The organism is Streptosporangium pseudovulgare (assembly GCF_014648055.1).
In the GTDB taxonomy this organism is placed as follows: Bacteria; Actinomycetota; Actinomycetes; order Streptosporangiales; family Streptosporangiaceae; genus Streptosporangium; species Streptosporangium pseudovulgare.
This window is the reverse complement of record NZ_BMQJ01000009.1, coordinates 235,725-291,403: the sequence shown is the minus strand read 5'-3', so window position 1 is coordinate 291,403 and position 55,679 is coordinate 235,725. Positions and strand designations below refer to the sequence as shown.

At 73.1% G+C, this 55,679-nt stretch carries 48 protein-coding genes, 2 tRNA genes and 2 pseudogenes (2 of these 52 cut by a window edge); 26 read left to right on the top strand and 26 right to left on the bottom strand.

The window, feature by feature from the left end; all coding sequences use genetic code 11:
- Together IEZ10_RS19795 and IEZ10_RS19790 are read right to left on the bottom strand one after the other, a co-directional pair.
- On the bottom strand, positions 1 to 652 hold the 5' portion of the coding sequence (locus IEZ10_RS19795; protein WP_189247973.1) for an ABC transporter permease. 179 nt of this gene lie to the left of the window's left edge; only the first 652 of its 831 coding nucleotides appear in the window; its start codon is at positions 650 to 652; the stop codon falls past the left edge of the window.
- A complete protein-coding gene (locus tag IEZ10_RS19790; RefSeq protein ID WP_189247972.1) occupies positions 649 to 1,641 on the bottom strand; it encodes an ATP-binding cassette domain-containing protein in 993 nt (330 codons plus the stop codon). Before IEZ10_RS19790 ends, IEZ10_RS19795 begins: the two co-directional genes overlap by 4 nt.
- 77 nt (positions 1,642 to 1,718) lie before the next feature.
- On the opposite strand from IEZ10_RS19790, the gene IEZ10_RS19785 reads away from it, so the two are divergent.
- Positions 1,719 to 2,306, top strand: a complete 588-nt coding sequence (locus tag IEZ10_RS19785) for a TetR/AcrR family transcriptional regulator (protein ID WP_229811433.1) — start codon at positions 1,719 to 1,721, stop codon at positions 2,304 to 2,306.
- Between the two features lie 74 nt (positions 2,307 to 2,380).
- Here the strand turns inward: IEZ10_RS19785 and IEZ10_RS19780 are convergent, their stop codons facing one another.
- Positions 2,381 to 2,692 (bottom strand): hypothetical protein, encoded by a 312-nt coding sequence (locus IEZ10_RS19780; RefSeq protein WP_189247970.1) that lies wholly within the window; start codon positions 2,690 to 2,692, stop codon positions 2,381 to 2,383.
- Between the two features lie 109 nt (positions 2,693 to 2,801).
- Between IEZ10_RS19780 and IEZ10_RS19775 the strand changes: the two genes are divergently transcribed.
- Positions 2,802 to 6,173, top strand: a complete 3,372-nt coding sequence (locus IEZ10_RS19775) for an ATP-binding protein (protein ID WP_189247969.1) — start codon at positions 2,802 to 2,804, stop codon at positions 6,171 to 6,173.
- Between the two features lie 87 nt (positions 6,174 to 6,260).
- Here the strand turns inward: IEZ10_RS19775 and IEZ10_RS19770 are convergent, their stop codons facing one another.
- Positions 6,261 to 6,899 (bottom strand): hemerythrin domain-containing protein, encoded by a 639-nt coding sequence (locus IEZ10_RS19770; protein WP_189247968.1) that lies wholly within the window; start codon positions 6,897 to 6,899, stop codon positions 6,261 to 6,263.
- A gap of 198 nt (positions 6,900 to 7,097) precedes the next feature.
- Here IEZ10_RS19770 and IEZ10_RS19765 point away from each other — a divergent pair.
- Positions 7,098 to 7,173, top strand: a tRNA-Thr gene (locus tag IEZ10_RS19765).
- Positions 7,174 to 7,441: 268 nt separating this feature from the next.
- On the opposite strand, the gene IEZ10_RS19760 is transcribed toward IEZ10_RS19765, so the two are convergent.
- A complete protein-coding gene (locus tag IEZ10_RS19760; protein WP_229811432.1) occupies positions 7,442 to 7,921 on the bottom strand; it encodes a nucleoside deaminase in 480 nt (159 codons plus the stop codon).
- A gap of 490 nt (positions 7,922 to 8,411) precedes the next feature.
- Here IEZ10_RS19760 and IEZ10_RS19755 point away from each other — a divergent pair.
- The 6 genes from IEZ10_RS19755 to IEZ10_RS19730 all read left to right on the top strand — a co-directional run bounded on the left by IEZ10_RS19755 (position 8,412) and on the right by IEZ10_RS19730 (position 12,609).
- Positions 8,412 to 8,485: transfer RNA gene (locus IEZ10_RS19755), tRNA-Met, on the top strand.
- A 73-nt stretch (positions 8,486 to 8,558) separates the two neighbouring features.
- Complete coding sequence (gene rpmG, locus IEZ10_RS19750; RefSeq protein WP_030921771.1) at positions 8,559 to 8,723, top strand: 50S ribosomal protein L33; 165 nt, start codon at positions 8,559 to 8,561, stop codon at positions 8,721 to 8,723.
- A 325-nt stretch (positions 8,724 to 9,048) separates the two neighbouring features.
- Entirely contained in the window at positions 9,049 to 9,495 is a 447-nt protein-coding gene (locus IEZ10_RS19745) for a MaoC family dehydratase N-terminal domain-containing protein (RefSeq protein ID WP_189247967.1), read from the top strand.
- 1 nt (position 9,496) lies between these two features.
- Positions 9,497 to 9,925, top strand: coding sequence for a MaoC family dehydratase (locus IEZ10_RS19740; RefSeq protein ID WP_179820134.1), 429 nt, complete (start codon positions 9,497 to 9,499; stop codon positions 9,923 to 9,925).
- Positions 9,926 to 10,143: 218 nt separating this feature from the next.
- Positions 10,144 to 11,526, top strand: a complete 1,383-nt coding sequence (locus IEZ10_RS39970) for a glycosyltransferase family 2 protein (protein ID WP_189247966.1) — start codon at positions 10,144 to 10,146, stop codon at positions 11,524 to 11,526.
- 42 nt (positions 11,527 to 11,568) lie between these two features.
- The gene (locus IEZ10_RS19730) at positions 11,569 to 12,609 is read left to right on the top strand and encodes a UDP-N-acetylmuramate dehydrogenase (protein WP_189247965.1); all 1,041 of its coding nucleotides are present in this window, start codon (positions 11,569 to 11,571) and stop codon (positions 12,607 to 12,609) included.
- Between the two features lie 183 nt (positions 12,610 to 12,792).
- On the opposite strand, the gene IEZ10_RS19725 is transcribed toward IEZ10_RS19730, so the two are convergent.
- Complete coding sequence (locus IEZ10_RS19725; protein WP_189247964.1) at positions 12,793 to 12,993, bottom strand: type II toxin-antitoxin system HicA family toxin; 201 nt, start codon at positions 12,991 to 12,993, stop codon at positions 12,793 to 12,795.
- Positions 12,994 to 13,171: 178 nt separating this feature from the next.
- Here IEZ10_RS19725 and IEZ10_RS19720 point away from each other — a divergent pair, with 178 nt between their 5' ends.
- From IEZ10_RS19720 to IEZ10_RS19710, 3 genes are all read left to right on the top strand, one after another.
- The gene (locus IEZ10_RS19720) at positions 13,172 to 14,266 is read left to right on the top strand and encodes a hypothetical protein (protein WP_189247963.1); all 1,095 of its coding nucleotides are present in this window, start codon (positions 13,172 to 13,174) and stop codon (positions 14,264 to 14,266) included.
- Between the two features lie 280 nt (positions 14,267 to 14,546).
- Positions 14,547 to 15,116, top strand: a complete 570-nt coding sequence (locus tag IEZ10_RS19715; protein ID WP_229811431.1) for a TMEM165/GDT1 family protein — start codon at positions 14,547 to 14,549, stop codon at positions 15,114 to 15,116.
- A gap of 672 nt (positions 15,117 to 15,788) precedes the next feature.
- A complete protein-coding gene (locus IEZ10_RS19710) occupies positions 15,789 to 16,217 on the top strand; it encodes a protein-tyrosine phosphatase family protein (protein WP_179820124.1) in 429 nt (142 codons plus the stop codon).
- Positions 16,218 to 16,826: 609 nt separating this feature from the next.
- Here IEZ10_RS19710 and IEZ10_RS19705 read toward each other — a convergent pair.
- Positions 16,827 to 20,402 (bottom strand): WD40 repeat domain-containing serine/threonine-protein kinase, encoded by a 3,576-nt coding sequence (locus tag IEZ10_RS19705; RefSeq protein WP_189247961.1) that lies wholly within the window; start codon positions 20,400 to 20,402, stop codon positions 16,827 to 16,829.
- A 307-nt stretch (positions 20,403 to 20,709) separates the two neighbouring features.
- Here IEZ10_RS19705 and IEZ10_RS19700 point away from each other — a divergent pair, with 307 nt between their 5' ends.
- Positions 20,710 to 21,936 carry a cytochrome P450 gene (locus IEZ10_RS19700; protein WP_189247960.1) on the top strand — a complete coding sequence of 409 codons (1,227 nt, stop codon included), beginning with the start codon at positions 20,710 to 20,712 and terminating at the stop codon, positions 21,934 to 21,936.
- A gap of 30 nt (positions 21,937 to 21,966) precedes the next feature.
- Here the strand turns inward: IEZ10_RS19700 and IEZ10_RS40295 are convergent, their stop codons facing one another.
- From IEZ10_RS40295 to IEZ10_RS19685, 3 genes are all read right to left on the bottom strand, one after another.
- Entirely contained in the window at positions 21,967 to 24,834 is a 2,868-nt protein-coding gene (locus IEZ10_RS40295; protein WP_308426283.1) for a helix-turn-helix transcriptional regulator, read from the bottom strand.
- A gap of 144 nt (positions 24,835 to 24,978) precedes the next feature.
- Entirely contained in the window at positions 24,979 to 25,140 is a 162-nt protein-coding gene (locus IEZ10_RS19690) for a hypothetical protein (protein ID WP_189247958.1), read from the bottom strand.
- A gap of 358 nt (positions 25,141 to 25,498) precedes the next feature.
- Positions 25,499 to 26,125 (bottom strand): TetR/AcrR family transcriptional regulator, encoded by a 627-nt coding sequence (locus IEZ10_RS19685; RefSeq protein WP_189247957.1) that lies wholly within the window; start codon positions 26,123 to 26,125, stop codon positions 25,499 to 25,501.
- Between the two features lie 161 nt (positions 26,126 to 26,286).
- Here IEZ10_RS19685 and IEZ10_RS19680 point away from each other — a divergent pair, with 161 nt between their 5' ends.
- The 5 genes and pseudogenes from IEZ10_RS19680 (at position 26,287) to IEZ10_RS19665 (ending at position 30,711) form a co-directional block, all read left to right on the top strand.
- Positions 26,287 to 26,991 carry an NAD(P)-dependent oxidoreductase gene (locus tag IEZ10_RS19680; RefSeq protein ID WP_189247956.1) on the top strand — a complete coding sequence of 235 codons (705 nt, stop codon included), beginning with the start codon at positions 26,287 to 26,289 and terminating at the stop codon, positions 26,989 to 26,991.
- Positions 26,991 to 27,119: pseudogene (locus IEZ10_RS40425) on the top strand (IS630 family transposase); the annotation flags it as partial. The gene IEZ10_RS19680 and the pseudogene IEZ10_RS40425, both read left to right, overlap by 1 nt.
- A 133-nt stretch (positions 27,120 to 27,252) precedes the next feature.
- A complete protein-coding gene (gene deoC, locus IEZ10_RS19675; protein WP_189248032.1) occupies positions 27,253 to 28,221 on the top strand; it encodes a deoxyribose-phosphate aldolase in 969 nt (322 codons plus the stop codon).
- Between the two features lies 1 nt (position 28,222).
- Positions 28,223 to 29,650, top strand: coding sequence for an aldehyde dehydrogenase family protein (locus IEZ10_RS19670; RefSeq protein WP_229811430.1), 1,428 nt, complete (start codon positions 28,223 to 28,225; stop codon positions 29,648 to 29,650).
- A gap of 182 nt (positions 29,651 to 29,832) precedes the next feature.
- A complete protein-coding gene (locus IEZ10_RS19665; RefSeq protein WP_189247954.1) occupies positions 29,833 to 30,711 on the top strand; it encodes an aldehyde dehydrogenase family protein in 879 nt (292 codons plus the stop codon).
- Positions 30,712 to 30,795: 84 nt separating this feature from the next.
- Here the strand turns inward: IEZ10_RS19665 and IEZ10_RS19660 are convergent, their stop codons facing one another.
- The 4 genes from IEZ10_RS19660 to IEZ10_RS19645 all read right to left on the bottom strand — a co-directional run bounded on the left by IEZ10_RS19660 (position 30,796) and on the right by IEZ10_RS19645 (position 34,378).
- On the bottom strand, positions 30,796 to 31,602 hold the full coding sequence (locus IEZ10_RS19660; RefSeq protein WP_189247953.1) for an LLM class flavin-dependent oxidoreductase: 807 nt from the start codon (positions 31,600 to 31,602) through the stop codon (positions 30,796 to 30,798).
- A 217-nt stretch (positions 31,603 to 31,819) separates the two neighbouring features.
- Complete coding sequence (locus tag IEZ10_RS19655) at positions 31,820 to 33,226, bottom strand: amidase (RefSeq protein ID WP_189247952.1); 1,407 nt, start codon at positions 33,224 to 33,226, stop codon at positions 31,820 to 31,822.
- Between the two features lie 89 nt (positions 33,227 to 33,315).
- Positions 33,316 to 33,534, bottom strand: a complete 219-nt coding sequence (locus IEZ10_RS19650; RefSeq protein WP_189247951.1) for a type II toxin-antitoxin system antitoxin — start codon at positions 33,532 to 33,534, stop codon at positions 33,316 to 33,318.
- Complete coding sequence (locus IEZ10_RS19645; RefSeq protein ID WP_189247950.1) at positions 33,527 to 34,378, bottom strand: SPFH domain-containing protein; 852 nt, start codon at positions 34,376 to 34,378, stop codon at positions 33,527 to 33,529. The genes IEZ10_RS19650 and IEZ10_RS19645 overlap by 8 nt, the downstream gene beginning before the upstream one ends.
- Before the next feature lie 217 nt (positions 34,379 to 34,595).
- On the opposite strand from IEZ10_RS19645, the gene IEZ10_RS19640 reads away from it, so the two are divergent.
- Entirely contained in the window at positions 34,596 to 35,519 is a 924-nt protein-coding gene (locus IEZ10_RS19640) for an RNA polymerase sigma-70 factor (protein ID WP_189247949.1), read from the top strand.
- 94 nt (positions 35,520 to 35,613) lie between these two features.
- Here the strand turns inward: IEZ10_RS19640 and IEZ10_RS19635 are convergent, their stop codons facing one another.
- Complete coding sequence (locus IEZ10_RS19635; protein WP_189247948.1) at positions 35,614 to 36,540, bottom strand: NmrA/HSCARG family protein; 927 nt, start codon at positions 36,538 to 36,540, stop codon at positions 35,614 to 35,616.
- A 118-nt stretch (positions 36,541 to 36,658) separates the two neighbouring features.
- Here IEZ10_RS19635 and IEZ10_RS19630 point away from each other — a divergent pair, with 118 nt between their 5' ends.
- Positions 36,659 to 37,237, top strand: coding sequence for a TetR/AcrR family transcriptional regulator (locus tag IEZ10_RS19630; protein WP_229811429.1), 579 nt, complete (start codon positions 36,659 to 36,661; stop codon positions 37,235 to 37,237).
- Between the two features lie 227 nt (positions 37,238 to 37,464).
- Here the strand turns inward: IEZ10_RS19630 and IEZ10_RS19625 are convergent, their stop codons facing one another.
- From IEZ10_RS19625 to IEZ10_RS19610, 3 genes and pseudogenes are all read right to left on the bottom strand, one after another.
- Positions 37,465 to 40,383 carry an ATP-dependent RNA helicase gene (locus IEZ10_RS19625; protein WP_229811428.1) on the bottom strand — a complete coding sequence of 973 codons (2,919 nt, stop codon included), beginning with the start codon at positions 40,381 to 40,383 and terminating at the stop codon, positions 37,465 to 37,467.
- 228 nt (positions 40,384 to 40,611) lie between these two features.
- A pseudogene (locus IEZ10_RS19615) lies at positions 40,612 to 40,722 on the bottom strand (CGNR zinc finger domain-containing protein); the annotation flags it as partial.
- A 15-nt stretch (positions 40,723 to 40,737) separates the two neighbouring features.
- Entirely contained in the window at positions 40,738 to 41,568 is an 831-nt protein-coding gene (locus IEZ10_RS19610) for an undecaprenyl-diphosphate phosphatase (protein ID WP_229811426.1), read from the bottom strand.
- 225 nt (positions 41,569 to 41,793) lie between these two features.
- Between IEZ10_RS19610 and IEZ10_RS19605 the strand changes: the two genes are divergently transcribed.
- Together IEZ10_RS19605 and IEZ10_RS19600 are read left to right on the top strand one after the other, a co-directional pair.
- Positions 41,794 to 42,285: a SigE family RNA polymerase sigma factor gene (locus IEZ10_RS19605; RefSeq protein ID WP_189247947.1), complete on the top strand. Its 492-nt coding sequence runs from the start codon at positions 41,794 to 41,796 to the stop codon at positions 42,283 to 42,285.
- Positions 42,282 to 43,202 (top strand): hypothetical protein, encoded by a 921-nt coding sequence (locus IEZ10_RS19600; protein WP_189247946.1) that lies wholly within the window; start codon positions 42,282 to 42,284, stop codon positions 43,200 to 43,202. Before IEZ10_RS19605 ends, IEZ10_RS19600 begins: the two co-directional genes overlap by 4 nt.
- A gap of 198 nt (positions 43,203 to 43,400) precedes the next feature.
- Here IEZ10_RS19600 and IEZ10_RS19595 read toward each other — a convergent pair whose 3' ends face one another.
- The 3 genes from IEZ10_RS19595 to IEZ10_RS19585 form a co-directional block, all read right to left on the bottom strand.
- Complete coding sequence (locus tag IEZ10_RS19595; RefSeq protein WP_229811425.1) at positions 43,401 to 44,903, bottom strand: M28 family metallopeptidase; 1,503 nt, start codon at positions 44,901 to 44,903, stop codon at positions 43,401 to 43,403.
- Positions 44,904 to 45,122: 219 nt separating this feature from the next.
- Complete coding sequence (locus tag IEZ10_RS19590) at positions 45,123 to 46,691, bottom strand: M28 family metallopeptidase (protein WP_189247945.1); 1,569 nt, start codon at positions 46,689 to 46,691, stop codon at positions 45,123 to 45,125.
- A 108-nt stretch (positions 46,692 to 46,799) separates the two neighbouring features.
- Positions 46,800 to 48,665: a M28 family metallopeptidase gene (locus IEZ10_RS19585; protein WP_229811424.1), complete on the bottom strand. Its 1,866-nt coding sequence runs from the start codon at positions 48,663 to 48,665 to the stop codon at positions 46,800 to 46,802.
- Positions 48,666 to 48,933: 268 nt separating this feature from the next.
- On the opposite strand from IEZ10_RS19585, the gene IEZ10_RS19580 reads away from it, so the two are divergent.
- Positions 48,934 to 49,119 (top strand): PspC domain-containing protein, encoded by a 186-nt coding sequence (locus IEZ10_RS19580; protein ID WP_179820086.1) that lies wholly within the window; start codon positions 48,934 to 48,936, stop codon positions 49,117 to 49,119.
- A gap of 45 nt (positions 49,120 to 49,164) precedes the next feature.
- A complete protein-coding gene (lipB, locus tag IEZ10_RS19575; RefSeq protein ID WP_189247944.1) occupies positions 49,165 to 49,815 on the top strand; it encodes a lipoyl(octanoyl) transferase LipB in 651 nt (216 codons plus the stop codon).
- A gap of 122 nt (positions 49,816 to 49,937) precedes the next feature.
- On the opposite strand, the gene IEZ10_RS19570 is transcribed toward lipB, so the two are convergent.
- Genes IEZ10_RS19570 through IEZ10_RS19560 form a run of 3 tightly spaced genes read right to left on the bottom strand, consistent with a single transcriptional unit; the run spans position 49,938 to position 51,927 of the window.
- Positions 49,938 to 50,567, bottom strand: coding sequence for an HAD-IA family hydrolase (locus IEZ10_RS19570; protein WP_189247943.1), 630 nt, complete (start codon positions 50,565 to 50,567; stop codon positions 49,938 to 49,940).
- On the bottom strand, positions 50,503 to 51,222 hold the full coding sequence (locus IEZ10_RS19565; protein ID WP_189247942.1) for a thymidylate synthase family protein: 720 nt from the start codon (positions 51,220 to 51,222) through the stop codon (positions 50,503 to 50,505). Before IEZ10_RS19565 ends, IEZ10_RS19570 begins: the two co-directional genes overlap by 65 nt.
- Entirely contained in the window at positions 51,223 to 51,927 is a 705-nt protein-coding gene (locus IEZ10_RS19560) for a hypothetical protein (RefSeq protein ID WP_229811423.1), read from the bottom strand.
- A gap of 500 nt (positions 51,928 to 52,427) precedes the next feature.
- Between IEZ10_RS19560 and IEZ10_RS19555 the strand changes: the two genes are divergently transcribed.
- A complete protein-coding gene (locus IEZ10_RS19555) occupies positions 52,428 to 53,393 on the top strand; it encodes an anti-sigma factor RsbA family regulatory protein (protein ID WP_189247940.1) in 966 nt (321 codons plus the stop codon).
- Here the strand turns inward: IEZ10_RS19555 and IEZ10_RS19550 are convergent.
- Both IEZ10_RS19550 and IEZ10_RS19540 read right to left on the bottom strand, forming a co-directional pair.
- Positions 53,277 to 53,810, bottom strand: a complete 534-nt coding sequence (locus IEZ10_RS19550) for an STAS domain-containing protein (RefSeq protein WP_189247939.1) — start codon at positions 53,808 to 53,810, stop codon at positions 53,277 to 53,279. The two genes, IEZ10_RS19555 and IEZ10_RS19550, sit on opposite strands and share 117 nt — an antisense overlap.
- A 377-nt stretch (positions 53,811 to 54,187) precedes the next feature.
- Positions 54,188 to 55,033 (bottom strand): MBL fold metallo-hydrolase, encoded by an 846-nt coding sequence (locus IEZ10_RS19540; protein WP_189247938.1) that lies wholly within the window; start codon positions 55,031 to 55,033, stop codon positions 54,188 to 54,190.
- 254 nt (positions 55,034 to 55,287) lie between these two features.
- On the opposite strand from IEZ10_RS19540, the gene IEZ10_RS19535 reads away from it, so the two are divergent.
- Positions 55,288 to 55,679: the 5' portion of an SAM-dependent methyltransferase gene (locus IEZ10_RS19535; RefSeq protein WP_189247937.1), read on the top strand. It continues 412 nt past the right edge of the window; 392 of the gene's 804 nt are visible here — the first part of the coding sequence; it begins with the start codon at positions 55,288 to 55,290; the stop codon falls past the right edge of the window.

The window sequence follows — 55,679 nt, the reverse complement described above, 5'->3', positions numbered from 1 at the left end:
CGGCGATCACCCTCATCCAGCCGGGCATCAGGGCGGGGGAGACGAAGGTGTCGGCGAGCATGGTGATCGGCAGCAGCGGCATCCAGGCCGCGCTCGCCGACTCGGGGGTGAGCGCCAGCCCGACGTAGATGCCGACCCAGATGAGCGCGAAGCGCAACAGGAGCAGCAGGCCGACGGCGGCCAGGGCGGCGCCCGCGCCCCGGTGCCAGCCCCAGCCGACCACCAGGCCGCAGGCGAGCAGGACGGCCAGCTCCAGCACGGAGTTGACCATGTCGGCGAAGGAGCGGCCCAGCACCACCGCGGCCTGGGAGATCGGCATCGAGCGGAACCGGTCGGTGACGCCGCGGGCGGAGCCGGTGGCGATGATGATCATGGTGGTCATCACGCCCATGGTCATCGACTGGGCGTACATCCCGGGCATCAGGAACTCCCGGTAGTCGCCGCCCCCGGCGACGTTCATCGCGCTGCCGAAGACGTAGCCGAACAGCAGCACCATCACGATCGGGTACAGCAGCGCGTTGAGGACGGCGGCGGGGTTGCGCGTCCAGTGGACGAGGTTGCTCCGGGCGATCGTCCACCCGTCGGCCAGCGTCCAGCGCAGCCGCTCGCGGCGCGTGCGGGGGAGGGCGGGGGTGAGGGGGAGGGCGGTCATGCCGCGGTCCCCTCTCCGGTGACGGCGGTGACGCCGTTGGTGCCATTGGTGCTGTTGGCACCGGTGATGCTGAGGAACACCTCGTCCAGCGTCGGGCGGCGCAGGGTGACGTCCTCCACCTCGACGCCGCGCTCCTGCAGCTCCCGCATGATCCGTGTCAGGGCGCCGATCCGGTCGCGGACGGGGACGGTCAGGCGCCGGGTGTCGTGGTCGGCCACCGGTTCGGCGCCGGCGGCCCCGGCCAGGACGCGCGCGGCCTCGGCCAGGTCGGCGGCGTGGCGCAGGACCAGGTCGACGTGGTCGCCGCCGACCGCGGACTTGAGCCGCTCGGGGGTGTCCTCGGCGATCACCCGGCCCGCGTCGACCACCGCGATCCGATGGGCGAGCCGGTCGGCCTCGAACAGGTACTGCGTGGTCATCAGCACCGTGCTGCCCGCCTCGGCCAGGCCGCGTACGGTCTGCCACACCTCGTTGCGGTTGCGCGGGTCCAGGCCGGTGGTGGGCTCGTCGAGGAACAGCACGCGCGGGGCCAGGACGAAGGCGGCGGCCAGGTCGAGGCGGCGGCGCATGCCGCCGGAGTAGTGCCTGACCCGCTTCCCGGCCGCCTCGGCCAGTCCGAACCGCTCCAGCAGTTCCCCGGCCCGGCGGCGGGCGGCGGCCGCGCCGAGGTGGCGGAGCCGCCCCCACATCTCCAGGTTCTCCCGGCCGGTGAGGATCTCGTCCACGGTCGGCTGCTGCCCGGCGAGGCCGATGGCGTGCCGTACCCGGTCGGGCTGCGTGACCACGTCGAACCCGGCGACGACGGCGCGGCCCTCGTCGGGGCGCAGCAGCGTGGTCAGGATCCGGACGGCCGTGGTCTTCCCGGCGCCGTTCGGCCCGAGCAGGCCGTACACCGTGCCCTCCGGCACGGTCAGGTCGAATCCGTCGAGGGCGTCGGCGTCGCCGTAGCGCTTGCGCAACCCCTCGGCGACGACTGCGAAGGATGTCATCGCTCCATAATGAGACTTCGGTGTCTCAAAAACAAGCACCGATATCTCGTTATGGGGCGTGGTGCTACTCTTCGCGGGTGAGCGACACCCCGGAGTCCGGAACCCGCAGCCGCACGCGCCGCGCCATCCTCGGCGCCGCGGCCTCGGTCCTCGCCCGCGACCGCGGCGCCACCCTGGCCGACATCGCCGAGGCCGCCCAGGTCGGCCGCAGCACGCTGCACCGCTACTTCCCCGACCGCAAGGTGCTCGTCGACGCGGCCGTCGCCGACTCCTTCCGGGTGGTCGAGCGTTCGACGGCGGAGGCGGCGATCGACCAGGGGCCGCCGCTGGAGGCCATGCGCAGGCTGATCGCGGCCATGGTGGACGTCGGCGACCGGCTGGCGTTCCTGTTCGGCGACCCGCGCGTGCTGGAGGAGGCGGGCTGCTCCGAACCCGACCCGTTCGAGCCCGACCCGTCGGTGCCGACCACGATCGGCCTCATCGAACGCGGTCAGGCCGAGGGGGTCTTCGACCCCGAACTCGGCGCGGAGTGGATCCAGCAGGTGCTCTGGGCGCTCGTCTACACCGGCTGGGAGGCCGCCGAGAAGGGGCAGCTGCCCCGCCACGGCGTCACCTCGACCGTGATCCGGACCTTCGAGAACGGAGTCGTCACCCGGAAGAGGTGAGGTCCCCCGCCTCCGCTCGCCTCGTCCGTTCTCCTCGTCCGTGCCCCCGCCTCCCGCCGTCGCCGTCCGGCGTGTCAGCGGTCGAGCGCGGCCCACAGCGTGGCGAACTCCTCGGCGGTCACCTGGTTCAGGCCGAAGTCGTCGGGATAGATCGGGCCCTCGGCCAGGAAGCCGTGCTCGTCCTCGATGTGCCGCCACGAGTACCTTCGGGCCACCCCGTCGGACCCCAGCTCGGCATGCCTGACCGGCCAGTACTCCCCGCCGTCGTCGATGACGGCCTCGAACAGCCACACGTGGCCGTCGCCGTCCACGCCGTGCCAGTACCAGTGCCGCCGGTCGCTCTCGTCGAGCGCCCGGATCGTCTCCACGCGCCGGTCGTGCGGCATCTCGCTCCTCGCTGTCGAATCCCCGGGCCGAATCCCGGTGCCGTACGGAATCATGCTGCCGGACGACGTCAATCCATCGGCAATCCGGACCGCTTACGCTGCCCCTGCTATGTTGCGTGTTCTCGGTCCGCTCCAGGCGGAGATCAACGGTCGTCGGGCGGACCTCGGGCCCTTCCGGCAGCGAGCCGTGGTGGCCCGGCTCGTCGCCGCGGGCGGGCACGTGGTCTCCACCGATCGTTTCATCGACGACCTCTGGCGCGGGCAGCCCCCTCCCAGAGCCCTGGCCGCCCTCCAGGTGTACGTGTCCAACCTGCGCAGGGCCCTCGAACCCGACCGCCCGCCCCGGGCGCCCGCCGCCGTCCTGGTGAGCGCCGCGCCGGGCTACCGTCTCCGCCTAGAACCGGAGCGGGTGGACGCCTGGCTGCTGCCGGGACTGATCGAGTCGGCCGCGGCCGCCCTCGCCGAGGACGACGGGGACCGGGCGCTCGACCTCGCGGACCGGGCACTGGCCCTGTGGCAGGGGCCGGCCTACGCCGAGTTCGCCGACGAGCGGTGGGCCGAACCGGAGGCGGCGCGGCTGGAGGAACTGCGCCTGGTCGCGGTGGAGCACCGGGCCGAGGCGTTGCTGGCGCTCGGCCGCGAGGCCGGGATCGAGCTCGAACGGCACGTCCGCGCCCATCCGCTGCGGGAGAACGCCGTCCGGCTGCTCGCGCTGGCGCACTACCGGGCCGGACGGCAGGCCGACGCGCTGGCCGCGCTGCGCCGGGCCCGCGCGACCCTCGCCGACGAACTGGGGGTCGATCCCGGGCCCGCGCTACGCGCGCTGGAGGCCGACATCCTGCGCCACGCCGACTCGCTGCGCCCCCGGGAACGGGCCGCGCTCCCGCGCCGCCGCGACTCCGACGTCCCCCCGCGCGGCCGGGGGGTGGCCGTCTTCCCCCGCCGGGACGCGCCCGCCCCGTCCCCCGCCGCGCGGCGCGCCCCGGAGCCGGGGGAGCCGGGCGCCCTGGTCGGCCGTACGGCGGAGCTCGCCCGCCTGGAAGCCGTCGCCGGAACCCCCGGGCCGAGCACGATCTGGCTGGGCGGCGAGGCGGGGGCGGGCAAGAGCGCCCTGGCCGGCGCGTTCGCGCGGAGGCTGGCGGACCGCGGATGGCTGACCGCCACCGGGCAGTGCCCGGAGACCGACGGCGGGGCGCCGCCCGCGTGGGCGTGGAGCGAGGTCCTGCGCCGCCTGACCGCGGAGCTGCCCCCCGGCGACGACGTGGCGGCGCGGCTCGCGCCGCTGCTGACCGACGACGCCCCGGCCACGGGCCGGTTCCACCTCGCCAGGGCGGTGGAGGACTACCTGGCGCGGACCGTACGGGAAGACGTCCGCGTGCTGGTCGTCCTGGAGGACGTGCACCGCGCCGACGAGGAGACGCTCGGCCTGCTGCGCCACCTGGCGGTACGGCCCGCCGCCGCGCGGATCACGTTCCTGGCCACCTACCGCCCGGCAGAGGCCACCGACCACCTCGGCGCGACCTGGGCGGCGCTGGCCGGGCACGACACCCACCGGCTCGACCTGGGCGGGCTGGACGGCGACGAGGTGGCCCGGCTGCTGCGGGAGCGCTCCGGCCTGGACGTGGACCCGGTCATCGCCCGTACGGTGGCCGAGCGGACCGGAGGCAACCCCCTCTTCGTGTCCGAGACCGCCCGGCTGATCAGCACGGACGGGATGGCGGCGGCCAGGGCGCTGCCGCCCGGGGTGCGCGACCTGATCCGGCGCAGGATCGCCCGGCTGCCCGCCACGGCCCAGACCGCGCTGCGGGACGCGGCGATCATCGGCCGGGACGTGGACGTGGACGTGCTGCTGGCGATGGCGGGCGCCGACGAGGACGCGCTGCTGGAGGGGATGGAGGCCGGCGTGCTCACCGGGCTGCTGGACGAGCCCGCCCCGGGCCGGGTCCGGTTCGCCCACGTGCTGGTGCGCGAGACGCTCTACGAGGACACCCCCCGCATCCGCCGTACCCGGCTGCACGGCAGGGTCTTCGACGCGCTGGAGCGGATCCGGCCGGGGGACGTCTCGGCGCTGGGACACCACGCGCTCGCCGCGGCCACGCCGGGCACGGCCGGGCGGTCCGTGCCGTACGTGGTGGCGGCGGCCAGGAAGGCGGCGGCCATGCACGCCTACCGGGAGGCGGGGTTCCTCTACCGGGGCGCGCTCGACCTCGTCGGAGGCGACGACGACCACCGGCGGCTCGACCTGCTCTGCGGTCTGGTCGGCGTCCAGGCCCACGAGGGCGACGTGATGGCCGCCCGGGGCAACCGGGAGCGGGCGATGGAGGCGGCGCGGCGGCTCGGCACCGGCATGACCCGGGCGCTGACCTGCTACGAGGCCCCGGTGACCTGGTCGATCCAGCCGTACCGGCAGGTCGACGAGGCGTTCGTCGCGGCGGTCCGGGAGGCGCTGGCGGACCCCGCCGGGACCGACGACGAGACCCGCTGCCGGCTGCTCGCCACCCTCACCTTCGAACTGGAGGGGCACGACGACGACACCTGCGAGCGGGCCGGCGCCGAGGCGCTGCGGCTGGCCCGGCGGCTGGGCCGCGCCGAGCTGGTCTGCCTGGCGCTCAACGCCCGCTACTTCGTCCTGCTGACGCCGCACCGGCGCGACGAGCTGGAGGCGGTGGGCCGGGAGCTGGTGGAGCTGGGCGGCGAGGCCGGGCTGCCCGGCTACGAGATGCAGGGCCACCACGCGCTGTACATGGTGAGCCTGGGCGGCGGCGACCTCGCCGCCGCCCGCCACCACGCCGACCGGGCGCTCGAACACTCCACCGGCGGACAGCTCGGGCTGGCGCTGAGCGTGCTGTCGATGCTCGACACCCTGCTCCTGCTGATCGGGGGCGACTTCGCGGGGGCGGAGCGGTCCTACGCGGCGGCGGCCGAGCGGATGGCGGCGGCCGGCGGCGCCAACGCGGCCGGCGCGGGCGTCATGGGCCGCTTCGTCGCCCGCCTGGCGGGCGGCCTGCCGCAGGACGTCCCGGAGATCATGGCGATGCACCGCCTCGTCCCGTCCGACACCTCGGAGATCCTGACCCGGGCCCTGGTGGCCGAAGGGCGGCTCGACGAGGCCCGGACGTTCTGGGAGCCGGACCGGCGGATCAGGAAGGACTACTACTGGCTGATCCAGACGGCGCTGCGGGCCGAGAACGCCGTCGCGCTGGGCGACCGGCCGACGGCCGAGCGGTGCTACGAGGAGCTGCTGCCCTGGGACGGCGAGGCTGCCGGGCTGCACTGCGGGTCGGTCACCCTCGGGCCGGTCGCCCACATCCTGGGCGACCTCGCCGAGGCGCTGGGCCGGGACGGGACCGCCCACTACGCCACGGCGGAGCGGGTCGCCGAGCGGCTCGGCTCCCCGCACTGGGCCGGCCGGGCGGCCGAGGCGGCCCGCCGGGGCGGGGGCCGCCTCGGCCGTTCGCCCGGGATCCGTCCGGGCGGGTGACGGGCCGGGCAGGTACGGTCACCCGGTTCCCGGTCCTCGGCTCCGGGCTCCCGGCCCTTCGCCCCCGGCTCACCCGGCTCCCCCGGTTCACCCGGCGAGGGGGCCGAAGACCAGCCGTTGCCGGCGGCGGTGGCCGCCGCGGAACAGCGCGAGCAGCACCGACAGCACAGGCCCGGCCAGCCTGCGCAGCCGGGCCAGTTCCTCGGGCCGGGCGTACTGCTCGATCTTGGGCAGCTCGACGCTGGCCTTGGTGCCCTTGCGGACCGCGTCCTCGACCTTCTTCCAGTCGGCCGCGGAGACGTACTTCATGATGACGGGGAAGAGCAGCCGCTCCTCCTCCTCGATGTGCTCGTCGAGCATGTCGGCGAGCCGGGTCAGCGACGAGGCCAGGGCGGAGGCGTCACGGGTCGTGGCGAACGCGACGGCCTGGCCGTCGATCTCGTTCAGCAGCGGGTCCAGCGCGGAGTGGTCGTCGCTCAGGTCGCGCAGGTCCACCTCGGCCCCGGCGGACCGCTCGATGACGGGCCACAGGGCGCGGTCCTCCATCGTGTGATGGTGGTGGATGCCCGTGCACAGGGCCCTGACGTATTCGGAGACGGCCCGGGCGCGGGCCGGGTCGGCGGTCTGGCGGCCTTCGGCCAGCTCCGCCGCCAGCGTGGCCAGGCGGCGGGTGTCGCCCCGCATGGTGCGGTGGGTGAGCTGGAAGCCCAGGAGTTCGGGGGCCATGGTGGGGGTTCTCCTCGGTCGGTCCGGATGGGGTCGCCGGTCCAGATTGCGGAGATCCGCTTATGGGTTACTTGTCGTTCACTTAAGGACGGACACCCCGGGGCCTCCGTGATTCGGTGGCTCCCGTTTGATTTCGCATCCTGGTCCGGAGCCGTGTATGGTTACACCTGTCGGCAAGCGCGAAAGCGAAGCAGACAGGCCCCTTTAGCTCAGTCGGCAGAGCGTCTCCATGGTAAGGAGAAGGTCTACGGTTCGATTCCGTAAAGGGGCTCCATTCAGCAGGAAAGATCGCCCGGACCGCGAGATCGCGGGGCCGGGCGTTTCTCGTTTCGGGCGGGATCCTGTGAGACCCGTGCGCCGGTCCCGCCGCGGAGGCGCATCGTGCCGCCGATGAAGAGGTCCGCGACCCGCATGCCGTCCCCCGGCGGACCTGCTCCGGCGGCCGCGTCGCCGAGGAGACCGATCCATCGCGACCCCGGACGGCCGCGCCGTACGGATGGACGATATCGGGCTGTGGGCGAGCGGCCGGCGGGAGGAGCGGGTCAGCGGGAGGAGTGGAAGCGGCGGTGGAGGTCGTGTACCTGTTCCGCCAGGGCGGGGACCGGACCCTCCACGACGACGCCCGGGGCGATCTCGTGGATCGGCAGGGTCCGCACCGGCGGCGCGGGGACCCCGAGCTCGGCGAGCCAGGCCGACAGCTGCTCGGAGGAGCTCACGTAGACGATGCGGCCCAGGCCGACCCAGGCGTGCGCGGCGGCGCACATCGGGCAGTGCTCGCCCGAGGTGTAGACGGTCGCGGCCGCCCGCTCCTCGGGGGTCATGTTCGCCGCGGCCCAGCGCGCCAGCTCGAACTCGGGGTGGCGGGTGTGGTCGCCGGAGGCCACCCGGTTGTGGTCCTCGCCGAGGACGGTGCCGTCGGCGGCGACGAGCACGGAACCGAACGGCTCGTCCCCCTCCTCCAGGGCCTCGGCGGCCAGCTCCACGCAGCGGCGCAGGTGCCGCAGCTCGGTCTCGTCGATCACGATGACCTCCCGGTGGGATCTTCGGCTTCACGCCGGATTCCTTGATCGTGTACGGCCGGATCCTACCGACCGGCGGCTCGCGGGGCGGATGCCGCCGTACGCCGGTCCCGGGGCCCGGGGCCCGGGGCCCGGGGGCGCGGGGCCGGCAGGGGCGCGGTGCCGGATCGGTGTCCGGGACGTGGGGCCGGCCGGGGCGCGCGGTGCCGGACCGGTGCCCGGTGGGCGCCCGCCGTACGGCGATCCGGAGGGGCCGGGCGGTTCGCGCCGGCCTCCGGCCGCTGGTAGCCTGGCCTGTGATCAGGGAGGACCCGCCGATGGGCGGGAGCCCGGTCCGGGCGCGGCTCGCGGGGCCGGAAAACTCCCGTGACTCCCGGCGTGCGGGCGGTCATACTGGGGAAACCCAGAAAAGAGTGCCCCGACCTGCACGAGTGCGCAGTCACTCCGCGGGTCGGGTATCCTATCGGGGTCGGCCGATGTCAGTCGGCCTCAAGGCGGAGTAGCTCAGTCAGGCAGAGCAAACGGCTCATAATCGTTGTGTCGCCGGTTCAAGTCCGGCCTCCGCTACTACCCTCCCGGTCTCCCAGCAGGGGCACCGGTGTGGGTTGTCCCAGTCCCGAACGTAGAAAGGCACTCCCAAGTGGCTGCCACCGACGTTAGGCCGAAGATCACGCTGGCCTGCCAGGAGTGCAAGCACCGCAACTACATCACGCGGAAGAACCGGCGCAACGACCCGGATCGGCTTGAGCTGAAGAAGTACTGCCCCAACTGCAAGACGCACCAGGCGCACCGCGAGACCCGCTAGGTCTCCCGGCGAGGCCCACCGGTCCCCACCGGGTGAGGCCCGCTTCAGCGGCATTCCATACCGACGACGAACCGGCGTCCCGACATCGGGCGCCGGTTCGTCGCGTCTGGACGGTTGCCGCGTCCGGGCGGTCATCACGCCCGGAGATCGTCGTGCCCGGAGGTTGTCGTGTCCGGACAGCTTTCCCGGCCGGGCGTTGACCGCGCCCGACAGCCGGTGCCGCCCGCGGACCGGGTTACGGTTTCTGGATGACCGGTCACGGGGCGGGAGCGCAGGGCTCTTGTCACCGTCGGTCTCACCAGCTCGGTAACCGTAAAGGAGCATGATGGCTCTGAACCGCGACTTCGTCGGTCGGGCGTCCGCGCCCTCCCCGCCCTACGAGGTCAGCCGCGTGAAGATCAAGGAGTTCGCGGCGGCGATCGGCGACAACAACCCGGTCTACCGCGACCGGGAGGCCGCTCAGGCCGCCGGCCACCCCGACGTGATCGCGCCGCCCACCTTCCCCATCGTGTTCAGCCTCTCCGGCGGGTCGATCCTGGCCGACCCCGAGCTGGGCCTGAACTTCGCCATGGTGGTCCACGGCGAGCAGCGCTTCGAGTACCACCGGCCGATCCACGCCGGTGACGAGCTGGTCAGCGTCTCCACCGTGACCGACATCCGCAGCGTGGGCCGCAACGAGCTCATCACGGTCAAAAGCGACGTCACCACGGTCGACGGCGAGCCCGTCTGCACGACCTACAACACCATCGTCGAGCGCGGAGGGGCGAGCTGAGATGGCCGCGACTGTCAGGTACGACGAGGTTGAGCAGGGCCAGGAGATCCCGGCCGCCGACTACCAGGTCCGCCGCGCCAACCTGGTGATGTACGCCGGGGCCTCCGGCGACTTCAACCCCATCCACTGGAACGAGCGGTTCGCCAAGGCGGTCGGCCTGCCCGACGTCATCGCGCACGGTATGTACACCATGGCGCAGGCGGGCCGGTTCCTCACCGACTGGGCCGGTGACCCCGGCGCGGTCGTCGACTACGGCGTGCGCTTCTCCTCCATGGTCGTCGTCCCGGACGACGACGAGGGGGCGACCATCACGGTGAGCGGCGTCGTCGAGGAGAAGCTCGACGACAAGCGCGTGCTGGTCGGGCTGACCGCCCGGTCCGGCGACTCCCGCGTGCTCTCCCGGGCCCGCGCGGTGGTCCAGCTCTCCTGACCTCTCCCGGCCCGCGCCGGGTCGCTCCGGGCGCGGGCCGTACGGCGGGCGTCCCGGGGGCTTCTCCCGGGCCGGCGGATCCGCACGGCGGACGTCCCGGGCCTTTCCCGGGGTCGGCGGATCCGTACGGCGGGCACGTCCCGGTCCCGCCGCGCGGAAAGATCCGCCGGTGGGCGGGCCGGACGATACTTCGCCCGGTCCGTGGGTAGCGTCCCGGCATGAGCGATGTACCACCTCACGTGACGGAGCTCGCCGAGCGGCGGGCCAGGGCGCGCGCCGACCGCGACTACGCGGGGGCGGACGCGCTCCGCGACGACATCGAAGCCGAGGGCTGGGCCGTCCGCGACACCGACGACGGGTTCGAGCTCGCCCCCAGGCCGTCCTTCAAGGTCTGGCCCACGGTGAGCTCCGTACCGGTGACGGGTGCGGGCGGCAGGCCGCCCGAGCGGTCCGCCGAGGCGGGACTCCGCCCGGAGGGGCACGGCATCCCCGCGTCCACGAACCGCGACACCGACGCCGGCACCGGCCGTGACGCCGCCGTGGGCACCGTGGAGGCCGGGGGCGAGACCCGGGCCGGTGAACCGGCCGGAACCGGTGGCGCCGCGGCGGGAGCCGGGCGCGGCGCCTCCGCGGACGTCGGCCGGGGCGACGCGCCCGACGCCGAACGGGTCGCCGCGGCCGCCGAGCCGGGCGCCCGCCCCGAGGGGGTGGGGCAGCTCGACGCCGAACGGATCGGTGAGGCCGAGGCGGCTCCCCGGCCGCGGCCCGAGGGCGCCGAGCTCCTCGGCCGGTCCGACGACGTCGAACGCGCCCCCGAGCGCATGGTCTCCTCGCAGCTGCTGTGGGACGCGAGCCTGGCCGTCTCCCGGGTGGACGAGGAGGTCACCCCGGTCGAGGGCCGTAAGCCGATGACCTCGCCGACCGTCACGGTCGGGCTCGTCGTGGACGGCTGGCCCGACGACCTGCGCGAGTGCGTCCGCGCCCTGCTCACCCACACCGACGCGAAGATCGTCGCGCTGGACCTGGGTGACGTGGACGGCTCCGGCGCCGTCCTGCAGGAACTCGCCGACGCCGACCCCGAACGGATCCAGGCGTGGCACGTGGCCGAGACCCCGCACTGGCGGGGTGGGACGGCCGGCTGGGGCGAGAGCCGCAACAAGCTGCTGGAGCTCGACGACTCCGACGTGCACGTGGTGATGGAGACCTCGACCGTCCTCGACGGCGACGCGATCACCCCGCTGGTCGAGGCGCTGAGCGACAAGGTGAGCGCCGCGGGCTGGAAGGGCGTCGACCCGGGTGAGGACCGCCGGGAGTGGAAGGACGCCGGACCCGGCGACGTCCGGGCGGTGCTCGGCCACCTGTTCGCGGTCCGGCGGGACGCCGCGCTGTCGGTGGGCGGATTCCCCTCCGGGGCGCGCTACTACCGCAACGCCGACCTGGAGTTCTCCCTCACCATCCCCGGCAACGTCGTCGCCCTCGGCGACGAGCTCCCGGTCCACGAGGGACGCCACCGCGGCTACCACGACGTCGATCCCGAATACCGCGAGCGCGAGTCGCACCGGACCTACGAGCGCGTGCTGAGGCTGCTGGGTTCCCCGTAGGCTGGTCGCGGGTCCGAAGACCGGCGTTTTTGGGGAAAGTGCATGGCTGAGCGGGTGGCAGGGGTACGGCTGGCGCCGTACACGACGTTGGGGCTGGGCGGACCGGCCGGGGCGTTCGCGGAGGCGGGGTCGGCGGAGGAGATCGTCGAGCTGGTCGCCGCCGCGGACCGGGCCGGTGAGCCGGTCCTGGTGCTCGGCGGCGGCAGCAACCTCGTCGTGTCCGACGACGGCTTCGACGGGCTGGTCATCCGGGTCGCCTCCCGCGGGATCGAGGCCGACGGCGACCGGCTCACCGTCCAGGCCGGGGAGGACTGGGACGCGCTGGTCGCCCGCGCGGTGGCCGAGGGGCGTTCCGGCATCGAGTGCCTGGCCGGCATACCCGGCCAGGTCGGCTCCACCCCGATCCAGAACGTCGGCGCCTACGGGCAGGACGTGTCGCAGACCGTCGTCGGCGTCCGGGTCTACGACCGCAAGAACGGTGACGTGACCGAGCTGTCCGCGCACGAGTGCCGGTTCGCCTACCGGCACAGCGTGTTCAAGGAGGAGCCCGGACGATACGTCGTCCTCGCCGTCACCTACGAGCTGCCGGCGGCGGGTGGGCTGTCCGGTCCGGTCGCCTACCGTGAGCTGGCCGTACGGCTGGGCGTCGCCCTCGGCGAGCGGGTGCCGGTGGCGCGGGCCCGCGAGGTCGTGCTGGAGCTGCGCCGGGGCAAGGGGATGGTCCTCGACGCCGCCGACCCCGACAGCCGCAGCGCGGGCTCGTTCTTCACCAACGCGCTGCTGTCCGCGGCCGAGGCGGCCGAACTGGAACGGCGGGCGCCCGGGTTCCCCCGCTTCGACATGCCGGACGGGTCGGTCAAGGTGCCGGCGGCGTGGCTGATCGAGAATGCCGGTTTCCCCAAGGGGTACCGGCGGGGCGCGGCACGTATCTCCACCAAGCACACCCTCGCACTGACCAACCCCGAGCTGTCGGCCACGACCGCCGACCTGCTCGCCCTGGCCCGGGAGGTCCGCGACGGGGTGCGGGAGAGGTTCGGCGTCACGCTGGTCAACGAGCCCGTCATGGTGGGCGTCCGGCTGTGACCGGCTCTGAGCGCCGGGTCGTGGTGCCCCGGCGCTCCTCGGTGAACCTGTCGCGGTGGCCTGGTGCTCCGCGGTGAGCCCGTCGCGGTCGGCGCCTCCGGCACGGTCACGAGCGCCGCGCTGCGCCGCCCGATGCGATCCGGACCGACCGCGCCGGTGTTTCCATCCGTCGGCCGGAATGGGTCACCGGCCGATCAGGTGCCGGATTCGGTAATAGGTGTCTTCTGACAGTTGACGGTGGCGGGGCATGGTGATGGGTTGCCCCCGGTCGTTGCGAAGCTTGATGCGACGGCGGCTGCGGACGCGGTGAAATCCGTTGCGTTCGAGATGACGGATCATTTCGGCTGTGGAGCACGGCCAGGGAGGGAACTGTCCGTCGGTCATGGGGCATCCCTTCGAGATGGCCGGGACCGCATGCGACCGGCCGGGGGAAAGGGGGGATGCCTCAAGTGCGCCGTACATGCGCCGGATCTCAGAGCGATCCGGACACATCAGGCCAACCTCCGGACAGACTCGGACTACGGCGTTATCCTCCGGACGATCCCGGACACCGGAGGGCGCCATGGCGGACGACGAGCGCGGTGTGGTCGAGGACTTCGCGCTGTGGCTGCGGCAGGTGCGGCTTTCAGGCGGAGACGTGTCTCTGCGTGAACTGGAGCGCCGCACGCGACAGGCCGGCACGCGAGTGGCACGCAGCACGCTGCAGGACGCTCTGGACGCCACGCGGCTGCCCTCGATCGATCACGCGGTGGCGATGGTCCGCGCGATGACCGGTGACGAGGCCATGGTGCAGGAGTGTCGCCGCCGGTGGACGCGGGCCCGCTCGGCGATGACGGGTGTGGCGATGCCGGAGATTCCGCTCCGGCCGACCGCCCGGCAGACGCCGGTGACCGGCTCGCGGGACGTCGCGTCGCCTGGGAGCGCTCCCGTGCACCCCGAGGAGAAGCCGGGCCCGCCTCCGCCCGAGCCGCCCTCACCGGCCGCCGGGGCGGAGAGGCCGGTCTGGTGGCGCAGGAAGATCATGGCGGTTTCCGCGGCACTCGTACTCGCGGCGGCCGGCGGCGTCTACGCGATGCAGGTGATCGGCTCCTCGCAGTCTCCCCGGGCGAACGAGGCCCCCGGCGCGACGCCCACGGGCGGGGCCTCCTCCGACGGAGGCGGCCGTACGCCCTCCTCCGCGTACACGCCCGTCTACGTCAACAGGCCGCTGTCGGTGCGCAACGCCGATGAGTACTTCGACCTCATCGCCGGCACCGTCGTCCCCCGGGCGGGCGCCTGGACCCTGAGCACCTACGCGGGCGGGGACAGCCACGGTGCCTTCGATCTCCAGTCACTCACCGACGCCTACCTGGCCGGTCGCGCCGTACCGACCGTCGACGACTGCGTCACCGGACTGGCTCAGCACCCCACCCGTAAGGTGCGCTTCCCCCAGGCGCAGCCCGGTATCAGCTTCTGCCTGCGCAACCGCAGCACCGGCGACATCGCCGTAGTCCAGGTCAACGACCTCGACGACGGCAACTGGGCCGCCGCCGTTTTCCTCACCTACTACCGCGCATCGGCGCCACCCGGCACCCGCCGGCCGATGAGCCCGGAGGATGAAACGACAGGTCCGCCGTCCCGGTCGCCCGCAGCCAGCCCCCGGCCGGACGGTGACTGATCGTCGCGGGCCGGGCGGAGGCGCTTCGGGGAGGGGAATAGGCGGTCCTCTCCGCCTGTTAGAGTCGGGAGAAAACACCCGAAGGGGAGTAGTCCCAATCGCGTGATCGACACACTGGCGCCCCCCGGCGCCCGGTCGCGCGGGCCCGGCATCCGAGAGGATGCGGGCGGACGAGACCTTCGGCCTGGCAGTCGTACATACCCGCTGCCGGGCCGAAGCCGTGCCCGACTCCCCGGGTGCTCCCTTCCGGCCCGGCCGCACATGCGGAAGGGCACTCTCGTTGGAAGCGTTCTGGATCAGTCTCGCCGTGATCTTCGTCGCCGAGCTCGGCGACAAGAGCCAGCTCATGGCCTTGACCTTCGCGACCCGGTTCAAGCCGTGGCCGGTCCTCGCGGGCATCACCATCGCCACCGCCGTCGTCCACCTGTTCAGCGTGGGGCTGGGCAGGATCGCCGGTGACCTGATCCCCACCACGGCGATCACCATCGTCGCGGGCATCGCGTTCCTGGGCTTCGCCGCGTGGACACTGCGGGGCGACGAGCTGACCGATGATGAGGCGCAGAAGGCACAGCGGGCCGTCAAGTCGGCGCTCATCGCGGTGACCGTGGCCTTCTTCCTCGCCGAACTGGGCGACAAGACCATGCTCGCCACCATCACCCTGGCCACCCAGCACGGCTGGCTCGGCACCTGGATCGGCTCCACGGTCGGCATGGTCGCCGCTGACGCGCTGGCCATCCTCGTCGGCCGGATGCTCGGCAAGCACCTCCCGGAGAAGGTCATCAAGTACGGCGCCGCCGCCGCGTTCGCCATCTTCGGCGTCCTGCTGCTGCTCGAACCGGTGCTCGCCTGACCGGTTGTTCACGCTGCGGTGGGTGTTCCGCGCGGTTCCCTGGGGTTGGGCGGGTCGGTGGTCGCCGGGTCGGTCGTTGGTGCGCGCTGCGGTGGGTGGGTGTTCCGGCCGGCGTGGTGGCTGGGCTCTGGTTCCGACCGGCCTTCGGCCTTGGTGTCGGGCGCGACGGTTGCCGGCGTTTTGAAGCCGGCCGGAACACCCACCCACCTCCGCGCCATGACTTGCCCGGCCGTACGGCGGACCCGCCGTAGCCGCTCCCTTTCCGCCCGGCCCACGGCCCTCACCGACGCTGAAGCAATCGTTGCTTCCGGTTCAGAGTCGATCGCCGTAGCCTTGCGGCCACACTGGCAGGGGAGAGCGCAGGGCCGGGCGCCGTAGCTCCTCACCTCCGGACCGCTCACGGTCCCCGCCGTGACCACTTCTTCTCCGGTTCCGGGCCGTCTACGGTCTCTGCTGCAACCGCGTTCTTTCCGGTATGCGTACGGTCTCCGAAGCGAGGAAGTGTGGAGAACTCGATCCCTATTTTCTCTCCGCAAGAAGCGAGGAAACCGCGAACAACAGGGAGGAAGACCACGAGGCGCGAGGAGACCGCCGAGAACGGGGACGAGAGGGGCGAGGAGACCGCGGAGAATGGGGATGAGAGGGCGGGGCGTGGAAAGCTACGCTCTTTTCATGGTCGACTCTTGGGAGTCCACGACGGCGGGTGTGCTGCGGCTGCCCTCAGGCCGGCTCGTTCGCGGCCGGGGGCTCAGGCGCCCGCTTCCGGAAGGGCCGGAACCCACTTTCGCGCTGTACCTGCTGGGCCAGGAGCCGCCCCCGGTTCCTTGGGAGACCCGCTGGCTGCGCTGGCCGGACTTCTGGCTGCCGTCCGACCGCGCCGCCGCACGGGACGCGCTGCACGAGGCGTGGGAGCGTGCCGGAACCGAACGCGTCGAAGTCGCCTGTGCGGGAGGACAGGGCCGGACCGGTACGGCGCTCGCCTGCCTCGCCGTACTGGACGGGGTGCCGGGCGCTGAGGCGGTCGCCTACGTCAGGCGGCACTACGCGGCTCGCGCCGTGGAGACCCCCTGGCAGCGCCGGTTCGTCACCCGCTTCCGGTAGGGGCCCATCTGCCCCGGAGGACCTGACCCCGGTACTCGACTGGTCCGCCCAGGCCCTGTGCTCCCGGACCCCGTCCTCCCCTGCTCCCGGCGACAGGTGACCCCACGCCCCCGCCCCTCCACTCGCCCCCTGCTCCCACCGCCCACGGCCTCCCACAATGGCGGGAACCATGGGCCGGCGGAAAGGAAGGAGCTACGGTGCCCGGCCCTGCGCTCTCCCCCGCCAGTGTGGCCGCAAGGCTACGGCGACCCGCCCCGGACGGGGAGGCAGGAACGCTTCAGCGTCGGCGGGGACCGTGGGCCGGGCGAAAGAGAGCGACTACGGTGGGCGGGCCGTACGGCCGGGAAAGTCATGGCGCGGAGGTGGGTGGGTGGTCCGGCCGGCTTCAAAACGCCGGAAACCATCGCGCCCGAGACCAGGCCGGAGGCCGGGAAACACCAGAGCCCAGCCACAACGCCGGCCGGACCACCCACCCACCGCAGCGCGAACCACCGACCGGCCCGGCAACCACCCACCCACCGCAGCGCGCACGAACGACCGACCCGGCGACCACCGACCCGCCCAAAACGGGGAAACGCCCCCAAACGGGAAAAGCCCCAGCCCGGCCGCTCAGGAGGCGCACACGTCGCGGTACGGCGTCTCCGGGAGGTTCGCCCGCCACTCCGCCCGGGTGAGCGTCCGGCCGGCCCGGGCGCAGGCCGCCTTCGCGAGGCTGTCGGCCGACACCGTCCACCGGTGGACGGCCCCGTCGCGGTCCAGCACGAGGAGGGTGGATCCGTCGGCGGTGAAGGCCGTGGACAGCACCTCCTGGGTGGCCTCCAGCGTGCCGAGGCTCGCCCCGGCGGCCAGGTCGAAGAGCTGCACCCGGCCGCCGTCCGTGATGGCCGCGGCGACGTCCTCGCGCGGTGAGTAGGCGGCGGCCTGCGAGGAGGTGAGCTTCCCGCGGGCGGCGGGCGCGATGGGGCGGTGGGTGGCGACGTCCCACAGGGTCAGGTGACTCCGGGAGTCCACGGTGGCCAGCGCCTTGCCCCGGCGGGCGAAGAACATCTGCAGGATCCTGAAGCCTCGGCCGGCGCCGTCGAAGGCGTCGCCCAGGGGTTTGCCGGTGGCCGCGTCCAGGATGCGCCCCTCATCGGAGGCGACGGCGAGCCGGGCGCCGTCGGGAGAGAATGTCAGGGCGCCCACCTCGCCGAGATCCGCGTTCCACAGGAGCCGCCCGGCCTTCCAGTCCCAGACCTGGACGCCGTACTCTTCGGGCCTGCCGGCGAGTACACCCGACAGGCCGACCGCGAGCCGGGTGCCGTCGGGGCTGAAGGCCATGATCTCCGGATCGTAACCGTCCTTCCAGGCGTGCACCGCACCGAGCGGCTTCCAGGTGGCGGTGTCCATCACCGTGATCCCGCCGCGGTAGCGGCCGATCGCGGCGAGCCTGCCGTCGGGGGAGAAGGCCATGCCGGAGAGCGAGCCCTCGCCGTCGCGAGCGGCCAGCGGGGAGCCCACCGGCCGGCCGTCCCGGGTGTTCCGCAGCACGACGTCGTCCTCCGACTGCGAGGTCAGCGCCAGCCGTCCGTCCGGGCTCAGCCTCCCCTGTGAGAGCTGCTCCTTCGGCGCGGTCGTCGGCAGGCCGGTGAGGTCGAGGGAGAACACGCGGTCACCGACGAGGTAGCGGAGGAAACGGCCGTCGGGGTCGAAGGTGATGAGGGGAAAGTCGTCCTTGTCGACTTCCTTGTACCCTCTGACCGGCAGGGTGGTGATGAGCCTGGCGTCCCCGACGCGCCAGATCTGGATGGTCTTCTCGTTCGCCGAGGCCACGAGCCGGCCGTTCGCGCTGAAGGCCACGATTCCCTGGTTCCACAGGCCGTGTTCGCCGCCCAGGGGGGAGGGGACCCGCTCGGTGAGGTCGAAGAGATCGAGCCGCCTGCCGTACGGCAGGGCGACACGGCGGCCGTCCGGGCTGACCGCGGCGGGGAAGTGGCAGTCGTTGCAGGGTTCGGGAAGCGGGATGCCGCCGCCCTGGACCCGCAGCGTGGGCAGGCCGTATCGCAGCAGGGATCGCCCGTCGGAGCTCAACGCGTACATCGAGGTGCCGGTGGGGGACATGGCCCGGTTCCAGGGGTTGCGCATCACGGCGCGCGCGCCGGTCCGCAGGTCCCACACGTACAGCCGTTCGTCGACGGTGACGAGCGCGTACCGTTCGACGGTGCCGAAGTCGGCGGCGATGGAGTATCCGGCCTCGGGGTCCAGTTCCTTGGGGAAGCGCCAGGTCCGGCCCGCCTCGCCGGTCCGCAGGTCCCAGACGCGCGCGCTCCGGGCGGTGAGGACGAGCAGGGTGCGGCCGGTCGGGCCGAGCGCGATGTCCAGGACCGGTTCGCCGGCCAGGCCCAGCCGGGTGATGCCGCCGGCCCGCCTGCCGGCGCGCACGTCCCACAGCCGCGCGGCGTCCCCGCTGACGCTGACGAGGGTGCGCCCGTCGCGGCTGAGCCTGCGATGGACGTCGGCGGCGGACACGGGGTCCCGGAACATCCCGGTCTCCCGCTGGACGAGCGAGGCCGTCAGCGCGGCCCGTGATCGCGGGGACGGGTCGAGCCGCCAGGCCGCCACGCTGAGCAGCGTCGCGAGCCGGGGGTCGGTGTCGCGGGCCTGACCGGTGAGGGTGGCGGCCTGCACCGCCTGCGCCTGGTCGCGCTGCTGGGTGATCCGCTCGTTGCGCGCGTCGGCGAGCGTGCCCTGCCGTACGGCGAAGACCCCGGCGCCCAGCGAGACCGCCAGCAGCACGCCGAGGCAGGTGGAGATGAGCCCGGCCCGCCGGGCCCTGCGCCGGTTGAGTGCGGCGCCCGTCTCCAGGAAGCCGCGTTCGGCGGGGGTGAGGGTGATGTGCCCGCGCGGGCCGGCCGCCCAGCGCAGCGCGTCCTCCAGTGCGGCGCCCTGGAGGAGGTCGCCGTCCCGGCGGCCCGCCGCGTCCCAGCGCCGCGCCGCGTCGAGGATCCGCCGGTGTACGGCCAGGCCGTCGCGGTCGGCCTCGATCCACTCCCGGAGCCGGGGCCAGGCGTGCGGCAGCGCCGGGCTGGCCGGCCGGACCTGCCGTCCCTCCCGGGTGAGCAGGTGGCCGAAGACCTCCAGCACCCGGTTGACGGCGGCGGTCTCGTGCAGCGCCCGGCCCTCGGTGAACTCCGCCAGGTCGGCCCGGCGGGTCACGACGTCGCCGTGCTCGTCCACGGTGACGAGCCGCAGGAACACCTCCGGGACGGTCTCCCGTTCGGCGGGGGAGAGCAGGGCGTACGCCTGTTCGGCCAGCGTGCCGAGCGCCGGGTCGTCGGCGGGCGCGGTGATCCGGGCGGCCTCCCGGCTGCCCTCGGCGAGTAGTCGCGCGGTGTCCAGCCGTCCGTCGCCGCTGACCAGGGCGAGCAGGAGGGTCCGCGCGGTGGGCCGCTGCAGCGGGTCCTTGCTGAGCGCGGCGGACAGCAGCGGGCGCAGCGGCGGCGGCAGCACGCTCAGGTCCGGGTCGACCGACAGTACGCGGTGCATGACGCCGCCCAGGCTCTCGGCGTGGAAGGGGTCCTCGCCGGTCGCGGCGAACAGCACGACGCCGCCCCAGGCGAAGACGTCGGCCGGGGCGCCGGCGCGCCGGCCGGTGAAGACCTCGGGGGCCATGTAGGTGGGCGTGCCGGTCACCAGGCCCGTCGCGGTCAGTGACATGTCGAGGGTCCTGGCGATGCCGAAGTCGATGACGCGGGGACCGTCCGCGCCGATCAGCACGTTGTCCGGCTTGAGGTCGCGGTGGATCACCCCGGCGTCGTGGATCGCGGTCAGCGCCGTGGCGATCGCGGTGGCGAGCCGGTGCAGCTCGCCGCCGGTGAACCGGTGGCCGCCGGTGACGGCCTGGCGCAGGCTGAGGCCCTCGATGTACTCGCTGACGATGTACGGCCGCGGCCCGTCGAGGTCGGCGGCGAGGACGGCCGCGGTGCAGAACGACGCCACCCGCCGCGCGGCGGTGGCCTCCCGGCCGAACCGGTCGCGCAGGTCGGGATCGTCGGCGGGGTCGCCGTGCAGCACCTTGATCGCCACCCGGCGGCCGTCCTCGGCGTACGCCTCGTAGACGACCCCCTGACCGCCCGCGCCCAGCCGCCCGGCCAGCCAGTACTCCCCGATACGCCGGGGGTCCCCGTCGATGAGTGCCGTCGCCATCCGCCGCTCCTTCGTGATTTCCACGATCTTTGATGCACGACGGCGCGGGGAAGTTCTCGCGGATGGTCTGCGGATGTGCCCGCGGTCGCGGGGGCGTCATGGCCGGCGGGCCGGGTCCGGGCGGGGTACGGCCGGCGAGCCGCAGCCTTTCGCGTATTGCCATATATCGCTATTTATCGCCTTTTAGGCTTATAACTCGCGATAGGCCGATTCTGGGAATGCGGGGGACGGGGCCCGTGTCCATGGTTGCCTTGACGATCATTTTTTGATCCGCTGCACACACCCATATGTGTACGAAGGGATCTCGATGACCGCCACCGCCTCAGAGAACGCCGCCTGCCCGAGGCACCCGCTCGACCAGGACGCCGCCGGCGTCAACCGGCCCGGCCTGTATCCGAACGAGATGTACCACCGGATCCGCGAGACGGGGACGGGCGTCGCCGAGGTCATCCGTCCCACCGGCACGGGCAAGCTCGTCACCCGCTACGACGACGTCAAGGAGGTGCTGCGGAACCAGGCGGTGTTCTCCCGCGAGGCCGCCCTCGACGCCGACGACGTCGGCCTGGAGGACACCATCCTGGGACTGGACGGGGAGCGTCACGCGGCCGTGCGCAACGTCGTCAAGGCGCTGTTCACCCCGCGGGCCGTGGAGCGGCACCGGAGCGACATCGAGATGCGCGCGGCGACGCGGCTGAAGGAGATGACGGGGAAGGGGGAGCCGGCGGACCTGATCGAGGACTTCGCCCTGCCGCTGGCGCTGGACACCATCTGCGACCTGCTGGGGCTGCCGCCGCAGGACCGGGCGCGGTTCCGTCAGTGGGGCGAGGCGTTCCTGGCCCACACCGTCGTGGCCGGCGAGGAGGCCCAGGCGTCGTCGGCGGCGATGGCGGGCTATCTGGCCGGCCTCATCGAGCAGCGGCGGCAGCGGCCGGAACCGGACCTGCTGGGCCGGATCGCCGTCGCCGGCGCGGATCTGCCCGCCGCGCGGCAGATCATGCTGCCGATCGCCCTGGTGCTGGGCGGCTGGGAGACCACGGCGAGCTCCATCGGGACCTTCGTCCAGGTTCTGCTCACCCACCCCTACGAGGGATACGAGACCGCCTACGCCTACCTCATCGACCGTCCGGAGATGATCCCGGCGGCGGTCACCGAGCTCACGCGGATGTTCTCCACCACGGGGGCCGACGCCATGCCCCGCCGGGTGACGCGGCGGGTGACGCTGCCCAGCGGCGCCGAGTTGCAGCCCGGCGAGATAGTGATCCCCTCGGTCGACGCGGGCAGCTACGACCCGCGGGTCTTCCCCGACCCGCACCGGATGATCTTCGACCGTCCCTACAACCACCACCTGTCGTTCGGGCACGGCCCGCACCACTGCCTCGGCCGCCACCTCGGCCACCTGGAGATCATCGTCGCGCTGGGCCTGCTCACCCGGGAGCTGCCCCGGCTGCGGCTGGCCGTCCCCTCCGAGGACATCCCCCGCAGGACCGGGCACGCCATCAAGGGGGTGGCCACGCTGCCGGTGACGTGGACGTGACGGGCTGATCCCGCCGCCGGGTCCGGCGGATCAGCCGATCAGGGCGAGGCGGTGCGCGGCCGCGGCGGCCTCGCCGCGGGTGGCGACGCCCAGCTTGGCGAGGATGTTGGAGACGTGGACGCTGACCGTCTTGGCGGAGATGAACAGTTCGGCGGCGATCTCGCGGTTGGACCGGCCCTGGGCGACCAGCCGGAGCACCTCCTGCTCGCGCGGGGTCAGCGGGGTCGCGGGCGCGTCCGCCGCGGGGGAGGCCGCACCGGTGACGGGTTCGCGGTCCAGCGTCACCCCCAGCCGGCGCGCCAGGGACTCGATCTCGGTGGTCAGGGGCGGGGTGCCCAGCGCGACCGCGACCGGGTGCGCCGCGCGCAGCCGTGCGGCGGCGTCCTCGCGGTCGCCGGCGCCGGCCGCGGCCCGCGCCGCCTGCAGCAGCGACCTGGCCCGCAGGTAGGGGCGGTCCAGCCGCTCCCAGACGGCGGCCGCGGCGTCGTGGTCGCGGTTGACGGAGAAGCGGTAGGCCTCGGCGACCGGGCTGTCCACGGTCAGCGCCGCCGCGGCCTCCTCGACCCGGGGCCGCAGCGCCGCCGCCCGCTCGGGCGCGACGGTCTCGGCGATCTCGCAGATCCCGGCCAGCAGGGCGAGCGCCCGCCAGCCCAGCATGGGCTTGCTCGTGATCAGGTCCGTGCGGACGGCCTCCTCGGCGACCTCCAGGGCGGCGAGCGGCTCGCCGTTCAGCAGGTGCAGCCCGGCCCGGAGCCGGATGTTCACCGTCAGCTCCTGGGTGAACTCCTCCTGCGTGGTGGAGGCGCCGACCTCGTTCAGCACGGACATGACCAGGTCGGTCTCGCCGCGGGCGATCGCCACGTCGGCGCGGATCCTGCGCAGGTGGTGGCGGGTGCGCAGGCTCGGGTCCATGGCGAGCCCCTGCTCGGCGACCCGGGCGGCCTCGTCGAAGCGGCCCAGCGCCTCCAGCGCCTCGGCCCGGTTGTTGGCGATGAAGGTGCCCTGGGTGCGGTAGCGGCCGTACTTCCTGGCCAGCCGTTCGCCCTCCAGCGCCAGCTCGACCGCCTCGGCGGAGCGGCCCATGTTGTTGAGCGTGTCCACGGTGTTGGCGATCGACCGCAGGATGACGCGGCCGGAGCCGACGCGCTCACCGATCGCCTTGGCGGTCATGTTGACGGCGATCGTCTCGTCGATGCGCCCGGCGATCGAGTGGCCGAGGGCGAGGTTGAGCAGCAGGTCGGCCTCCAGACGCTCGTCGCCGTGCTCGCGGGCGATGCCGAGCGCCTCCTCGGTGAGCGCGGTCCCCTCGGCGACCTCGCCGCTGAACATCAGGTAGGAGCCCAGCCTGACCAGGACGGCGGCGCGGTGCAGGTCGGGTCCGGGGACCAGCCGTTCGGCGTAGCGGAGGTCGTCGAGCGCGCCGGGTCTGCGCCTGGAGATCTTGAACTGGGAGAGCCGCACGACCAGCTCGGCCACCCGGGCGGGTTCGGTCTTCTCGTCCAGTTCGGCCAGCGCGGCCTTGACGAACTTCGTCCCGCGGTCCAGCTCACCGCAGGCGTTGGCCGCCGCCGACGCCTGCTCCAGGACCGTGGTGTGGTCGGCGCCGATCAGCTCGGCGGCGTCGGGCACCTTGCCCCACAGCATGAGGACCCGCTCCAGGAGCTGCATCTCCTCGTTGTAGGCGAAGCTCTTGGCGGCCTTGCCCGCCGCCTCCCAGGCGGAGATGAGCGCCCACTTGTCGTCACGGGCGGAGTGCCAGTGGTGGGCGATCTCGACGGCGGCCCGGCCGGGCGGGACCATCGTGCGGTCCCGGCTGATCTCCTCGGCGAAGCGGGCGTGCAGCCGCATGTGCTCGCCGGGCAGGAGCTCGTCGTGTACGGCCTCGCGGATCAGGGCGTGTCGGAAGGCGTAGGCGCGGCCGTCGGCGACCTGGAGCACGTTGGCGGCGACGGCGGGCCGCAGCGCGTTCTCCAGGTCGGTGTCGGACAGGCCGCTGACCGCGGCGAGCAGCGCGTGGCCCACCCGGTTGCCGCCGGCGGCGGCGATGCGCAGCACCCGCTGGGTCTCGTCGGGGAGTTGCTCGACGGAGCCGATGATCAGGTCGTGCAGGGAGTCGGGGAAGGAGCACTCGCCGCCGCACTCGACGAGCGCCTCGACGAACAGGGGGATGCCCTCGCTGCGTTCGAAGACCTTGCCGATCTGCGCGAACTCGGGTGTCGTGCCGAGGATGCCGGCCATTTGGGCGGCCACCTCGTCCCGGGTGAGCCGGGGCAGGTCCAGGCGGAGCACGCCCTCGACCCGGCCGAGTTCGGCGAGCACCGGACGCAGGGGGTGCTGGCGGTGCAGCTCGTCGGAGCGGTAGGTGAGGACCATCAGGACCGGCGCGGCGCGCAGGTTGCGGCTGAGGAAGGCGATCAGGTCGCGGCTGGAGCGGTCGGCCCAGTGGATGTCCTCGATGACCAGGACGACCGGGCGGTGCTCGGCCAGCCGTTCCAGCAGGTTGAGGATCTGTTCGAAGAGCCGGGCGCGGGCGGTCTCCCCGTCGTGGTCGCCGCTCGGCTCGCCGAACTCGGGCAGCAGCCTGGCCAGGTCGCGCGCTCCGCCCTCGGGCAGCAGGGCGGCGACCTTCTCGGCGCCGCACTCGCGGACGAGCTGGCGGATCGCGGCGGTGAACGGCGCGTAGGCGAGGCCCTCGGTGGACAGCTCCACGCAGCCGCCGAGGAGGACGTGGGCGCCGTCGCGGGTGACGTTTTCGGCGAAGGAGGAGGTCAGCCGGGTCTTGCCGACGCCCGCCTCGCCGCCGAGGAGGACGGTCGCTGCCATGCCGTCGCACGCCTGCGTGAAGGCCTCGTTCAGCACCGCGAGTTCGGCCTGCCGCCCCACGAACACGGGGCTCACCGTCCGACTCATCATGAGCTCTAGCATGTCACGCCTTATGGGTAGTTATCTCCCCGTTTGCCATACGGCGGGCCCGCCGTACGGCTCAGGGGGGCTGCGGAGCCCGGCCGGGCTGAAGGGGACGGCCGGGCTCTCGGGGCGTGGTCATGCGGGGAGGATCCGGGCGAAGATGCTCCGGCGGCGCTCGCCGCCGGACCGGTTCTCCGACTCGGCCTTCGCCTCGCGGGCGAGGCGACGCTCGCCGGCCTCCCGCTGGAGCTCCGCGCTGCGGTCGTTCATGAGCTGGTAGTGAAGCTCGGGGTTCATGACTGACGCCTCCTGGCGTTTCGAGAGGTGCTTTCTCCTTGCACTCTCAAGATTCGGCCTAAGGCCCCCACCCCCACATCGGGCGGATGCCTTATCTCCGGGGGCTTTCCGCGCCATGGGCATGCCTAGGTAGGTCCGGGCATGCCTAGGGGTACCTAGTGCTGGGGCCGGAAACGTTCATCGGGGCGCCCAGTGCTCACGTGGGGACCTCGGCTTCTGACGCCCTGTGCGATCTCGCCGCGGCCGGCCGCGGCGCCCCCGAGCTTCAGGGCGGGGCCTGGACGTGGCCGCCTCCCGTTCGATCGTGTCCCGCCGCTCGGGCGAGCCATGCCGGCTGTCCGGGCTCCGGTGACAGCCGTTATCGCCACAGTTCCCGGGCCAGCGTCTCAACCCACCACCGCTCGACTCGATCGGGCGACCAGCCGCGTTCGTCGGTGAGCGTGCGGTAGACGTCGACGCTGCACAGGGCCGCATAGATGTCCACGGCCGTGGGCACGTCCACTCCCTCGCGCCACACCTCGGCCGGCCATGAGGAGAACACGGTGACGCGGGTCTGGTCGGCCTTGGTGCGGCCGTCACGGTAGACCGCCGCGAGTTCGGGCTCGACCCGTCCGGCCTCGCGCAGCAGCGTGATGACGTCACCGGCGCGCTCGTACAGGCGCCGGTCGAAAGCGGCCATTGCGGCGAGCTGCCGACGGGGATCGCCCTCGGCGGCCTCCAGCTCCGCGAGCTGCTGGGACGGGTCGGCCGACAGGTCGGCGGCGTCGGCCAGCGCCTGGGTCAAACCGGCCTTGTTGCCGTACACGGCATAAACCGTCGGTACGGATACCCCGGCTTCCCGTGCCACGTCCCGCACAGTGGTGGCGGCCCAGCCGCGGCTGACGAAGAGGCGGCGCGCGGCGGCGGCGATCTCGGCCCGCGTCTCCAGCGCCTGTGCCGTACGGCGCATGGAGTCGTAACGACGTCGCTCCATCTGTGCTCCCATGCTGCGCACCATAGCCGCACCGCCACCATCGGCTTCGCCGTCGCGAGGGTGACAGGACGAGGGCGGCGGCTCCACCCCGCCCGCCATCACGGCTGTTTTACGCTGCTTATAATCAATATATGATGCGTCGAACATCGACGAAAGCTCTGAAAGGCAGGCACGTGAAGCTCGTGATCTTCGGGGCCAACGGCCCGACCGGGCGGCTGGCCGTCGCCCAGGCACTCGCCGAGGGCCACACCGTCACCGCCGTCACCCGGCGTCCGGAGGTGTTCCCCCTCAGCGATCCCGCCCTGGACGTGGTGAAGGCGGACGCCCTGGACCCCGGGGCGGTGGACCAGGCGGTGGCCGGGCACGACGCGGTGATCTCGACGCTCGGCGTCCCCTATGGCTCCGAGGCGCCCACGACGTTCTCCGAGTCCGCCAAGCACATCGTCGCGGCCATGACCGCGCACGACATCCGGCGCCTGGTCTGTGTGACCTCGACCGGCGTGCCGATGAAGCCCCCGCCCGGCGAGACCCTCGTCTACCGCAAGGTGATCCTGCCGACGCTGCTGCGGATGGGGCGCCCACTGTACGAGGACGCCGCCCGCATGGAGGAGATCGTTGCCGGCAGCGACCTCGACTGGACCGTCCTGCGCCCCTCGGGCCTGTTCGACGGCACCGCGGTCACCGACTACACCGTGGGGCCGCCGCAGATGGTGGGCCGCTTCACCTCCCGGCGCGACCTGGCGGACGCGCTCGTCCGCGAGGCCGTCGACGGTCGCCACGTCCGCTCCATCGTCGAGGTGATCACCACCGAAGGCACGCCGAGCGTCTACCGCGTCTTCCTGAAGGAAGCGCTCCGCATCGGCAACGGAAGTCATTGATGGTGACCCGGCCGGTCAAGGACCGCGGACTCACCGACCAGGAAGGGCGGAAGCCGCAGCGGATCGTGCGACGGGGCACGACCGGCACGGTGCGCTATCGGCGGGCGATGATCCTGCCGGCCTCGTCTCGGCCCGTTCCGTCCCGGGAGCGGAGGCGTCCCCGCCGTCCTCGGCGAAGATTGCCGAAACCCGGACCCGGACCTGGGCGGTGTCCGGTTTGGAACTAATCACGCCAGTCGGCATGCTGTAGAGGTGTCAACTGTGACTACCTCGTTCGCCGACGTGGCCTCGTCCAACGTCGCGTTGCGAACCTTCCTCCACGGCCTGCCCGGCGTCGACCGTGTCGGCGCCGACCAGCGGGCCGCGATGCTCGGCACCCGCTCCGTCAAGACGACGGCCAAGGCGGAGGCCATCGACCTGGCCATCCGCATGGTGGACCTGACCACCCTCGAAGGCGCCGACACGCCGGGCAAGGTCCGCGCGATGTGCGCCAAGGCGGTCCACCCCGACCCGGCCGACCCCGCCGTCCCCAAGGTGGCCGCGGTATGCGTCTACCCCGACCTGGTGGCGCAGGCCGTCGGCGCGCTCGCCGGGTCGGGCGTGAAGGTGGCCAGCGTCGCCACGGCGTTCCCCAGCGGGCGTTCCTCCCTCGACGTCAAGGTGGCCGACACCCGGCTGGCCGTCGAGGCGGGCGCCGACGAGATCGACATGGTGATCGACCGCGGCGCGTTCCTCTCCGGCGACTACGTCAAGGTCTTCGAGGAGATCACCGCGATCAAGGAGGCCTGTGGTCGTGCCGGAGGCGCGCCCGGAAAAGAGCACGGCGCGCACCTGAAGGTGATCCTGGAGACCGGCGAGCTCGCGACCTACGACAACGTACGGCGGGCGTCCTGGCTGGCCATGCTGGCCGGCGGTGACTTCATCAAGACCTCCACCGGCAAGGTGCAGCCGGCCGCGACCTTCCCGGTGACGATGGTCATGCTGGAGGCGGTCCGCGACTTCCTGGCCGCCACCGGCCGCGCGGTCGGCGTCAAGCCCGCGGGCGGCATCCGGACCACCAAGGACGCGATCAAGATGCTCGTCCTGGTCAACGAGGTCGCGGGCGACGGCTGGCTCACCCCCGACCTGTTCCGCCTCGGCGCCTCCTCCGTGCTCAACGACCTGCTGATGCAGCGCCAGAAGATGGCCACCGGCCGGTACGCGGGCCCCGACTACTTCACCCTGGACTGACGTGATGTTCGAATACGCACCGGCCCCCGAGTCCCGCGACGTCGTCGACATCAAGCCGTCCTACGGGCTGTTCATCGGCGGCGAGTTCACCGACGGCACCGGCACGCCGTTCAAGACGGTCAACCCCGCCTCCGAGGAGGTCCTGTCCGAGGTGGCGTCCGCGTCCGCCGACGACGTGGACCGGGCCGTCCGGGCCGCGCGCGAGGCGTTCGGCACCTGGTCGGCGATGCCCGGCTCCGAGCGGGCCAAGTACCTCTTCCGGATCGCCCGCATCATCCAGGAGCGCTCCCGCGAACTGGCCGTGCTGGAGTCGCTGGACAACGGCAAGCCGATCCGCGAGTCGCGCGACGTGGACCTCCCCCTGGTCGCGGCGCACTTCTTCTACTACGCCGGCTGGGCCGACAAGCTCTCCTACGCCGGGTACGGTCCCAGCCCCCGGCCGCTGGGCGTGGCCGGCCAGGTCATCCCGTGGAACTTCCCGCTGCTGATGCTGGCGTGGAAGATCGCCCCGGCGCTGGCCTGCGGCAACACGGTCGTGCTGAAGCCGGCCGAGACCACCCCGCTGACCGCGCTGCTGTTCGCCGAGATCTGCCGGCAGGCCGACCTGCCGCCGGGCGTGGTCAACATCGTGACCGGCGCGGGCGAGACCGGCGCGGCGCTGGTGAACCACCCGGACGTCGACAAGGTCGCCTTCACCGGCTCCACCGAGGTCGGCCGGCTGATCGCCCGGTCCGTCGCCGGGACGCGCAAGAAGGTCACCCTGGAGCTCGGCGGCAAGGCCGCCAACATCGTCTTCGACGACGCCGCGCTCGACCAGGCGGTCGAGGGCGTCGTCAACGGCATCTTCTTCAACCAGGGGCACGTCTGCTGCGCGGGCTCCCGGCTGCTGGTCCAGGAGTCGATCGCCGAGGAACTGCTGGAGGCGCTCAAGCGGCGCCTGGCCACGCTGCGCCTGGGCGACCCGCTGGACAAGAACACCGACATCGGCGCGATCAACTCCGCCGCCCAGCTCGCGAAGATCCGGGAGCTGTCCGACCACGGGGAGCTGGAGGGCGCCGAGCGCTGGTCCCCGGCGTGCGCGCTGCCCGAGCGGGGCTTCTGGTTCCCGCCGACGATCTTCACCGGCGTCGCGCAGTCGCACCGCATCGCCCGGGAGGAGGTGTTCGGCCCGGTGCTGTCCGTGCTGACCTTCCGTACCCCGGCCGAGGCGGTGGAGAAGGCCAACAACACCCCCTACGGCTTGTCGGCGGGCGTGTGGACGGAGAAGGGCTCGCGCATCCTGTGGATGGCCGACCGGCTCCGCGCGGGCGTCGTGTGGGCCAACACCTTCAACCGGTTCGACCCGACCTCCCCGTTCGGCGGCTACAAGGAGTCCGGCTACGGCCGGGAGGGCGGCAGGCACGGACTGGAGGCGTACCTCGATGTGTGACCACGATCGAACGCGGCGTCGGGTCCGTCGCGACCAGGCGACGCGGGGCCACGGCTTCGCCCGCGCCGGCCGTCCGGGGCTGCGCGGCTGGTTCGCCCACCGGTGCGGGGTGAGCCGGTGCGGCCAGATCTTCGTGCCGGCCAGGCTGGCACAGCAGGAGAGCTCGCGGAGAGGGCGCGGAGATGAGTAGGACCGAGTCGCCCGCACGGCTGGCCGTGCGCAAGACGTACAAGCTGTACATCGGCGGGGCGTTCCCGCGTTCGGAGAGCGGAAGGTCCTACGCGGTGACCTCCTCCAAGGGCGAGTTCCTGGCCAACGCCTCCAGGGCGTCGCGCAAGGACGCCCGTGACGCGGTGGCCGCCGCGCGCAAGGCGTTCGGCGGCTGGTCCGGGGCGACGCCGTACAACCGGGGGCAGATCCTCTACCGGATCGCCGAGATGCTGGAGGGCCGCCGGGCGCAGTTCGCCGCCGAGCTGGCCGACGCCGGAACCAAGCGCCCGGGGGACGTCGTGGACGCGGCCGTGGACCGGCTCGTCTGGTACGCCGGCTGGTCCGACAAGATCGCCGCGGTCGCGGGGTCGGCCAACCCGGTCGCCGGGCCGTACTTCAACATCTCCTCGCCGGAGCCGACCGGCGTGGTGGCGGTCGTCGCCCCCGACGACCCGCTGCTGGGCCTCGTCTCGGTGGTCGCCCCGGTGATCGTCACCGGCAACACCTGCGTGGTCGTCGCGAGCGAGCGGGCGCCGCTGCCGGCCGTCACCCTGGCCGAGGTGCTCGCCACCTCCGACCTGCCGGGCGGCGTGGTCAACATCCTCACCGGCTCGGCGAAGGAGATCGCGCCCTGGCTGGCCGGGCACATGGACGTCAACGCCCTCGACCTCACCGGCGTCTCCGACCCCGGTCTCGCGGTCGCGTGCGAGGAGGCGGCGGCCGAGAACCTCAAGCGGGTCCTGCGCCCCGCGCCCGCCGACCGGGCGGACGACTGGGCGGCCGACCCGGGCACCCGGCGCCTGACGGCGTTCCTGGAGACCAAGACCGTCTGGCACCCCACCGGTATCTGACGGGCCGCGCAACGGCCCCGGGGTCCGCTCCGGGGCCGGTACGGCGCCGCGTCCCGCCGGCCGGCCGGCCGCGGCGGGCGCGGGTCAGGTGCCGGCCAGGCGCGCCACGACCGGCGCGAACTCCTCCATGAACTGCGCGTTGACCGACACGTAGGAGACGCCCAGCCGATCCCTGCGCCGCCGCAGGGTCTCCACCATCTCGTCGGCCGTTCCGGTGAGCACGCCGGTGCCGCCCCGGGCCGCCACCTCGCGCGGGTCGACGCCCATCTGACGGGTGAGCCACCCGGGCCACTCGTCGCCGACGGCCGCCAGGTTCATGTTGACCTCCAGCCGGTCGCGGCGGTCCCCGGCGAACTCCGACAGGGTGTCCAGCCTGGCGGCGACCTGTTCCTCGGTGAACTGCGGCGGCACGCCGAGCGCGACGACGTCGGCCTTCCGCGCGGCCAACCGGAGCAGGCGGGGACCCGCGGCGGCGATCAGGACCGGCACGTCGCGCACCGCGTCCACGGTCCGCTCGACCCGCTCGACCCGCTGGGCCGGGGTGCCGAACCCGACGCCCAGCACGGCGGCGTCCTGTTCGGCGTGCGGCCGTCCCGCGCCGATCCCCAGCTCGAACCGGCCGCCGGTGAGCGTACGCAGGGTCGACGTCTCCCAGGCGACCGCCTCCGGCGTGCGGTAGGGCGCGCTCAGCACGTAGGTGCCGACCCGCAGGGTCACGGTCACGGTGGCGGCGACGGCCGCCGCGGTGAACGGCGAGAACGTGCCGAGCGTGTCGGGCACCAGCAGGGTGGCGTAACCCAGGTTCTCGGCGCGCCGGGCGAGCCCGGCCCATGCCTCGGCGTTCGGGGCGTGCGCGGCGACGACGCCGAACCTGAACGGGTGAGTGGTCATGGCCCCACGATCACCCGCGGGGGCCGTCCCAGGCATCCCTCATGGGGCCGACGACCGGCTACTCCATGGAGCGTAGGCCGTATGGCGGGTGCGGCGGGCCGGCCCGCCGGCGCGTGGCGCGCCGGGTGGGCGGTTCCGGAGCGGGCTGAGGCGGATCGGCCCGCCGGCGCGTGGCATGGCCGGGGTGCCCCGAGGCGGGACGGGCGGGACGGGCGGGTCAGTCCATCGGCGCGTGGCGCAGCCAGGGGTGGGCGGTCTCCAGCTGGGCGGCCAGGGCCAGCAGCTGCGGCTCGCCCCCCGGGGGCGCGACGAGCTGCACCCCGATGGGCATGCCCGTGGAGTGCCAGCCGTACGGGACGTTCATGGCGGGCCAGCCGGCCATGTTCCAGGCCGCGGTGACCGGCGCGTACGTGACGTTGGCCCGCACGTTGGCCAGCAGCCCGCGGTCGCCCCAGCGGTCGGCGGGCGGCGGGACGGCGGCGAGCGTCGGGGTGATCAGCACGTCGGCGTTGCCGAACCACTGGTCGGCGCCGTGGGCGCGCCAGCGGTCGCGGCCCGCCGAGCCGTCCAGCCCGAACCGGGCGAGCAGCCGGCCCGCCTTGGCCAGCGCCCGGGTGCGGCGCTCCAGCCGGCGCGGGTCCAGGTCCTCGGTGTCCTCACGGGCGCACGCGAACCAGCCGATGATCGCGGCCGCCCCCACCCAGCTCGGCATCCTCGGCTCGTGCTCCACCACGGTGTGCCCGGCGGCGGCGAGCGTGTGGCCCGCCTCGACCACGGCCCGCTGCAGCTCCGGGTCCACCGAGAACCCCGGCGGCAGCGGCACCGGCGCCGTGGCGATCCGCAGCCGCACCGGCTCCGAGGGGGTCAGCCCGCCCGGGTAGTCGTCGATGGCGCTGCCGGCCTCCAGGTACTCGCCGTCGCCGGGAGTCGCGAGGGACATGTCACCGGCCATCACCGCCAGGCCCAGCGCGAGGTCTCCCACGGTCGTGGCCAGCGGGCCGTTCTCCGACATCCCGTGCCAGTCGTGTCCGGGCGGCGGGACCACGCCCGTGCCGGGTTTGATCGTCACGAGCCCGCAGCAGGCGGCGGGGATGCGCAGTGAGCCGAGGCCGTCGTTGCCGTGGGCCAGCGGGACCATCCCGGCGGCCACCGCGGCGGCGGCGCCGCCCGACGAGCCGCCCGGGGTGCGCCGTGGGTCCCAGGGGTTGCGTGCCACGCCGTACGCGCTGTCGGAGAACCCGACCAGGCACAGCTCCGGGACGTTGGTGAGGCCGACGACCACCGCGCCCGCCGCCCTGAGCCGGGCGACCACCGGGTGGTCGGCGGCGGCGGCCTCGCTGGAGGAGGCCGCCGACCCGTTGCGCGTCGACTCGCCGCGGACCGGGATGTTGTCCTTGACCGCCACCGGCACCCCGGCCAGCGGCAGCTCGGCCAGGTCGGGCCGCTCCTGTACGGCGCGCGCCTCGGCCATGGCCCGTTCGGCCCGCACCTTGCGGAACGCGCCGATGCGCCCGTCGCGCTCGGCGATCAGCCGGAGGTGCTCCTCGACCACCTCCGGCGCACCGGCCTTGCCACGTCGAACGGCCTCCGCGATCTCACCTGCGGACTTCCCCACCCACGGCATGCCCCGAGTCTGGTACGGACGGCACGCCGACGGAAGTGTTCCACGTCTCAATCAGGTGACTTGTTGGGTACCGTCCGTGTCATCCGGGGTTACTGGCTTTCGTCCGAATCATCCCGCTCGTGCTGTTCGCTTTGGCCGGGGCCCTCCCGGCCCGCCCGCCTGACGTCGCGGCCCACCCCGCGCAGGGCCAGGCGCAGGGCGTACTCCAGCTGGGCGTTGACGCTGCGCAGGTCGTCGGCCGCCCATTTGGCGATCGCCTCGTAGACGGCCGGGTCGAGCCTGAGCAGGATCCGTTTGCGCTCAGCCATACAGGCTGCCGGCGTTCACCACCGGCTGGGTCGCGCGGTCACCGCACAGGACCACCAGCAGGTTGGACACCATCTGGGCCCTGCGCTCCTCGTCGAGCTCCACCACATCCTCCTCGGCAAGCCTGGTCAACGCGAGCTGCACCATTCCTACCGCGCCGGCGACGATCTGCGTGCGCGCCGCGACCACCTGCGCGGCCTGCTGGCGGACCAGCATGGCCTGGGCGATCTCCGGCGCGTAGGCGAGGTGGGTGATGCGCGCCTCCAGCACCTCCACCCCGGCGAGGTGGGTGCGCTCGCTCAGCTCGGTGGTCAGCTCGGCGGCCACCTCGGTGCCGTCGCGCAGGCTGGTGCGGCTGTCGTCGTGGGAGTCGTAGGGGTGGCTGGTGGCCAGGTGCCGGACGGCGGCCTCCGACTGGATCGCCACGTACTGCTCGTAGTCGTCCACGGAGAAGGCGGCCTTGGCGGTGTCGGTCACCCTGTAGACGACGACGGCGGCGATCTCCACCGGGTTGCCGTCGGCGTCGTTGACCTTGAGCTTGGCGGTCTCGAAGTTGCGCACCCGCAGCGTGACCCGCCGCCTGCTGGTGAACGGCGCGGTCCACTGGAAACCGGCGTCGCGCAGGGATCCGATGTAGCGGCCGAGGAACTGGACCACCATCCCGTCGTTCGGGTTGACCACGGTGAAACCGCTGATCACGACGAGCGCGATGACGCCCCAGGCGATCGCGGCGGCGACCAGGACGGCCGGCCCGGCCGCCAGGCCCACCGCGGCCAGGACGGCGCCGAGCAGCACGAGCCCGGCCAGGACGGTGAACCCGTTGAGGTGGAAGGCGCGTCGCTCCATGTGCTCTCCCTTGCTATCGGAGTGATATCACCACGATAGCGCCCAAAGAGGGGCGGCGCGCAAGCCGCTTTCCGGAGCGCAAGCCGCTTTCCGGAGCGCAGGCCGCTTTCCGGCGCGCAGGCCGTACCCCGCCGCCCCGGCCCGGTCCCGCCGAGGGCGGGTGGCAGGATGAGGGAGGACCCGAGCGGGAGGCGACGACGTGGTGGACGGCGGGCCGGTGAAGACGCCTGGTGGAGCGGGGGATCTGGACCACGCCGTCGCGGTGTTCGCGGAGGTGCGGCCCCGCCTGTTCGGCATCGCCTACCGGATGCTGGGCAGCGCCACCGAGGCCGAGGACCTGGTCCAGGACGTCTGGCTGCGCTGGCAGAACTACGACCGCGCCACGGTGGAGAACCCCGCCGCGTTCCTGGCGACGGTGGCCACCCGGCTGGCCATCAACGCGAGCCAGAGCGCGCGGGCGCGGCGCGAGACCTACATCGGTCCCTGGCTGCCCGAACCGGTCGACACCGGCGCCGATCCCTACCTCGGCGCCGAGCGGGGCGAGGCCCTGGAGTTCGCGATCCTGATCCTGCTGGAACGGCTCTCGCCCACCGAACGGGCGGCCTACGTGCTGCGGGAGGCGTTCGACTACCCCTACCGGCAGATCGCCGAGATCATCGGGGCCGGTGAGCCGGCCGTCCGCCAGCTGGTCAGCAGGGCCCGCAGACACGTGCTCGACGGACGTCGCGCGCCCGTGGCCGGGAACGAGCAGCGCCGGCTGCTGACGGCCTTCGTCACCGCCGCCCGCTCCGGCGACCTGAAGGCGCTGGAGGAGCTCTTCGCCGCGGACGTGACCAGCTACTCCGACGGCGGCGGCGCCGTGCGCGCCTCCCGCTTCCCCGTGGTGGGCGCGACCCGGGTGGCGAGGTACGTCAGGGCGTTCGCGAACCACTTCTGGGACGGCGTCGACGTGCGGTACGCGAGCACGAACGGGCAGACGTCCGCGCTGCTCGGCCGCGACGGGCAGGTGTTCGCGGTCCTCACGGTCGACGCCTCCGCCCAGGGCATCGACCGGGTGCTGTGGATGATGAACCCGGACAAGATCACCGCCGTGCCCGCCGGGCCGGACCGGCCGGGCTCGCGCCGTACGGCCTCCTCGTGATCGAGACGGCGGTCGGCGGGACGCGGAGGGCGCGCCCCGCGCCCCGCCACGGCCACGGGGTCCCCCCTGAACGGCCGGCCGATTCCACGGGCGCTCACGCGCCCTGGCCCGTGGTGGGCGCGGAGTCCAGGAACGCCGAGATCTGGGCGGCCCCGGTGCGCTCCAGCCAGGTGGAGAAGTCCATCGCGGCAGGATGGATCCGCCGGGTGGCCGCGATGTCCGCGCGGTAGCCGCGTTCGTTGAGCCATTCGTTGGCGTAGGCGAAGTCCTCACTCAGGTCCCGGATCGCCTCGATCGGGATCTGGACGTAGGGCAGCGCCGTCCCGAGCGCCTCGCCGATGGCCGCGGCGACCTGAACCGGCGTGAGCTCGTCGGCGGCCAGGGAGACCGCCCGGCCGATCCACTCCTCGGAGTGGCGGAACGCCGACTCGGTGATGAAGCCGACGTCGTCGACGGCCATGAGCTGCTGGGCCGTGTCCGGTGCGATCCCGGTGGACAGGCTCCCGTTCCGCAGCGCGTATCCGCCGGTGAAGTTCTCCATGAACGAGACCGGCCGCAGGATCGTCGCGGGCAGGCCGAGGCGGGCGATGTGTTGCTCGATCCGCCACTTGCTGACCAGGTTCACCGGCACCTTCTCGCTGAGATGGCGGTCCGCGCCGGCGACCGAGGTGAACACCAGGTGCCCGACGCCGGCGGCGTGCGCGGCCTCGGCGACGTTCACGCCCCAGCGGACCTCGTCCTCGGTGGTGAAGTCCGGTGAGGTGCCGGGCGAGCCGACCGTGGGCTGAACGCTGAACAGACCCCAGGCGTCCTTGGCCGCCGCGGTCAGGGAGGCGACGTCCTCCATCTGCGCCCGCACCACCTGCACACCGGCCCGCGCCAGTGCTCGCGCCCGCGTCCCGCTCGGGTCACGGGTGAGCGCACGCACCTGCCAGCCGCCGCGGAGCAGGTGGTGCGTCACGGCCCCGCCCTGCAGGCCGGTCGCTCCCACCACCACGACGGTCCTGTTCCTCGGTGTCACCGTCTCTCCTTCTGAGATCGGGGGAGGAGGAACCACTCGCATAAATGGGGTGGCCCTCCGGTTAGCGTTCGCTACGATATGGGGGACCACCCCACTTGGCAAGCCGTCAGGAGCCGCCGTGTCCAAGGACGCCGTCGTGCCATCCCGGCAGCGGATGCGTGCCGACGCCCGCCGCAACTTCGACCGGATCGTGGCCGCCGCCGGGACCCTCATCGCCGAGCACGGCGCCGAGGCGTCCCTGGAGGAGATCGCCCGCCGCGCGGAAGTCGGCTCGGCCACCCTGCACCGGCACTTCCCCACCCGGCGGGCACTCCTAGAAGCGGTCTTCGAAGACCGGGTGAAGGCGCTCTGCGCCAAGGCCGATGACCTGCTCACCGCCCCGGACCCGGGAGAGGCGCTGTTCACCTGGCTTCGCGCCGTCGGCGCCCACGCCGCGGCCAACCGGGGCCTGGGCGCTTCGCTGATGCGCGGCGGCGACCCGGCGCTCGGCCGTACCTGTCACGACATGATCATCAATGCGGGTGAGAGACTCCTCGCCCGCGCCCGAGCGACGGACGCGGTGCGCCCCGGGATCGCCGTCACCCATCTCCTGAAGCTCGTCGGCGCCATCTCCCTGGCCACCGAGCAGGAGCCCGACGGCCCGGCCGAAGCCGACCGCCTGCTGGCACTCGCCATCGACGGAGTCCGCCCGCGCTGAATCCCGCCTCCGTGAACGAGTGATCGCGCCGAGAACGGCGCACCGTCCGCGCTGAATCCCGCCTCCGCGAACGAGTGATCGCGCCGAGAACGGCGCACCGCGCGTCCGGCGAGGCGTCCCACCGGGTCGCCGTCCGTGGAATCCCTCACGGTCCCGGCGCTCCGAAAGACGATTCCGGGACGACCCCGAACCGTTTCCCCGGACTCTTGAACCGGCCCCGCGACTCCTCAGCGCCGCGGGTTGGCGCGGCGGGTGGCGACCGCCGACAGGGGGTCCTCCGGCCAGGGGTGCCGGGGATAACGGCCCCGCAGCTCCGCCCGGACCGCGCGGTAGCCCTCGCGCCAGAACGTGGCCAGGTCGGCGGTGACGGCCGCGGGCCGGCCCGCTGGGGACAGCAGGTGCACCACCAGCGGCACCCCGGCGATCCGCGGGGCCTCGTCCCAGCCGAACAGCTCCTGCAGCTTGGCCGCCAGGACCGGCCGGTCGCCGGAGTAGTCGATCCTGATCCGCGAGCCGCTGGGCACCTCGATCCGCTCGGGGGCGACTTCCGACAGCCGGGCGTGCCACGGGACGAGGCGGTGCAGCGCGGCGACCACGTCGATGCGCTCCAGGTCGGCGCGGCGGCGGGCGCGTGACAGTTCCGGCTCCAGCCACCGCTCGGCCGCCTCGACGAGGGCGTCGTCGTCCGTCGCGGGCCAGGGGTCGCCGAGCGCGCGGCGGCAGAAGGCCAGGCGTTCGCGCAGCGCGACGGCCTCGGACGTCCAGCGCAGGAGCGAGAGCCCCTCGGCCCGCAGGCCCGCGAGTACGGCGGGCCGGACGTCGGCGTCGCGCAGCGGGACCGACGACAGTTCGACGGCGCCCAGGCGCTCCACCCGGCGCGCCGAGACGTCGCCGCGCCGCTCACCCGGCGGGACCCGCCAGACGACCTCCTCGGCGGCGTCGTACAGGGACGCGGCGGCCAGCCGGGCGGTCTCCTCGTCGATCACGACGGCCTGTCTGATCCGCGCCGCCGCCGATCCCGCCGGCCGGTCGGCCACCGCGATCGCCAGCCACTCCGCGTCGCCCAGCCGCGACCCGGCGGACGGCTCCGCGGCCGTCCCCGACGCCATCAGGTACGCCCCGCCGCGCCGCCGGGCCACCCGCTCCGGGTAGGCCAGCGCCACCGTCAGCCCGGCCACGGCGTCGTCGGACCCGAGCCCGCCGGTCCCGGGCCGGCCGCCTGCGGCTCCGCCGGTCCCGGAGCGGCCGCCCGCGGTTCCGCCGGTCCCGGAGCGGCCGCCCACGGCTCCGCCGGTCCCGGAGCGGCCGGACGCGGGGCCGCCGGTCCCGGAGCCGTCGTCTCCGGAACGCCGGGTCCCGGGGCGGCCCGCCGACCCCGGAGCGGACCCGTCACGCCCGGCGTCCTCCCGGGGGACGGCGCGAGCCAGGCGGGCGGCCTCCCCGCGCCAGCGGGCCGGGAAGCCGTCCCCTGGCCCGTTCCCGCCCCGCCTGGCGGACCGCCAGATCGCCACCAGGTCGTCGCCGGCGTCCCGGGGCAGCGGCTCCGACAGCAGCGCCACCACCTCCGCGGCCCCGGGACCCGCGTCGACCAGGGCGCGGGCCAGGCGGGGGTGGACCCCGGCGGCGGCCATCAGACGGCCCCGCCCGGTGACCCGGCCGCCCGAAGCGTCAAGGGCGCCCAGGGCGAGCAGGGTCCGCCGGGCGGCGTCCATCGCGGCCGGCGGAGGCGGGTCGAGCAGGGCGAGCCCGGCGGCCTCGGGGTCGCCCCAGCAGGCGGCCTGGAGGGCGAAGCCGGTCAGGTCGGCCAGGGAGATCTCGGGCCGCGCGTACTCGGGCAGGCGGTCGTGCTCGGCCTGCGACCAGCACCGGTACACCGTCCCCGGCGCCTCGCGGCCCGCCCGCCCGGCGCGCTGGACCGCCGAGGCCCGGGATGCGCGGACCGTGGTGAGCGAGCCGAGGCCGCGGGCGTGGTCGGTGCGGGGCTCGCGGGCCAGGCCCGAGTCGACCACGACCCGGACGCCGGGCACGGTCAGGCTGGACTCGGCGACCGAGGTGGCGAGCACGACCCGCCGCCCCCGGCCGGGGGAGAGCACGGCGTCCTGGACGCGGGCCGGGGCCTGCCCGTGGACCTGGAGGATCTCCGCGCCCCCGGTGTCACCGCCGAGCAGCGCGGCGACCCTGCCGATCTCGCCGACCCCCGGCAGGAAGCACAGCACGTCCCCCTCCCGTTCGGCCAGGGCGCGCCGTACGACGGCGGCGACGTGGGACAGGAACGCCGGGTCCACCCGCAGGCCGCGCGGTGGCGTCACCGGACCGGAGGGAGGCGCCCAGACGGGGGTGACGGGGTGCGCCTCACCGGAGGCGCGCACGACCGGCGCCGCGTCACCGTCCCCGTCACCTGACGCACCCGTGCCGTACGGCGAGCCCGGTGCCGCGCCGGGCGAGGCGCCGGACACCGTGTCGGACGACGCGCCGGATGACGCACCGGGCACTGTGCCGGACGACGCGCCGGACACCGTGTCGGACGACGCGCCGCCGTACGGTGGGGCGCCCGAGCCGAGCAGCCGGGCCCACGGCCCCGCGTCGGCGGTGGCGGAGGCGGCGACGATCCGCAGGTCGGGACGGAGGGTGGCGCGAACGTCGAGGAGGAAGGCCAGGGCGGTGTCGGCGTCCAGATGGCGCTCGTGGCACTCATCCAGCAGGACGGTGCCGACGCCGGCCAGCTCGGGGTCGCGTTGCAGCCGCTGGAGCAGAACCCCGGTGGTGACGACCTCGACGATCGTGTCCGGTCCGGCCCTGCGCTCGCCCCGTACGGAGAACCCGACCTCCGCGCCCACCTGGGAGTCCAGCATCCAGGCCATCCGGCGGGCCGCCGCCCGCGCCGCCATCCGGCGGGGCTCGGCGACGATCACCCGTCCCGGTTTCCGCACCCGCACCCGTCCTCGGCCGGGACCCGGTTCACCGGTGAGCCCGGTGGGCCCGGTGAGATCGGCGGTCCCGGCGAGTCCGGCCAGCGCGAGCGGGACGAGCGTGGTCTTGCCCGTGCCGGGTGGCGCGGCGAGCACGGCGACGCCGCGCTCGTCCAGGGCCGCGAGCAGTTCGGGCAGGACGTGGCGGACGGGCAGGTCGAAGCGGTCGGGACGCACCCGTCCAGTCTTCCCGATCCGGACGACCGCGCCGTCCGCGGTCCGTGCCGTCCACCGCCTGTGCCGTCCGCGGTCCGTGCCGTCCACCGCCTGTGCCGTCCGCGGTCCGTGCCGTCCACCGCCTGTGCCGTCCGCGGTCCGTGCCGTCCGCCGCCTGTGCCGTCCGTCGTCCGTGCCGTCCCTGTCGGCGGCACCCGGAAAGATCGCGGTCAGCCGGTGTGGACGGCGTCAGGCCGGTCTGTGGCGCCGGTAGTGGCGGGCGACGCGGGCGCGGTTACCGCAGCGGGCCGCCGAACACCAGCGGCGGCGCGGATGGGAGGGCAGGAACAGCATCACGCAGTCGTCGGCCGCGGCCTACGCCATGGGGTTGAGGACGTCGAAGGAGACCAGGGCGATGATGACGATGCCCAGGATGATCCGGTAGACCACGAAGCCGGTGAAGCGGTGGGTGCTGATGTACTTCAGGAACCACGCCACCGCGGCGTAGCCGACGACGAACGAGATCACCGTGGCCAGGATGGTCGGCCCCCACTCGGGCGCCCGGCCGTCGCCGATCTTGAACAGCTCCAGGAAACCGGAGCCCAGCACGGCGGGGATGGCCAGCAGGAAGGAGTACCTGGCGGCCTCCTCCCGGCGGTAGTCGAGCACCAGGCCGGCGCTGATCGTGCCGCCGGAGCGGGAGACGCCCGGGATCAGGGCCAGCGACTGGGCGAAGCCGTACACCAGGGCGTGGGTGAGGCTGAGGTTCTTCTGCAGCGTGAGCTTGTTGCGGGCGGTGCGGTCGGCCAGCCACAGGACCGCGCCGAAGACGATCAGGGTGGTGCCGATCAGACGCAGGTCGCGGAAGACCGTCTCGATGCTGTCCTTGAACAGCAGGCCCAGAACGACGATCGGGATCGTGCCGGCGATGACGTACCAGCCCATCCGCGCCGCGTGGTGGGATCGCAGGTCGGGCCGCCACAGCGACCGGACCCAGGTGGAGATGATCTCCCAGATGTCCTTGCGGAAATAGATCACCACCGCGGCCTCGGTGCCGAGCTGGATCACCGCCGTGAACGCCGCGCCCGGGTCCTGCCAGCCCAGGAGCGCCGAGACGACCCTGATGTGGGCACTGGAGGAGATCGGCAGAAACTCCGTCAGCCCCTGTACGAGTCCGAGGACCACCGCTTCGAACCAGCCGATCAACTTGGTGCCTTTCGTCCCGGCGTGTGCGTGCCGTAGGCGAGGCTAGCGGAGCGCGGAGGCCCCCGTGACCGGGTCGCCGCCGAGGAGCCGCGTGGGCCGCCTCACGGAACCCGCGGGCCGCCGTCACGGGATCGGGCGGAAAGGCGGGAAATCGCGCGGAATCGCTGTCATCCGTACGGCGGGCCCAGGCGGTAGTGATCGGCGGAGCTTCGCACTGGAGGCAGGATGACAGAGTTCGCGGAGTACGTCGCGCAACGCCACGAGAGGTTGCGGAGAACGGCGTATCTCCTCACCCGGGACTGGGCGACCGCCGAGGACCTGGTGCAGACGGCGCTGGCCAGGGCCTGGCTGGCCTGGCGGCGGATCGACGGGGACCCCGATCCGTACGTGTACCGGATCATCGCGAACACGCACGCCTCCTGGTGGCGGCGGCGCTGGCGGGGCGAGGTCCCGACCGGGGACCTCCCGGACCGGGCGGACGCCGGGGACTTCACCGACGAGGTCGGCGACCGGGACGCGCTGTGGGCCGCGATCGGCGCGCTGTCCGCCCGCCAGCGGGCGGTGGTCGTCCTGCACTACTACGAGGGGATGACCCTCTCCCAGGTGGCCGGTGTGCTCGGCTGCTCGCTGGGGGCGGTCAAGAGCCAGCTCGGCAGGGCCCTCGCGAGGCTCAGAGTGGATCAGCGGGTTCGGATGACGATGGGAGCGGAGCGATGACCTACACCGAGCACGATCTGCGGGAACTGCTCGACGAGCGCGGCGCGGGCGGCAGCGGGGGCGCCGCCCGGCTGGAGGAGATCCTGCGCCGGGGCCGGGCCGTCCGGCGCAGGCGCAGGCTGGCGGGCGCGGCCGGGGCGTTCCTGGCCTCCGGCGCGGTGGCGGCTGCGGTGGCGGTGCCGTTCTCGCTGCCCGGGGGATCCGGCGGCGGGGACACGGTGACCGCCGCCCGGTCCATGACGCCTGTGGCCGCGCCCGCGGAGGGATCGGTGACGGGACCGGTGGAGAGGCCCACGGAGAGGCCGGTGCCGCCGCCTACGGAGAGGCCGGCGGCGCGGCCGACAGAGAGGCCCGCCCCGAGACCCACCGACGGCACGAAGGCACGCCCCGTGCCCCGCCCGCCCGAGCCGGGCAAGGACCTTCCCGCGTCCCTGAAGGACATGGACCGCAGGAAGGTGACGCTGATCGGAGGGTACCGGTCGAAGACGACGGGCACGCCCTACACCCTGAGGTTCACACCGACCAGCCGGTACACGGGGCTCAGATTCGTCTGCGCCGAGCCCGGCACGAGGCTCGTCGTCTTCGTGCCGGGGGGGTCGTTCAACGCTCCATGCCCCCACGCGGGATCTCGGCAGGTGAAGGACAAGGCGTTGTTCACGCAGCACAGCCCGGAATCGGCCGGTCCGGCCTGGGTGGGGCGGGAACAGACCCACACCATCTGGGTGGTTCCTCCCGGCGCCCGCCGGATCAGCTTCGCCGAGGCGAAGCGTCGGGGGTGCGCGCCGCGGGACGACAGGGGGGTCCGGTGCGGCGACGGATATCTCGTGCCGGAGTTCGGTTCCTCGAAGGAGCTGATCGAGCTCCGGAAGCGGCCCGGCCGCTGGGCGGTGGGCGTCTACGACCGGCCCGCGTCCTGACCCGCGCCGCGGTGTCCCCGCCGCACCCGGGACGCCGCGCCGGGGACACCGGCTGTACGGGCTCCCGCCGCGACGGGGCTCGGCGACGACGGCCCGTACTGCGCCGGAGACCCCTCCGTACGGCTCCCGCCACGGGGCGGGAGCCGTACGGAGGGGTCCCGCGGGGACTCATCGGGTCCCCGCGGGCGCTGGCGGGTTCTAGCGGGTGATCTTCACGTCGTCGATGCCGGCCTCGACGAGCGAGGCGGTGGAGGCGTCGGCGGCCTCGACGAGGATGCGGATGGTCTGCCCGGCGTAGGAGGAGATGTCCGCCTCGGCCGCGGCCCAGGCGCCGTTGCGGTTGGCCGCCGCGCCGAGCTGCTGGAAGACCTGGGTGGTGGTGGAGCCGACGACCTTGACGCGCAGGTAGTCGGCGCTGGAGGAGTTGGAGCCGTGCGCGAGGTACCACGAGAAGCCCAGCTTGAGCGGGCCGCCCGACGGCAGCGTGATCGGCGGTGACTGCACGGTGGTGGTGCCGCCGTCGATGTCGTAGTCACCGGCCGCGGCCCCTGCCAGGCGTCCGGTGACCAGGTCGTTGGTGCCGCTGACCGTGGTGCCGAGCTGCTTGGCGCCGCTGGAGGTGGTGGCCTGGGGGACGCCGCGCTCCCACTGGCCGAGGGTGGCGGTGTCGGTGCCGGCCGGGTTGACGGTCCAGCCGGTCGCCGTCTCGAAGGTGTCGGAGTGGACCGTCACCGGCGGGGTGGCGGTGGCGATCGTCCACACGGCGTAGGCGATCGCGTCGGCGTTGCGGTTCAGCGCGGTGTCGTTGACGTTGGAGGTGGTGTCGCACGAGCGGTGGTAGCAGGAGTCGAACGCCGCGCCCGCCGTACCGCCCCACAGGCTCGCCTGGGTGCTCGACTTGATGCCCTCGGCCCCGGTGAACGTGCCGCCCGCCGGGATGCCCACGGCGATGAACGGCCCGTAGTCGGAGCGTCCGTCGAAGTCGGTGCCCCGGGTCGGCACGCCGATCGAGGCGAAGTAGGCGGCGAGCGTCGCCTCCAGCTGCGCCGAGCCGGCCGGGCCGGGGCCCGAGCCCACGCCGTCGGAGTTGTCTCCGTCGTAGATGAAGTAGCCGGGGTTGGGAGAGCCCACCATGTCGAAGTTCAGGTAGCCCTTGATCTTGGACCGTTCGGTGGACGGCAGGTTGTTCACGTAGTACTGCGAGCCGCGCAGGCCCAGCTCCTCGGCGCCCCACCAGGCGAAGCGCAGGTGCTTGGACGGCGCCAGGGACTGGCGGGAGACCTCCAGCGCGGTCTCCAGGATGGCGGCGCTGCCGGAGCCGTTGTCGTTGATGCCGGGTCCGGCGGTCACGCTGTCGAGGTGCGCGCCGACCATGAGGATGTCGTTGGGGTCGCCGCCGGGCCAGTCGGCGATGACGTTGTAGCCGGTCGCCCCGTTGTAGCTGAACGACTGCAGGGTGGTGGTGAAGCCCGCGCCGTCCAGGAGGTTCTTGACGTAGTTGGCCGAGGCGAGATAGCCGGGGCGGCCGTGGGCGCGGTTGCCGCCGTTGGCGGTGGCGATGGACTGGAGCTGGGTGAGGTGGGCCTTGACGTTCGTCAGCGAGATGTCCGGCGGGGCGGCCGCCGAGACGGCCGGCGCGGTGATCGCCAGCGGGATGGCCAGGATCGCTGCCGTCCCGATGCTCCACAGTCTGCGCATCATGCTCCTCGGGTTGGGAGGTGAGGGGATCCCCCGATCGGCGCGCGCCTTCGTGGGGCGCGCGCCGTACAACCTGGTGGTGCGCCGGTGCGCCGCGGAGGCGGCGCGTGCGGTGTGGTCCGGTGCGCCGCGGACGCGGTGCGGATGCGGTGCGTGTGGTGCCGGTGTGGTCGGTCGCGCCGCGCCGCGGACATGGTGCGCGGCGCGGCCGGGCGGGGCGGGCTAGCTCGCCGCGCCGTGCGCCGGGATCCGCGCCGGGGCGGCGGACCTGGCCAGGGCGGCGGCGTTCCGGTCGGGGATGCCGGTCAGGTCGTAGGCGTAGCGAGCGGTCGCGTAGCCGATGGCCTTGGCGTTGCGGTCGAGGGCGGCGGCGTTGATGTTGGTGATGGTGTCGCACACGTCGTGGTAGCAGGGGTCGTACGGCGCGCCGGCCGTGCCTCCGAAGAGGGCGGCCTCCTCGGCGGTCTTGATCCCCTCGGCGCCGGTGAAGATGCCGCCGGACGGGATGCCGTTGGCGATGAACGCGCCGTAGTCGGAGCGGCCGTCGAAGTCGGTCCCCTTGAACGGCAGGCCGCGCTTGCCGTAGTACCGCTCGAAGACCTTCTCGATCCCGGCGGAGCCGTCCGGGCCGGGGCCCGAGCCCTCGGCGTCGGAGTCGTCGCCGTCGTAGAGGAAGGTGACGTCGTTCGGCGAGGCCACCATGTCGAAGTTGAGGTAGAGCCGGATCCGGTCCCGCTCGGCCTGCGACAGGCCCGCGACGTACTGGTCGGAGCCGAGCAGGCCCAGCTCCTCGCCGGCCCACCAGGCGAACCGCAGCCGGTTCTTGGTGGGCAGGTGCGCCATCTTCAGCGCGGTCTCCAGGATGGCGGCGCTGCCGGAGCCGTTGTCGTTGATGCCGGGGCCCTCGGGGACGCTGTCGAGGTGGGCGCCGGCCATCACGACCTCGCCGGCGGCGCCGAGCCGGGACTCGGCGATGAGGTTCTTGGCGTGGCCGACCGTGGTCTTGGCGTCCACCTTCAGGTGGACGACCGTGCCCGGGCTGTCGGCCAGGTCGAGGCCGACGGCGGTGCTCGCGATGACGACGGGGAAGCCGAAGCGCCACTCGCGGATGTCGAACTCGAACGGGTCGGTACGGCCCGGCTGGCCCTCGTTGAAGAAGATGACGCCGGCCGCGCCCGCGGCCTTCGCGTTGAGGGCCTTGTCGATGAACGCGCAGGTGCCGCGCTGGATGAGGGCGATCCGGCCGGGGACGAAGCCGGTGAAGTCGGAGCTCTCGCAGCCCGCGGTGGAGGTGTTGGGGACGGGGGCGGGCGGGACGACCGGGTCGACGACCTGGATCTGCGCGGTGACGTCCCCGCCGCCGGAGGGGGTCACGGTGACGAAGTCGGTGGGGTTGGCGTACGTCTTCGCGTCGGGGGAGACCTGCTGCAGGACCGAGGGGGAGAACTCCTCCCACTTGACGGGGAACTCGACGTCGGTGGTGGAGACCTTGTATCCGGCCCGGGTCACCTTGTCCCTGATGTAGGCGAGCGAGGCGTCGTAGCCGGGTGTTCCCACGGCGCGGGTGCCGCCGTTGGCGTCGGCGATGGACTGCAACGCGTCGAGATGCTTCTTGACGTTCTTGCCCTTGACCAGGTGGGCCAGGGCCTCCGCCAGGACGTCGGAGACGCCGGTCGCGGCGGGTGCGGCGGTCCCGGCCGTCGCGGCGGGCGCCGCGAGGGCGAGGGGGAGGGCGACTGCCGTGACCAGGGTGGCCGCCCTGACCATGCCGCGGCGTGACGTAAGGCGCATTGCGCTCCTCGGAAGGTGGAACGTGGAAGGTCCCCCGTGCGTACTAAGGCGGAACGTACCGTTATAAGTGGCCCGCGCCTAGATCCTCCCGAGCGGGGATGCGAAAAGTTATGGGGTGCCCCGGGACGCCGCGGTACGGTCCGCGCCGGGACCCGCCCCGATCCCGCTGTACGGCTCGCGCGCCAGGACACCGTCCGGCTCCGGAGCGCGGTTCGCTTCCGCGGCGGAGAGCACGCCCCCGGTACGGCTCCCGCCCGGCCCGGTGGGAGGCGTGCCGGGAGCCTCACGGGAGCCGGCCGGGGCCCCGGTGATCCTGACGTCGTCGATGCCGGCCTCGATGAGCGATGGGGTGGCGTTGTCCGCAGCCTCGATGAGGATGCGGATGGTCTGCCCGGCGAAGTCGGAGATGTCCGCGTGGGCGGTGTTCCAGACGCCGTCGCGGTTGGTGGGCTCGCCGAGCCGTTCGAACACCCGGCGCGTGGTGCGGCCGACGACCTTGACGCGCAGGTGGTCGGCGTCGGTGGCGGTGGCCGCGTGCGCGAGGTACCAGGAGAAGGACAGCTTCAGCGGGCCGCCGGCCGGCAGCGTGATGGGCGGCGACTCGATGCTCGTCCTGCCCCCGTCGACGTCGTCGGCCCCCGCCGACGGTCCGGCCCGCCGCCCGGTGACCAGGTCGTTGACGCCGCTGGTCGTCCTGCCGAGCTGCTTGGGCCCCTGGTAGGAGGTGGCCTCGGGGCGGCCGCGCTCCCACCGGCCGCCGGTGGCGGTGTCGGTGCCGGCGGGGTCGGTGATCCAGTCGGTGGCCGACTCGAACCTGTCCTGCCAGACGACCCCCGGGGCGGAGGCCACGGAGGACGCCCACACCAGATGGGCGATCGCGTTCGCGTTGCGGTTCAGCGCGGTGTCGTCGATGTTGGAGACGGTGTCACACGCCTGGTGGTAGCAGGGGTCGAACGGCCTGCCCGCCGTACCGCCCCACATCTGGGCCTGGGCCACGTTCTTGATGTCCTCCGCCCCGCTGAAGATACCGCCGACCGGAATGCCGACGGCGAGGAACGAGCCGTGGTCGGACCGGGCGTTCAGTGGGGTGTCCTGCACGAACACGCCGATCGAGGCGTAGTAGGACTTGAAGGCCCTCTCCAGCTCGGCGGAGCCCTCCGGGGGCGTGATCACATTGGCGCCGGTGCCGTTGTCGCCGTCGTAGACGAAGTAGCCGACGTTGGGTGAGGCGATCATGTCGAAGTTGACGTACGCCTTGATCTTCTTCCGTTCGCTCACCGGAAGGTCGTTCACGTAGTGCGCGGAGCCGCGTAGGCCCAGCTCCTCGGCTCCCCACCAGGCGAAGCGCAGGTGCCGGGAGGGCTTCAGGCCCTGGCGGGACATCTCCAGCGCCACCTCCAGGAGAGCGGCGCTGCCGGAGCCGTTGTCGTCGATGCCCGGCCCGGCGGTCACGCTGTCGAGGTGCGCGCCGACCATGAAGACGTTGTCGGGGTCGCCGCCGGGCCAGTCGGCGATGACGTTGTAGCCGGTCAGGCCACCGTAGGTGAACGGCTGCAGGACGGTGACGAACCCGGCGCCGTCAAGGAGGTTCTTGACGTAGTTCGCCGAGGCGAGGAAACCGGGGCTGCCATGGGCGCGGTTGCCGCCGTTGGCGTCGGCGATGGCCTGGAACCGGGCCAGGTGCGCCTTGATGTTCGCCAGCGAGAGAGGCGGCGCGGGGAGCGGGGCCGCCGTCGGCGGGGTGAACGTCGGCGCGGCGACGTCCAGGCGGGCCGGCGGGAGCGTCGGAGCCGGCGGCGGGACGGCCAGGGGAGCTGCGACCGGGGTGGTGGCCGGGGTGGCCTGTGGGGACGCGGGGGGCGTGGCGACCGGCGGCACCACCGGCGGGACGGCCGCCGAAACGGCCGGTGCGACGAGCACCAGGGGCACGGTGAGGATCGCCGCCGTTCCGGCGGCCAGGTGGTTGCGCATCATGCTCCTCGGATCGGAAAGGGACGTGCGGGGTACTCCGAGGGGCGCGCACCCCCGTAAACCGTAAGCGGCGTAAAACCCCGAGGCGGGCCTGACGCGCCGGTCGGGAATGCGAAGGCGGGAATGGGTTTTACCAGGTGAAGCGGGGCGTGGCCGGGAAAGGCGGGACCGGTGCGACCCTGTCAGGGTTTTCTCAGGGTCACGCGGGGAACGTGGACGTCCCGGGCCCTCGTTGGACGGGGTGAAGACGACGACTCGGAAAGAGGAAGAAATGCACCGTTCGGCAAACCACAAGATCATCGCCGGTGTCTGCGGCGGGATCGCGGACAGCCTCGGCGTGCCGCCCACCCTCGTCCGGGTGCTGTGGCTGATCCTCTCGCTCCTCCCCGGGCCGATGTGGATCGCCTACGTCCTGCTGTGGATCTTCATGCCGAAGGCCCCCTCCGCCCGCTACTAGAGGCCGCCCGCCACCGGTACCCGCCGGGGAAAATATGCTGGGGACATGAGGCAACGTCCCCTGTCGCTGATCCAGGACGAGCTGGTCGAGTACGAGAAGGCCATGGAGCGGATGACCGACATGGTCGGTCAACGGCAGCGCGACGAGCGCCCCGACACCCTCTGGCTCCTCAGCCACCCGCAGGTGTACACCGTCGGCAAGCGCACGCTCCAGGAGCACCTGCCCGACCCGTCCCACGGCATCCCGGTCGTGAGCACGGGCCGCGGTGGGCAGCTCACCTACCACGGCCCGGGCCAGCTCGTCGGCTACCTGATCGTCAAGCTCGACGAGACCGAGAGGATCGTCGACTACGTCCGGGAGGTCGAGCTGCGCCTCGTCCGCGCGCTCGGGGCGCTCGGCGCCCCGGCCGAGCGCCGCGACACCCCGCCCGGCTCCGAGCTGCTCACCGGGGTGTGGACCGTCGCGACCGGCCGGAAGATCGTCTCGATCGGCATGCGGCAGAGCCGCGGCGTGACCAGCCACGGGTTCGCCCTCAACGTCGAGGGCGACCTGTCCCCGTGGAACTGGGCGGTGCCGTGCGGCATGCCGGAGGTCGACATGACCTCCCTGAGCCGCGAGATCGGCGCCCCGGCCGACATGGACCGGGTCCGGGCCGCGGTCGCCGAGGCGTTCGAGGCGTCCCCCGAACCGGCCTGACGCCGTTCCCGGCGGATCCCCGGGCGCCCGGAACGGCCGGCCCGGTCCGGGCGGAGGGACCGGTCCCGCCCGGGTGATGCGGCCGGTTCAGGCCGGTTCGGGCCGGTCCGTACGGCGCCGGTTCAGACGGCTCCGAGGTGGGAGACGGTCCGGTGGACCGGGACGCCCGGGACGCCCGCCGCCCCGGTGCGGTTCACCCAGCAGAAGTCCACCCCGGCGGCCCGCGCGCAGGCGCCGTCGCTCGCCGGGGAGTCGCCGACCATCAGCGCGTCGTCGGCCTTGGCCTCCAGCAGGCCGAGGGTGTGGTGCAGCAGGTCGCCGTCGGGCTTGCGCATGCCCACCTCGGGCGCGATCACCACGTGCCGGAAGAACCCCCCGATCCGGGTACGGCGCAGCTTGGCCCGCTGGACGTCGGCGAGGCCGTCGGTCACCAGGGCCAGCGGGAACCGCCGCGCCAGCCGCCGCAGGGCGGCACGGGCCTCGGGGAACAGGGCCACGTGCCGCCCGAGCGCGTCCTCGAAAGCCGTCGCGACCCCGCCGGGGGCGCCCAGCCGGGCCCAGCGCTCCAGCCGGAGCTCCGCCAGCGTGATCAGATGCTCGCGGTAGGCCGCCCAGAGCGGCTCGTTGACGGCGTGGAAGGCCGCCAGGAACTCGGCGTGGTCCATCCGGAAGAACCGGCGGCGGACCTCAGCCAGCGCGGCGCGCTCCGTCCGGGCATAGTCGACCACCGTCCCGTCCAGGTCGACCAGCATGACCAGGTGCCGACCCGCCCTCGCCGAGCCCATCGCGCTCCGACAGCCGGAGGATCTCCTCGACCGCCGCCGCGTCCACCGCGTAGATGTGCGGAACGTCGACGAAGACCCTCATCGCCCCACAGTCCACTCCGAGGTCTTCGGCGACCTCGCCCTGGATACTACGCAGCGGCACGTAGTTCAGGTAGGAGGTGAGGGCGTTCTGTGACCGGAAGGCCGCGGTCATCGCCAGTCGCCCCTCGCGGAGCCGGAAGGCGAGGCTGGTCAGGCAGGGCACCGCGTCCGGCGGCTCGCCGGGGGCGGTCAGGGAGATCCAGGCGCTCTTGGTGTACGGCTTGGCGCGCAGCACGCCGGCCGCCCAGCGGAGCTGGTCGACGCCGAGGAACTGCCGGAGCCGGCCGCCGTAGCTGTACTTGAACGGCGGGATCACCGTGCGCTCACTGAACTTCCGGGAGTACGGCGGGATCTTCCGGGCGTCGCCGTAGGAGCGCAGGATCGGGTCGTCCCAGCCGAGGCCGGTGATCTCGAACAGCGCCGGCGGCGCCTCGAAGATCGGGCCGCGGTCGTCCTCGGCGGGCAGGCCGTGGCGCCGCACGTGGCGCATCAGCCAGATCCACGTCTCCCCACAAGACGCGAATCTGAGGTAGTCGGGCATTCAGGTCTCCACGTTGGGGAAATGGTAGGGGTTGTGGGGAAGCCTGCGGCGGCGGGAGACGTTCGCGCGGACGTAGTAGATGAAGTAGTGGATCAGCGCGATCAGCCCGATGACCACGATGAGCAGCCCCGGGTTGGGGTCGGCGCCCACCAGGCCGAGCACGCCGACCGCCATGTAGACGCCGTTGACCACGGCGAGCATCATCACGTTGACGCCCGGCCAGGCGAGCGGCGCGTACGTCTCGGGGTAGCGGGGGTCCACCGGCAGGTTGGGGGTCCAGCCCAGCGCGGACAGGTGGTCCTTGAGCTGGACGACGTAGAGCAGGCGGAAGTTGTTGATGGCGCGGGCGGTCCGCATGTGGGCGTTCACGGCCTCGATCAGCCGCAGGAACGGCAGCATGTTCAGCAGCCCGAACGCGGTGACCATCGCGAACAGGTAGCCCGGCACGCCGTCCCACGAGGTCAGCGCCCGCGGGTCGATCACCTTCGTGCTGGCCAGCGCGATCGCGGCGGCGAACGGCGCCGACAGGAGGCTCATGGAGAGCCGGGTCATCTTGAGCCGTTCGTCCTTGGCGGAGAGGTAGACGTTGTAGGTCCCGGTGAAGTCGACGGCCACGAGCTGGAGGAAGTCCTTCGGCTCCACGGGCAGGTCGTCCAGCCTCTCGGGCAACGACTCCGCGGTCATGCGCGGCACCATTTTTCGCATCGGGACCCACTTTCGCGAAGTAGTGGACCGTCCCTGGTGACACGATTTTGACGCACCTGTCAGTGCGGTGCGCAGGGTTTCGCGACATCGTTCGAGAAGTTATCTTTTCTCGGCGTTTTTCCTGCTCTTTATTGCTGATTCGGCCGGCCGCTCCGGCCGCTCCGGCTGCTCCGGCTGCTCCGATCGCGTTCCCGCCTTGTGTCCCGCCCGCTCACACCGCGCCCGTACCGCGCCCGCGCCCCGGCGCGCGGAGCCGCGCGGCAATCGCCCGCCGGGCCGTACGACCCGGCCCACGCGTCCGGCCTGCGGCAGGTGTGCGTCCCCGCGAACGGGGCACCAGAACGCGAGGACCGTCGTTTCGGAACTCCGGCTCGGGGGCCGGGGGCCGGGACGTCGCCGGAGCCCGCCGTTCCGGCGGCGCGCGCCGTTCGGCGGTCCTCCGTGGCCGCGGCACCGCGCCTCCGGTCCGCCGCGGCCCCGCACGGACGGGGTGGGAGCCGATGGACGTCGCCGGAACACACACGCTCACGAGGGCCGCCAGGGCGTCAGGACTGCGCCACGAGCTCTACCCCTACTCCGGGGAGGCGCAGTTCCTCTCCGGAGCGCTGTCCTTCATCGAGGACGCGCTGGCGGCCGACGAGGTCGTACTGGTCTCCGTACCGGAGCGGAGGGAGCGGGTCCTGCGCGCGGCGCTTCCCGCCCCCGACCCGCGCGTGGTGTTCATGGACACCTCCGGACTGGGCCGCAACCCCGCCCGGCTCGTCCCCGCCTGGCAGCGGTGGACCGCCGAGTGGGCGGGGAAGGGGCGGCCGGTGCGCGGCATCGGCGAGGTCGGCTGGGACGGGCGGAGCGCCGCGGAGACCACCGAGCTGCGCTACCACGAGTGGCTGCTCAACGTGGCGTTCACCGCCTCGCCGGCCTGGTGGCTGCTGTGCCCCTGCGACACCGCCGCGATCGGCGCCGGGACCCTGCGGGAGATCACCCGGTGCCACCCGTTCATGCTTGAGGAGGGCGTCCACCGCGGGTACGCGGCCTACACCGCCGAGCCCTTCGCCTGGGACGAGCTCGAACCCGCCCCCGGCCCCTTCGAGGAGTTCTCCTACGGCCGGGGGGACCTCGCCGCGGTCCGTGACGCGGTCGCCGCCCGCGCCGTGCCGTGCGGGCTTCGGGGAGAGCGGCTGAGGGAGACCCTCGTCGCGGTCACCGAGGCGGCCACCAACAGCGTCGTCCACGGGGGCGGGCACGGCACCCTCCGCGTCTGGGCGTGGCGGGGCACGTTCGTGTGCGAGTTCCGCGACGAGGGGGTGATGACCGACCCCATGGCCGGTCGCAGGCTCCCCGAGGCCAGGTCACTGGGCGGCCGGGGCCTCTGGCTGGTCCACCAGCTGTGCGACCTGGTCCAGATCCGGTCCGCCCCAGGGGCCGGGACGGTCGTCCGCCTGCACATCGACCTCGACCCGTCCTGATCCCGGCCATGCCGGACCGGAGGCCCGATCCGCCTCCGTGCCCGCTGCCGTCCCGGGACGCCCCATGGCCTCCGCCGCGGAGGCCGCCGTCTCGAAGTAGGGCAGCAGGCCGGTGATCCTCAGCATGTGGAGCAGGGCACTGGACGCGCCCGCCAGCACCATGCGGGTCCCGGTCTCCTGGCTCCGGCGCATGCCCCACAGCAGCCCGGCCAGCCCGGTGGAGTCGCAGAAGGTGAGCCCGCTCAGGTCGAGGACGAGCAGCTCCGGCGGTCCGGTGTCACGGTCCAAAGCCCGGGACAGCTCTCGCTGGAACACCGGGACGCAGTCGTAGTCGAGCTCACCGGCGGCGCGGATGACGATGACGGCGCCGTACGAGTCCGATGAGATGAGGAGCGTCGTCGCGCCTTCGGATGACATCAGGGGGCTCCTTAGACCCGCGGTTCACAGGGCGGGTACTCCATCCGTCCTACCAGGTATGCGGCCTCCGGGGCGGGATATGACCGCATTTCGCGGCGATTCCCTCCCGTCCGCCGTCGCCGGGGGCGCCGGCCGTGCCACCGGGCCGGCTCCGGGTCCGGGTTCGTCTCCGGTCCGAACTCCGGCTCCGCTTCCGTCTCCGGTCCCGTTTCCGTTTTCGATCCCGGTCCCGGTCCCGGTCCCGTTTCCGTTTCCGTTTTCGGCCCCGATCTCGGTTCCGGCCCCGATCTCGGTTCCGGCCCCGATCTCGGTTCCGGCCCCGATCTCGGTTCCGGTTCCGATCTCGGTTCCGGTTCCGGTTCCGGTTCAGGGTTCGGTCACGGTGCCGCCCGCGGTTTCGGCGGCGGCCCGTCCGGGCTGTCGTCCAGGGCGAAGCGGAGATAGCGCTCCGCGGAGCGGCGCACGGCCGCGGCGCCGTCGGTGCGGACGACCCGTTTCCACCACCCGCCGTAGACGCGGTCGAAGCCGTACGGCGCGAGCAGCGACAGGGCCCGGCGGACCGTGCGGGGACGCTCGGGGATGAGGTTCGGGTAGCTGTACATGAAGCTCACCCAGCGGCGGTCGGGCACCACCTGGAGAATGTCGCCGGAGAACAGCGCGCCCCGGCCGTCCTCGCCGTCACGCCGGTGCATCACCTGCCCGCCGTCGAAGTGCACTCCCGCGTTGATCAGTGTGAGGCCCTCGGCGATCTCGTGCGTGTCGCCGTCCCAGAAGACGACCGACTCGTCGGGGCGGGCCACCCACCGCCGGTCGGCCGAGTGGATGTGGATCGGGGCGTCGAACACGTGGGCCCACTCCACCATCGTGCCGTAGAAGTGCGGATGGCTGATCGCGATGGCGTCGATCCCGCCCAGCTCGTTCACCTGCCTGATCAGGTCGTCGTCCAGGTGGGTGACCATGTCCCACAGCACGTTGCCCGACGGGGTGCGCACCAGCAGCGCCCGCTGCCCGATGGCCGTGGCCGGGTCGGTGCCCACCCCGAACACGCCCGGCCCCTCCTCCGCGACCACGGACCGGTGCCCGGTCTCGCGCAGCTCCCGCAGGGACGTCCAGCGCTGCCCCTCCCAGCCGACGTACTGCCGCTCGTCCTCGCAGATCGGGCAGTCGTCACGCGACTCGCCGTACTGGACCCCGCAGGTCACGCAGATCGGCAGATCGTTCACGTCGCGCCTCCTCCTCCGGCTCGCCGATGGATCTTCACCGTGGCGGGGGCCTTCCAAACCGGGGCCGGCCCCTTCCCGGGCGAGTCGGCCCTCCCGGGAGGAGCGGTCCCGGCGGCTCGCCGTACGGTCCCCCCGCCGGTCGGTGTCCGTTTCGGACACCTCATGGGAGAAATGTGAGGTGTTCTCGGTTTCGGCCCGTCACGGCCACTTGGCTCCTTTAGGATCGGCGGAAACGCGTGAGGGTGGGATGAAACGTGAACACTGTGCCTGAAGGGATCGATCCGGCGGTTCCGAGTGTTGCCCGGATCTACGACTACCTCCTGGGCGGCAAGGACAACTTCGCCTCCGACCGCGCCGCGGCCGAGAAGCTCATCGAGATCACGCCGAACGCCCGGGAAGGGGTACAGGCCAACCGGCGTTTCCTGCGCAGGGCCGTACGATTCATGGCGGAGAGCGGGATCCGGCAGTTCCTCGACATCGGCGCGGGCCTGCCCACGCAGGAGAATGTGCACCAGGTGGCGCAGAAGGCGGCGCCCGACTCCCGCACGGTCTACGTCGACAACGACGCCATCGTGCTCACCCACGGGCGGGCGCTGCTGGCCGACGACCAGCGGACCATCGTCGTGGACGGCGACCTCAGGGAGCC

Excerpts from the sequence above, each read along its gene's own strand:
- IEZ10_RS19595 (WP_229811425.1), bottom strand. The coding sequence starts at position 44,903 with ATGATGCGCAGACTGTGGAGCATCGGGACGGCAGCGATCCTGGCCATC.
- IEZ10_RS19710 (WP_179820124.1), top strand. The coding sequence starts at position 15,789 with ATGGTCGACTCTTGGGAGTCCACGACGGCGGGTGTGCTGCGGCTGCCC.
- IEZ10_RS19690 (WP_189247958.1), bottom strand. The coding sequence starts at position 25,140 with ATGAACCCCGAGCTTCACTACCAGCTCATGAACGACCGCAGCGCGGAG.
- IEZ10_RS19730 (WP_189247965.1), top strand. The coding sequence starts at position 11,569 with ATGGCTGAGCGGGTGGCAGGGGTACGGCTGGCGCCGTACACGACGTTG.
- lipB (WP_189247944.1), top strand. The coding sequence starts at position 49,165 with ATGAGGCAACGTCCCCTGTCGCTGATCCAGGACGAGCTGGTCGAGTAC.
- IEZ10_RS19565 (WP_189247942.1), bottom strand. The coding sequence starts at position 51,222 with ATGCCCGACTACCTCAGATTCGCGTCTTGTGGGGAGACGTGGATCTGG.
- IEZ10_RS19655 (WP_189247952.1), bottom strand. The coding sequence starts at position 33,226 with ATGCCGTGGGTGGGGAAGTCCGCAGGTGAGATCGCGGAGGCCGTTCGA.
- IEZ10_RS19665 (WP_189247954.1), top strand. The coding sequence starts at position 29,833 with ATGAGTAGGACCGAGTCGCCCGCACGGCTGGCCGTGCGCAAGACGTAC.
- IEZ10_RS19555 (WP_189247940.1), top strand. The coding sequence starts at position 52,428 with ATGGACGTCGCCGGAACACACACGCTCACGAGGGCCGCCAGGGCGTCA.
- IEZ10_RS19775 (WP_189247969.1), top strand. The coding sequence starts at position 2,802 with ATGTTGCGTGTTCTCGGTCCGCTCCAGGCGGAGATCAACGGTCGTCGG.
- IEZ10_RS19645 (WP_189247950.1), bottom strand. The coding sequence starts at position 34,378 with ATGGAGCGACGCGCCTTCCACCTCAACGGGTTCACCGTCCTGGCCGGG.
- IEZ10_RS19585 (WP_229811424.1), bottom strand. The coding sequence starts at position 48,665 with ATGATGCGCAACCACCTGGCCGCCGGAACGGCGGCGATCCTCACCGTG.
- IEZ10_RS19740 (WP_179820134.1), top strand. The coding sequence starts at position 9,497 with ATGGCCGCGACTGTCAGGTACGACGAGGTTGAGCAGGGCCAGGAGATC.
- IEZ10_RS19650 (WP_189247951.1), bottom strand. The coding sequence starts at position 33,534 with ATGGCTGAGCGCAAACGGATCCTGCTCAGGCTCGACCCGGCCGTCTAC.
- IEZ10_RS19660 (WP_189247953.1), bottom strand. The coding sequence starts at position 31,602 with ATGACCACTCACCCGTTCAGGTTCGGCGTCGTCGCCGCGCACGCCCCG.
- IEZ10_RS19700 (WP_189247960.1), top strand. The coding sequence starts at position 20,710 with ATGACCGCCACCGCCTCAGAGAACGCCGCCTGCCCGAGGCACCCGCTC.
- IEZ10_RS19705 (WP_189247961.1), bottom strand. The coding sequence starts at position 20,402 with ATGGCGACGGCACTCATCGACGGGGACCCCCGGCGTATCGGGGAGTAC.
- IEZ10_RS19560 (WP_229811423.1), bottom strand. The coding sequence starts at position 51,927 with ATGCGAAAAATGGTGCCGCGCATGACCGCGGAGTCGTTGCCCGAGAGG.
- IEZ10_RS19580 (WP_179820086.1), top strand. The coding sequence starts at position 48,934 with ATGCACCGTTCGGCAAACCACAAGATCATCGCCGGTGTCTGCGGCGGG.
- IEZ10_RS19550 (WP_189247939.1), bottom strand. The coding sequence starts at position 53,810 with ATGTCATCCGAAGGCGCGACGACGCTCCTCATCTCATCGGACTCGTAC.
- IEZ10_RS19770 (WP_189247968.1), bottom strand. The coding sequence starts at position 6,899 with ATGGCCCCCGAACTCCTGGGCTTCCAGCTCACCCACCGCACCATGCGG.
- IEZ10_RS19720 (WP_189247963.1), top strand. The coding sequence starts at position 13,172 with ATGGCGGACGACGAGCGCGGTGTGGTCGAGGACTTCGCGCTGTGGCTG.
- IEZ10_RS19725 (WP_189247964.1), bottom strand. The coding sequence starts at position 12,993 with ATGACCGACGGACAGTTCCCTCCCTGGCCGTGCTCCACAGCCGAAATG.
- IEZ10_RS19745 (WP_189247967.1), top strand. The coding sequence starts at position 9,049 with ATGGCTCTGAACCGCGACTTCGTCGGTCGGGCGTCCGCGCCCTCCCCG.
- IEZ10_RS19780 (WP_189247970.1), bottom strand. The coding sequence starts at position 2,692 with ATGCCGCACGACCGGCGCGTGGAGACGATCCGGGCGCTCGACGAGAGC.
- IEZ10_RS39970 (WP_189247966.1), top strand. The coding sequence starts at position 10,144 with ATGAGCGATGTACCACCTCACGTGACGGAGCTCGCCGAGCGGCGGGCC.
- IEZ10_RS19600 (WP_189247946.1), top strand. The coding sequence starts at position 42,282 with ATGACCTACACCGAGCACGATCTGCGGGAACTGCTCGACGAGCGCGGC.
- IEZ10_RS19570 (WP_189247943.1), bottom strand. The coding sequence starts at position 50,567 with ATGCTGGTCGACCTGGACGGGACGGTGGTCGACTATGCCCGGACGGAG.
- IEZ10_RS19790 (WP_189247972.1), bottom strand. The coding sequence starts at position 1,641 with ATGACATCCTTCGCAGTCGTCGCCGAGGGGTTGCGCAAGCGCTACGGC.
- IEZ10_RS19590 (WP_189247945.1), bottom strand. The coding sequence starts at position 46,691 with ATGCGCCTTACGTCACGCCGCGGCATGGTCAGGGCGGCCACCCTGGTC.
- IEZ10_RS19605 (WP_189247947.1), top strand. The coding sequence starts at position 41,794 with ATGACAGAGTTCGCGGAGTACGTCGCGCAACGCCACGAGAGGTTGCGG.
- IEZ10_RS19685 (WP_189247957.1), bottom strand. The coding sequence starts at position 26,125 with ATGGGAGCACAGATGGAGCGACGTCGTTACGACTCCATGCGCCGTACG.